This is a genomic window from Alloalcanivorax sp. C16-1 (assembly GCF_046507805.1).
In the GTDB taxonomy this organism is placed as follows: domain Bacteria; phylum Pseudomonadota; class Gammaproteobacteria; order Pseudomonadales; family Alcanivoracaceae; genus Alloalcanivorax.
The window spans coordinates 57,672-113,770 of record NZ_JBKFTK010000002.1; the positions used below are offsets into that span (position 1 = coordinate 57,672).

54 protein-coding genes and 1 tRNA gene (2 of these 55 cut by a window edge) are annotated in these 56,099 nt (G+C 67.3%); 33 read left to right on the forward strand and 22 right to left on the reverse strand.

All coding sequences use genetic code 11. The features are described from left to right. The 6 genes in view from ACLD0W_RS07425 to ACLD0W_RS07450 are tightly spaced (at most 32 nt apart) and all read left to right on the forward strand, a layout consistent with a single transcriptional unit that may run on beyond the window. Positions 1-1,411, forward strand: the 3' portion of a protein-coding gene (locus ACLD0W_RS07425) for a hydantoinase B/oxoprolinase family protein (protein ID WP_410306860.1). Its footprint begins 452 nt before the window's first position; 1,411 of the gene's 1,863 nt are visible here — the last part of the coding sequence; its start codon lies off the left edge, out of view; its stop codon occupies positions 1,409-1,411. A gap of 9 nt (positions 1,412-1,420) precedes the next feature. Then, positions 1,421-2,011 carry an isochorismatase family protein gene (locus tag ACLD0W_RS07430; protein ID WP_410306861.1) on the forward strand — a complete coding sequence of 197 codons (591 nt, stop codon included), beginning with the start codon at positions 1,421-1,423 and terminating at the stop codon, positions 2,009-2,011. Beyond that, positions 1,965-2,420: a hypothetical protein gene (locus ACLD0W_RS07435; protein ID WP_410306862.1), complete on the forward strand. Its 456-nt coding sequence runs from the start codon at positions 1,965-1,967 to the stop codon at positions 2,418-2,420. Before ACLD0W_RS07430 ends, ACLD0W_RS07435 begins: the two co-directional genes overlap by 47 nt. Further along, positions 2,417-3,826, forward strand: a complete 1,410-nt coding sequence (gene leuC, locus ACLD0W_RS07440; protein ID WP_410306863.1) for a 3-isopropylmalate dehydratase large subunit — start codon at positions 2,417-2,419, stop codon at positions 3,824-3,826. The genes ACLD0W_RS07435 and leuC overlap by 4 nt, the downstream gene beginning before the upstream one ends. Before the next feature lies 1 nt (position 3,827). Further along, positions 3,828-4,460 carry a 3-isopropylmalate dehydratase small subunit gene (gene leuD, locus ACLD0W_RS07445; RefSeq protein WP_410306864.1) on the forward strand — a complete coding sequence of 211 codons (633 nt, stop codon included), beginning with the start codon at positions 3,828-3,830 and terminating at the stop codon, positions 4,458-4,460. 32 nt (positions 4,461-4,492) lie between these two features. Next, entirely contained in the window at positions 4,493-6,367 is a 1,875-nt protein-coding gene (locus tag ACLD0W_RS07450) for a sigma 54-interacting transcriptional regulator (RefSeq protein WP_410306865.1), read from the forward strand. Positions 6,368-6,450: 83 nt separating this feature from the next. On the opposite strand, the gene ACLD0W_RS07455 is transcribed toward ACLD0W_RS07450, so the two are convergent. After that, on the reverse strand, positions 6,451-6,840 hold the full coding sequence (locus tag ACLD0W_RS07455; protein ID WP_410306866.1) for a nuclear transport factor 2 family protein: 390 nt from the start codon (positions 6,838-6,840) through the stop codon (positions 6,451-6,453). 36 nt (positions 6,841-6,876) lie between these two features. Next, on the reverse strand, positions 6,877-7,626 hold the full coding sequence (locus tag ACLD0W_RS07460) for an aspartate/glutamate racemase family protein (RefSeq protein ID WP_410306867.1): 750 nt from the start codon (positions 7,624-7,626) through the stop codon (positions 6,877-6,879). Between the two features lie 166 nt (positions 7,627-7,792). On the opposite strand from ACLD0W_RS07460, the gene ACLD0W_RS07465 reads away from it, so the two are divergent. Then, positions 7,793-8,503: an extensin family protein gene (locus tag ACLD0W_RS07465; RefSeq protein WP_410306868.1), complete on the forward strand. Its 711-nt coding sequence runs from the start codon at positions 7,793-7,795 to the stop codon at positions 8,501-8,503. On the opposite strand, the gene ACLD0W_RS07470 is transcribed toward ACLD0W_RS07465, so the two are convergent. From ACLD0W_RS07470 to ychF, 3 genes are all read right to left on the reverse strand, one after another. Beyond that, a complete protein-coding gene (locus ACLD0W_RS07470) occupies positions 8,500-9,348 on the reverse strand; it encodes a DMT family transporter (protein WP_410306869.1) in 849 nt (282 codons plus the stop codon). The genes ACLD0W_RS07465 and ACLD0W_RS07470 overlap by 4 nt on opposite strands. Next, complete coding sequence (locus ACLD0W_RS07475) at positions 9,348-10,613, reverse strand: ATP-binding protein (protein WP_410306870.1); 1,266 nt, start codon at positions 10,611-10,613, stop codon at positions 9,348-9,350. Before ACLD0W_RS07475 ends, ACLD0W_RS07470 begins: the two co-directional genes overlap by 1 nt. A 209-nt stretch (positions 10,614-10,822) precedes the next feature. Beyond that, positions 10,823-11,914, reverse strand: a complete 1,092-nt coding sequence (ychF, locus tag ACLD0W_RS07480; protein ID WP_410306871.1) for a redox-regulated ATPase YchF — start codon at positions 11,912-11,914, stop codon at positions 10,823-10,825. A gap of 155 nt (positions 11,915-12,069) precedes the next feature. Here ychF and ACLD0W_RS07485 point away from each other — a divergent pair, with 155 nt between their 5' ends. Beyond that, complete coding sequence (locus ACLD0W_RS07485; protein ID WP_410306872.1) at positions 12,070-12,810, forward strand: glutathione S-transferase family protein; 741 nt, start codon at positions 12,070-12,072, stop codon at positions 12,808-12,810. 15 nt (positions 12,811-12,825) lie between these two features. Here the strand turns inward: ACLD0W_RS07485 and pth are convergent, their stop codons facing one another. The 7 genes from pth to ACLD0W_RS07520 form a co-directional block, all read right to left on the reverse strand. Then, on the reverse strand, positions 12,826-13,413 hold the full coding sequence (gene pth, locus ACLD0W_RS07490; protein ID WP_410306873.1) for an aminoacyl-tRNA hydrolase: 588 nt from the start codon (positions 13,411-13,413) through the stop codon (positions 12,826-12,828). 8 nt (positions 13,414-13,421) lie between these two features. After that, positions 13,422-14,078, reverse strand: a complete 657-nt coding sequence (locus ACLD0W_RS07495; RefSeq protein ID WP_410306874.1) for a 50S ribosomal protein L25/general stress protein Ctc — start codon at positions 14,076-14,078, stop codon at positions 13,422-13,424. Between the two features lie 175 nt (positions 14,079-14,253). Beyond that, a complete protein-coding gene (locus ACLD0W_RS07500) occupies positions 14,254-15,213 on the reverse strand; it encodes a ribose-phosphate pyrophosphokinase (protein ID WP_410306875.1) in 960 nt (319 codons plus the stop codon). A 75-nt stretch (positions 15,214-15,288) separates the two neighbouring features. Further along, positions 15,289-15,364: transfer RNA gene (locus ACLD0W_RS07505), tRNA-Gln, on the reverse strand. A gap of 11 nt (positions 15,365-15,375) precedes the next feature. Beyond that, complete coding sequence (gene ispE, locus ACLD0W_RS07510; RefSeq protein WP_410306876.1) at positions 15,376-16,317, reverse strand: 4-(cytidine 5'-diphospho)-2-C-methyl-D-erythritol kinase; 942 nt, start codon at positions 16,315-16,317, stop codon at positions 15,376-15,378. Further along, positions 16,314-16,880, reverse strand: coding sequence for a lipoprotein insertase outer membrane protein LolB (gene lolB / locus ACLD0W_RS07515; RefSeq protein WP_410306877.1), 567 nt, complete (start codon positions 16,878-16,880; stop codon positions 16,314-16,316). Before lolB ends, ispE begins: the two co-directional genes overlap by 4 nt. Continuing rightward, a complete protein-coding gene (locus tag ACLD0W_RS07520) occupies positions 16,877-18,577 on the reverse strand; it encodes a tetratricopeptide repeat protein (protein WP_410306878.1) in 1,701 nt (566 codons plus the stop codon). Before ACLD0W_RS07520 ends, lolB begins: the two co-directional genes overlap by 4 nt. A 183-nt stretch (positions 18,578-18,760) precedes the next feature. Here ACLD0W_RS07520 and hemA point away from each other — a divergent pair, with 183 nt between their 5' ends. The 4 genes from hemA to ACLD0W_RS07540 are packed head-to-tail and all read left to right on the forward strand — an operon-like array spanning position 18,761 to position 22,704. Continuing rightward, positions 18,761-20,038 carry a glutamyl-tRNA reductase gene (gene hemA / locus ACLD0W_RS07525; protein ID WP_410306879.1) on the forward strand — a complete coding sequence of 426 codons (1,278 nt, stop codon included), beginning with the start codon at positions 18,761-18,763 and terminating at the stop codon, positions 20,036-20,038. After that, entirely contained in the window at positions 20,035-21,126 is a 1,092-nt protein-coding gene (gene prfA / locus ACLD0W_RS07530) for a peptide chain release factor 1 (protein ID WP_410306880.1), read from the forward strand. Before hemA ends, prfA begins: the two co-directional genes overlap by 4 nt. A 5-nt stretch (positions 21,127-21,131) precedes the next feature. Beyond that, entirely contained in the window at positions 21,132-21,953 is an 822-nt protein-coding gene (gene prmC / locus ACLD0W_RS07535; protein ID WP_410306881.1) for a peptide chain release factor N(5)-glutamine methyltransferase, read from the forward strand. A gap of 7 nt (positions 21,954-21,960) precedes the next feature. Beyond that, positions 21,961-22,704 carry a HesA/MoeB/ThiF family protein gene (locus tag ACLD0W_RS07540; RefSeq protein ID WP_410307476.1) on the forward strand — a complete coding sequence of 248 codons (744 nt, stop codon included), beginning with the start codon at positions 21,961-21,963 and terminating at the stop codon, positions 22,702-22,704. A gap of 10 nt (positions 22,705-22,714) precedes the next feature. On the opposite strand, the gene ACLD0W_RS07545 is transcribed toward ACLD0W_RS07540, so the two are convergent. From ACLD0W_RS07545 to ACLD0W_RS07555, 3 genes are read right to left on the reverse strand one after another with little or no spacing between them, the layout of a single operon-like run. After that, positions 22,715-23,356 carry an NrsF family protein gene (locus ACLD0W_RS07545; protein ID WP_410306882.1) on the reverse strand — a complete coding sequence of 214 codons (642 nt, stop codon included), beginning with the start codon at positions 23,354-23,356 and terminating at the stop codon, positions 22,715-22,717. Then, entirely contained in the window at positions 23,353-23,925 is a 573-nt protein-coding gene (locus ACLD0W_RS07550; protein WP_410306883.1) for a sigma-70 family RNA polymerase sigma factor, read from the reverse strand. The genes ACLD0W_RS07545 and ACLD0W_RS07550 overlap by 4 nt, the downstream gene beginning before the upstream one ends. Positions 23,926-23,957: 32 nt before the next feature. Beyond that, a complete protein-coding gene (locus ACLD0W_RS07555) occupies positions 23,958-24,545 on the reverse strand; it encodes a TetR/AcrR family transcriptional regulator (RefSeq protein ID WP_410306884.1) in 588 nt (195 codons plus the stop codon). Positions 24,546-24,662: 117 nt separating this feature from the next. Here ACLD0W_RS07555 and ACLD0W_RS07560 point away from each other — a divergent pair, with 117 nt between their 5' ends. From ACLD0W_RS07560 to ACLD0W_RS07595, 8 genes are all read left to right on the forward strand, one after another. Then, entirely contained in the window at positions 24,663-25,385 is a 723-nt protein-coding gene (locus tag ACLD0W_RS07560; RefSeq protein ID WP_410306885.1) for a glutathione S-transferase family protein, read from the forward strand. A 96-nt stretch (positions 25,386-25,481) separates the two neighbouring features. Beyond that, positions 25,482-25,763 (forward strand): DUF2282 domain-containing protein, encoded by a 282-nt coding sequence (locus ACLD0W_RS07565; RefSeq protein WP_410306886.1) that lies wholly within the window; start codon positions 25,482-25,484, stop codon positions 25,761-25,763. Positions 25,764-25,768: 5 nt separating this feature from the next. Further along, positions 25,769-26,641, forward strand: a complete 873-nt coding sequence (locus ACLD0W_RS07570) for a DUF692 domain-containing protein (protein WP_410306887.1) — start codon at positions 25,769-25,771, stop codon at positions 26,639-26,641. Next, entirely contained in the window at positions 26,619-27,392 is a 774-nt protein-coding gene (locus ACLD0W_RS07575) for a putative DNA-binding domain-containing protein (RefSeq protein WP_410306888.1), read from the forward strand. Before ACLD0W_RS07570 ends, ACLD0W_RS07575 begins: the two co-directional genes overlap by 23 nt. A 14-nt stretch (positions 27,393-27,406) precedes the next feature. Beyond that, the gene (locus tag ACLD0W_RS07580; RefSeq protein ID WP_410306889.1) at positions 27,407-27,877 is read left to right on the forward strand and encodes a DoxX family protein; all 471 of its coding nucleotides are present in this window, start codon (positions 27,407-27,409) and stop codon (positions 27,875-27,877) included. Between the two features lie 135 nt (positions 27,878-28,012). Then, the gene (locus ACLD0W_RS07585; protein WP_410306890.1) at positions 28,013-28,507 is read left to right on the forward strand and encodes a sigma-70 family RNA polymerase sigma factor; all 495 of its coding nucleotides are present in this window, start codon (positions 28,013-28,015) and stop codon (positions 28,505-28,507) included. A gap of 51 nt (positions 28,508-28,558) precedes the next feature. Continuing rightward, positions 28,559-29,503 carry a FecR family protein gene (locus ACLD0W_RS07590; protein ID WP_410306891.1) on the forward strand — a complete coding sequence of 315 codons (945 nt, stop codon included), beginning with the start codon at positions 28,559-28,561 and terminating at the stop codon, positions 29,501-29,503. A 103-nt stretch (positions 29,504-29,606) separates the two neighbouring features. Further along, positions 29,607-32,360 carry a TonB-dependent receptor domain-containing protein gene (locus ACLD0W_RS07595; protein WP_410306892.1) on the forward strand — a complete coding sequence of 918 codons (2,754 nt, stop codon included), beginning with the start codon at positions 29,607-29,609 and terminating at the stop codon, positions 32,358-32,360. Here ACLD0W_RS07595 and ACLD0W_RS07600 read toward each other — a convergent pair. From ACLD0W_RS07600 to exbB, 3 genes are read right to left on the reverse strand one after another with little or no spacing between them, the layout of a single operon-like run. Continuing rightward, a complete protein-coding gene (locus ACLD0W_RS07600; protein ID WP_410306893.1) occupies positions 32,344-33,339 on the reverse strand; it encodes a TonB family protein in 996 nt (331 codons plus the stop codon). The genes ACLD0W_RS07595 and ACLD0W_RS07600 overlap by 17 nt on opposite strands. Continuing rightward, the gene (gene exbD / locus ACLD0W_RS07605) at positions 33,332-33,760 is read right to left on the reverse strand and encodes a TonB system transport protein ExbD (RefSeq protein ID WP_410306894.1); all 429 of its coding nucleotides are present in this window, start codon (positions 33,758-33,760) and stop codon (positions 33,332-33,334) included. The genes ACLD0W_RS07600 and exbD overlap by 8 nt, the downstream gene beginning before the upstream one ends. Before the next feature lie 3 nt (positions 33,761-33,763). Continuing rightward, a complete protein-coding gene (gene exbB, locus ACLD0W_RS07610; protein ID WP_410306895.1) occupies positions 33,764-34,525 on the reverse strand; it encodes a tonB-system energizer ExbB in 762 nt (253 codons plus the stop codon). Positions 34,526-34,689: 164 nt separating this feature from the next. On the opposite strand from exbB, the gene ACLD0W_RS07615 reads away from it, so the two are divergent. The 3 genes from ACLD0W_RS07615 (at position 34,690) to ACLD0W_RS07625 (ending at position 39,791) form a co-directional block, all read left to right on the forward strand. Next, positions 34,690-37,269, forward strand: a complete 2,580-nt coding sequence (locus tag ACLD0W_RS07615; protein ID WP_410306896.1) for a PKD domain-containing protein — start codon at positions 34,690-34,692, stop codon at positions 37,267-37,269. A 181-nt stretch (positions 37,270-37,450) separates the two neighbouring features. Then, on the forward strand, positions 37,451-38,203 hold the full coding sequence (locus tag ACLD0W_RS07620; RefSeq protein ID WP_410306897.1) for a Slam-dependent surface lipoprotein: 753 nt from the start codon (positions 37,451-37,453) through the stop codon (positions 38,201-38,203). 202 nt (positions 38,204-38,405) lie between these two features. Continuing rightward, complete coding sequence (locus ACLD0W_RS07625) at positions 38,406-39,791, forward strand: surface lipoprotein assembly modifier (RefSeq protein WP_410306898.1); 1,386 nt, start codon at positions 38,406-38,408, stop codon at positions 39,789-39,791. A 236-nt stretch (positions 39,792-40,027) separates the two neighbouring features. Here ACLD0W_RS07625 and ACLD0W_RS07630 read toward each other — a convergent pair whose 3' ends face one another. Genes ACLD0W_RS07630 through gatC form a run of 4 tightly spaced genes read right to left on the reverse strand, consistent with a single transcriptional unit; the run spans position 40,028 to position 44,035 of the window. Further along, the gene (locus ACLD0W_RS07630; RefSeq protein WP_410306899.1) at positions 40,028-40,834 is read right to left on the reverse strand and encodes a crotonase/enoyl-CoA hydratase family protein; all 807 of its coding nucleotides are present in this window, start codon (positions 40,832-40,834) and stop codon (positions 40,028-40,030) included. Beyond that, a complete protein-coding gene (gene gatB, locus ACLD0W_RS07635; RefSeq protein ID WP_410306900.1) occupies positions 40,831-42,291 on the reverse strand; it encodes an Asp-tRNA(Asn)/Glu-tRNA(Gln) amidotransferase subunit GatB in 1,461 nt (486 codons plus the stop codon). The genes ACLD0W_RS07630 and gatB overlap by 4 nt, the downstream gene beginning before the upstream one ends. Next, a complete protein-coding gene (gene gatA / locus ACLD0W_RS07640) occupies positions 42,288-43,742 on the reverse strand; it encodes an Asp-tRNA(Asn)/Glu-tRNA(Gln) amidotransferase subunit GatA (protein WP_410306901.1) in 1,455 nt (484 codons plus the stop codon). Before gatA ends, gatB begins: the two co-directional genes overlap by 4 nt. A 5-nt stretch (positions 43,743-43,747) precedes the next feature. After that, positions 43,748-44,035 carry an Asp-tRNA(Asn)/Glu-tRNA(Gln) amidotransferase subunit GatC gene (gatC, locus tag ACLD0W_RS07645; protein WP_410306902.1) on the reverse strand — a complete coding sequence of 96 codons (288 nt, stop codon included), beginning with the start codon at positions 44,033-44,035 and terminating at the stop codon, positions 43,748-43,750. A 220-nt stretch (positions 44,036-44,255) separates the two neighbouring features. Here gatC and ACLD0W_RS07650 point away from each other — a divergent pair, with 220 nt between their 5' ends. The 10 genes from ACLD0W_RS07650 to ACLD0W_RS07695 all read left to right on the forward strand — a co-directional run. Next, a complete protein-coding gene (locus ACLD0W_RS07650) occupies positions 44,256-45,293 on the forward strand; it encodes a rod shape-determining protein (protein ID WP_138774288.1) in 1,038 nt (345 codons plus the stop codon). An 18-nt stretch (positions 45,294-45,311) separates the two neighbouring features. Then, positions 45,312-46,214 (forward strand): rod shape-determining protein MreC, encoded by a 903-nt coding sequence (gene mreC, locus ACLD0W_RS07655; protein WP_410306903.1) that lies wholly within the window; start codon positions 45,312-45,314, stop codon positions 46,212-46,214. Continuing rightward, positions 46,201-46,698: a rod shape-determining protein MreD gene (gene mreD / locus ACLD0W_RS07660; RefSeq protein ID WP_410306904.1), complete on the forward strand. Its 498-nt coding sequence runs from the start codon at positions 46,201-46,203 to the stop codon at positions 46,696-46,698. The genes mreC and mreD overlap by 14 nt, the downstream gene beginning before the upstream one ends. Next, a complete protein-coding gene (locus ACLD0W_RS07665; protein WP_410306905.1) occupies positions 46,698-47,294 on the forward strand; it encodes a Maf family protein in 597 nt (198 codons plus the stop codon). The genes mreD and ACLD0W_RS07665 overlap by 1 nt, the downstream gene beginning before the upstream one ends. Then, positions 47,291-51,142: a YhdP family protein gene (locus ACLD0W_RS07670; RefSeq protein ID WP_410307477.1), complete on the forward strand. Its 3,852-nt coding sequence runs from the start codon at positions 47,291-47,293 to the stop codon at positions 51,140-51,142. The genes ACLD0W_RS07665 and ACLD0W_RS07670 overlap by 4 nt, the downstream gene beginning before the upstream one ends. Beyond that, on the forward strand, positions 51,135-51,995 hold the full coding sequence (locus ACLD0W_RS07675; RefSeq protein ID WP_410306906.1) for a carbon-nitrogen hydrolase family protein: 861 nt from the start codon (positions 51,135-51,137) through the stop codon (positions 51,993-51,995). Before ACLD0W_RS07670 ends, ACLD0W_RS07675 begins: the two co-directional genes overlap by 8 nt. Further along, entirely contained in the window at positions 51,985-53,451 is a 1,467-nt protein-coding gene (gene tldD / locus ACLD0W_RS07680; protein ID WP_410306907.1) for a metalloprotease TldD, read from the forward strand. The genes ACLD0W_RS07675 and tldD overlap by 11 nt, the downstream gene beginning before the upstream one ends. Continuing rightward, a complete protein-coding gene (locus tag ACLD0W_RS07685) occupies positions 53,451-53,930 on the forward strand; it encodes a cyclic nucleotide-binding domain-containing protein (protein ID WP_410306908.1) in 480 nt (159 codons plus the stop codon). Before tldD ends, ACLD0W_RS07685 begins: the two co-directional genes overlap by 1 nt. Before the next feature lie 32 nt (positions 53,931-53,962). After that, positions 53,963-55,456 carry a C13 family peptidase gene (locus ACLD0W_RS07690; protein WP_410306909.1) on the forward strand — a complete coding sequence of 498 codons (1,494 nt, stop codon included), beginning with the start codon at positions 53,963-53,965 and terminating at the stop codon, positions 55,454-55,456. 145 nt (positions 55,457-55,601) lie between these two features. Next, a protein-coding gene (locus tag ACLD0W_RS07695) for an MFS transporter (protein WP_410306910.1) crosses the window boundary here: on the forward strand, positions 55,602-56,099 show its 5' end (the start). It continues 729 nt past the right edge of the window; only the first 498 of its 1,227 coding nucleotides appear in the window; its start codon is at positions 55,602-55,604; its stop codon lies beyond the right edge, outside the window.

Below are 56,099 nucleotides of genomic sequence, written 5' to 3' on the forward strand. Positions count from 1 at the left end.
CTACGAGGAAGGCATCCGCATTCCGCCGCTGAAGATTTACCGCAACGGCGAGCTGAACAGCGACGTGCTGGATCTGATCCTGCATAACGTGCGCATGCCGAGCTGGAACCGCTCCGACTTCAACGCCATCGTCGCCGCCTGCCGCACCGCCGGCCGCCGCTGCCTGGATCTGGCCGAGCGCTTCGGCGACGACTGTTACGTCAGTGCTCTGCAGATGATGCTGGACCGCAACTACACGGCGATGCGCGAAATCATCCGCAAGGTGGTGCCGGAAACCCGCCAGTCCTTCGAGGACTACATCTGCGACGACGGCGCCGGCATCGGCCCCTACACCATCCGCTGCACGCTGTGGCGGGAAGGGGACAAGGCGATCTTCGACTTCGAGGGCACCGATCCCCAGGCACCGTCCTCGGTGAACTTCTACCTCAACGAGGAGATGTTCAAGATGTTCTTCGGCGCCTACACCATCAACCTGTTCGACCCGTCCATCCTGTTCAACGACGGCTTCTACGATCTGGTGGAAGTGCGCATTCCACAGGGCTCCATCCTCAAACCGGACTTCCCGGCGGCGCTGTCCTGCCGCACCCACTTGCTGGGTCGCATCTTCGACGTGATGGGCGGCCTGCTTGGCCAGGGCACGCCGGAGGCGATGAGCGGCGCCGGCTTCTCCGACTCGCCGCACTTCATGTACTCCGGCTATGACGAAAAGGGCGAATGGTTCCAGCTGTTCCAGATCGGTTTCGGCGGCATCCCCGGCCGGCCCCTGGGCGACGGTCCGGACGGCCACAGCCTGTGGCCGGGCTTCACCAACGTGCCCAACGAGTTCGTGGAAGCCTACTTCCCGCTGCGCATCGAGACCTATGAATCCATCGCCGACTCCGGCGGCGCCGGCCAGCATCGCGGCGGCAACGGCATTCGCGTGGGCTACCGGCTGCTGGCGGACGGCGAGGTGTCGATCCACGACGACCGCTGGCTCACCTACCCCTGGGGGGTCAACGGCGGCTTGCCCGGCCAGCGCAGCCGCAAGGAGCTGATCCGCGCCAACGGCGAGCGCCAGGTGCTGCCCTCCAAGTGCGACAACATCAAGGTGGCCAAGGGCGACCTGGTGATCTTCGACACCTGGGGCGGTGGCGGCTGGGGCGACCCCCTGGAACGGGACCCGGCGGCGGTGGGCACCGATGTGCTCAAGGGGCTGGTGACCCAGGGCGGGGCGCGCCGCTACGGCGTGGTCTGCGATGCCAGGGGCCGGGTCGACCAGGCCGCCACCAAGGCCCTGCGCCAGGAGATGGCGGAGCAGCGCGGCCCCATCGACGAGGTGTTCAACCGGGGCGGCACCCTGGAGGAGATCAAGGCGCGCTGCCTGGAGGAAACCGGCCTGCCGGCGCCGCGCACACCGGTCTGGGAAAACTGAGGGGGCGCCATGAGTCTGCAATCACGGCGTCTGGCCGCCGCCCGTCGTTACGCGCTGGTGCTGGTGGATCTGAGTCTGGGGTTCACCGACCCCGGGCTCAGCCCCCTGGCCAGCGAGGCCGGCCCGGTGCTGGACGCCAACGCCCGGCTGCTGGCGGCGTTCCGGGAACGGTCGCTGCCGGTGTTCTTCACCACGGTGGCTTATGAGCGGGACGATCAGGCGCGGGTATTCCGCGAGAAACTGCCGGCCCTGGAGGTGCTCCAGGCCGGCTCGGGGCTGGAGCGCATCGACCCGCGGGTGGCGCCCCGGGACGACGAGCCGGTGCTGGTGAAGCACTGGGCCAGCGGCTTCTTCGCCACTGACCTGGCGGCGCGGTTGCGCGCCGCCGGCGCCGACGGCGTGGTGGTCACCGGGCTCACCACCAGCGGCTGCGTGCGCGCCACCGCGCTGGACGCGCTGCAACACGATCTGCGCACCGTGGTGCCCCGGGAAGCGGTGGGCGACCGGGACCCGGACGCCCACCAGGCCAACCTGAAGGACTTGGGGATCAAGTATGCGGACGTGCTTTCCGTGGACGAGACCCTGGCGCTGCTGGGCTAGCCTGACGGGTCTGCTGCTGCTGGGCGGCTGCCAGCTGGCGCCGGCCAACGGCGGCGACGGCCTGCCGGCGGAACTGGCCGCGCGTCTGGCCGCCGAGCCCGCCGCCTGCGGGGCCTACCGGGACGACTACGTACGCGCCTTTCACCGCCACGTGGCGGCCCTGAGCCGCCACGACGACGCCGCCCGCGAGCGGGCCGGCGAGGCCCTGCGACGGCTGCGCCGTGATCTGGCCGAACAGGGCCTGGACGCGGACACCTGCAGCCGACCGCGCTGCATTATCGAGCCGCTTCAGGGCGGCAAGCTGGATAGCTGGTGCGGGTTCCGCCTGGCGGACCGGGACGGCCCCAATCTCTATCGCTGGGTCACCTGGCCGCCGTCCGGCGGCGCCCCCACCGAGGAATCGCCATGACGCAACACACCCTGTACGACAAGCTCTGGGACCGCCACGTGGTGGACGTGCTGCCCGGTGGCGAGTCGTTGCTGTACATCGACCGGCACCTGATCCACGAGGTGTCCTCGCCCCAGGCGTTCGCCGCCCTGCGCGAAAAACAACGCCCGGTGTGGCGCGCGGACGCCAATCTGGCGGTGCCGGACCACGCCGTGCCCACCCGCAACCGGGACCTGGGCGTGGCCGGCATTCGCGACGGGCTGGCGCGCCAGCAGGTGCGCCGGCTGCAGGACAACTGTCGGCAAACGCGCATTCCGCTCATCGACCTTACCGATCAGCGCCAGGGCATCGTCCATGTGATCGGCCCGGAGCAGGGGCTCACCCTGCCGGGCATGACCCTGGTGTGCGGCGACTCGCACACCTCCACCCACGGCGCCCTGGCGACCCTGGCCATGGGCATCGGCACCAGCGAGGTGGAGCACGTGCTGGCCACCCAGACGCTGCGGGCGCGCAAGCTGAAAACCCTGCGCGTGCGTTTCCACGGCGAGCTGGACGAGGGCGTCACCGCCAAGGACATGGTGCTGGCGATGATCGGCCGGCTCGGCACCGCCGGCGCCACCGGGTTCGCCATCGAGTACGCCGGCCCCACCGTGGCCGGCCTGTCCGTGGAAGCGCGCATGACCCTGTGCAATATGAGCATCGAGGCCGGCGCCCGGGCCGGCCTGATCGGCTACGACGCCACCACCGAGGACTATGTGCGCGGCCGTCCCGGCGCCCCCGACGGCGCCGACTGGGAGGCGGCGGTGGCGCACTGGCGCGGCCTGGTCAGCGACCCGGACGCCCGTTTCGACCGGGACGAGGTGTTCGACGCCGGTGCGCTGGCGCCCCAGGTGACCTGGGGCACCTCGCCGGAAATGGTGGCGCCGGTTACCGGCCAGGTGCCGGTGCCGGACGACCTGCCGCCCGGCCGGCGGGACGATCTGCAGCGGGCCCTGGCCTATATGGGATTGACGGCGGGGCAGCCCTTGGAAGGGCTGCCCATCGACCGGGTCTTTATCGGCTCGTGCACCAATGCGCGCATCGAGGATCTGCGCCAGGTGGCCAGTCTGGTGCGCGGCCACCGGCTGTCGCCGCGCATCAAGCAGGCGATCATCGTGCCCGGTTCCGGGCTGGTGCGCCTGCAGGCGGAGCGCGAAGGGCTGGCGGATATCTTCGAGTGCGCCGGCTTCGAATGGCGCGCCGCCGGCTGCTCCATGTGCCTGGGCATGAACGACGACCGGCTGGCCCCCGGCGAGCGCTGCGCCTCCACCTCCAACCGCAATTTCGAAGGGCGCCAGGGCAAGGGCGGGCGCACCCATCTGATGAGTCCGGTGATGGCGGCGGCGGCCGCCCTGGCCGGCGTGATCACCGACGTGCGGGGGCTTTGAGATGCAGGCTTTCACGCAGCACAGCGGCATCGTGATTCCACTGGATCGACGCAACGTGGACACCGACGCGATTCTGCCCAAGCAGTATCTGAAGAAGATCGACAAGGAAGGGTTCGGCGTTCATTTGTTCGACGACGAACGCTATCTGGACGCCGGCGACGTGGACACGCCGCCGTCCTCGCGCCGGCCGAACCCGGCGTTCGTGTTGAATCAGTCGCCCTACGACCGGGGCAGCGTGTTGCTGGCGCAGGCCAACTTCGGCTGCGGCTCCAGCCGTGAACATGCGGTCTGGGCACTGCGGGACTTCGGCATCCGGGCGGTGATCGCCCCGTCCCTGGGTGAGATATTTCATGGGAATTGCTTTAATAACGGTGTGCTGCCGGTCATTCTCAGTCAGCGGGACGTGGACGAATTGTTCCGCCTATGCCGGCAGGCCCCGGAACAGCCGCTCACCGTCGACCTGACCGGGGAGCGGCTGCGGTGGGGCGAGCGGGAATGGCCGCTGAGGGTAGATCCCGCGCGGCGGGACGCCTTGCTGGCGGGGCTGGACGATATCGGCATCACCCTCGAAAGAGCGGAAAAAATACAACAATATGAAAGCCGACGCCGTCGCGAAGAACCCTGGTTGTTCTAAATGGCGGGACGTTTGGTGGGCTGGAGGAGACTATGGAGTTCGAGAACGCCGAACTGTCGCGGGCCCGGATCTGCCTGATTGGCAATTCCAAACTCAGCAAAATGGTGCATTCGCTGATCCCGGAGTTCCAGGCGGCGGCGGACATTTCCATTATCGACAATATTTTCAGCGATGCCCTGCTGTCCGCCCGCCATCTGGTGGAGCAGGGCAACGTGGACATCTTCGTCAGCGCCGGCGCCAACGCCTATTACCTGAAGAACACCCTGCCGGTGCCGGTGGTGGCCCTGAAAATCCGGCAGAGCGACCTGATCAGCGCGGTGCTCAAGGCCCGCGCCATTTCCCACAAGATTCTGATTCTGCTGCACGAGGACCAGGCGGTGGAGTGGGAGTTGCTCTCCCATCTGCCCGGCGTGGAGATCGTGCAGAAGAGCTACGTCACCGCCGACGACGCCAACAACATCTTCCACAGCCTGCGCCAGCAGGGCTTCGGCGCGGTGGTGGGCTCCAGCTACATTTGCGACCTGGCGGAACAGGCCGGCATCCCCTATGTGATGATCTATTCGCGGGCCTCCTGCCGCCTGTTGTTGCGGCGGGCGATCAATCTGGCCGGCGAGTACAAGCGCGAACGCCAGCAGCAGGCGTTCGCCGATTTTCTGCTCGCCAACACCGGCACCGCCACCCTGGTGACCAACCGGGAGGAGCGGGTGATCGCCTTCAACGATCAGGCCCGGGAACTGCTCGCCAATCTGTATCGCGGCCGCCGTATCGACAAGCTGTTGGACAAGCGCTTTCTGGATACCGACGACACCGTGGCCGAGGGCATTCTGCTCAACGATCGTCTGTGCCGGGTCGGCAAGCGCGCCTTCGACGTGGGCGAGGAGCGGGTGGGGCACGTCTATTCCATCAAGGCGGCACCGGTGTCGCGGGTGGAGGAGGGCCGTGACCCGGTGGAGCTGGTATTCCGCTCGCGGCGCATGCACGAGGCCACCCGGCTGCTGAGTGTGTACGGCGCCACGCCCGGTTCCGTATTGCTGCGTGGCGAAACCGGCAGCGGCAAGGAACTGGCCGCCCGCGAGGTGCACCGCGCCAGCGTCAACCGGGACGGGCCCTTCGTGGCGATCAACTGCGCCGCCATTCCCAGCGAGCTGTTCGAGGCGGAGCTGTTCGGCTACGCCGACGGCGCCTTTACCCACGCTCGCAGCGGTGGCAAATCCGGGCTGCTGGAAGCGGCCAACAACGGCACCTTTTTCATGGACGAGATCAACTCCCTGCCCATGCCCCAGCAGGCCAAACTGCTGCGGGTGCTGCAGGACCGGGAAGTGCGCCCGGTGGGGTCGCGTAAATCGGTGGCGCTCAACGTCAAGTTCGTGGCCGCCTGCAACCATGATCTGATGGAGGAGGTACGCGGCGGCCGCTTCCGGGAAGACCTTTACTACCGGCTCAACGTGTTCACCGTGCAGTTGCCGTCGCTGCGGGAACGGCCGGAAGACATCGAGCCGTTGACCCGCTACTTCATTCGCCGCCTGTCCGCGCGCTATCAGATGGATATCGAGGAAGACGCCCTGTGCGAGGCGCTGCTGCCGGTGTTCCTGCACTACGGCTGGCCAGGCAATGTGCGCCAGCTGGAGAACCTGCTGGAACGTCTGATGGTGTCATCGTCCATGTACGACAACCTGAACGAGTTCGCCGCCGCCATCCCTCATCTGGCTCCGGAGTTGTTCGACGGCGGCCCCGGGGGCGGCACCGACCAGGGGCACCTGCGGCAGAAGGAGCAGGAAGAGATTCTGCGCGTGCTCGAACAGTTCAACGGCAACCGCAGTCAGGCGGCGGAGTACCTGGGCATCAGCCAGACCACCCTGTGGCGGCGGCTCAAGGAACTGGAGAAGCGAAAGCAGCAAGGCGGATAACCGCCGTCGTTAAAAAAAGCGGCGCCGGGGAGGCGCCGTGATGGAAAGACATCTAAGTGGAGTTGCCTGCCTGAGCGGACCGCCTAGCGGAGCACGTTGTCGCCGCTCATGAACACGAACACGCGGGAGAACTTGCCGTCTTCCAGGTACCAGAAGTTGCAATTGGACAGGCGCACCTCGGTACCGTCGGCGGTTTTCAGATAAACGTTGAAGCGTGCGGACACACTCTGGCTTTCCTCGTCCGCGGTGCATTCGAAATCGCCGTGCCACACTTCCTCGAAGCCGCTGAAGAGATTCTCAAACATGGCGCGAATGCCGGCCTTGCCCTCATGCACGATGGGATCGGTGGGGATGGTGAACACCGCATCGTCGTGGAAGTTGGCGAGTACGGCGTCCATGTCCTTCTTGTCCACGTTGGCGAAGTAGCTCTGCGTGGCCATATCAATCAGTTGTTGTCGGTTGAGTTTTTTCATTATCGACTCCTTCGGTCGGTGGCATGATGGGTGGGCTCAGCGGCCCACCAGGGCATGAAACAGCTCGTAGCGCGGGACTTCCGGCGCCGGGTAGGCTTTCTTGCTGTGCGAGAGGCCCAGCTCCAGCAGCATCTGGCAGGTCTTGAAGCTCACCTGGCCGGGGTTCAGCACCGGCACCGACAGCCGCTCCGCCAGAAAGCCGTGGGACTGATGCATGGTGGTGGAGCCGAGAATGATGACGTCGGCGCCGTCCTCCCGGATCAGCGCCTCGGCGGCTTCCAGCAGCTTGCCGAACACCACTTCCTCCTTGCCGGCGAGCAGCTCTTCCAGGTCCGGGCGCGTTTTGATGGAACGCATGCCCGCCAGTCTGTCCCAAAGGTGGTAGTCGGTCAGGGTCTTCTCATAAAGGGGGAACCATTCGTCCCACATGGTGACGATGCCGAACCGCTTGCCCAGGTTGCAGGCCAGGTAGAAGCTGGATGCCCCCGGCGCGATCACCGGAATGGTCAGGCAGGAGCGCAGTGCATTGAGCGCCGAATCGCTGACCGTATCGATACAGATGGCGTGGTAGCCCTCCTCCTCGGCACGCAGGCCGGCCTCGGTGACGCTGACGTCCATCAGCAGGGTGTCGTGGTAGCTGTCGCCCAGGGCCGCGCCGGCTTTCACCGATTCGAACACCACCTGGTAATCCGCCGGCAGAAAGCCGGGGGTCAGCTGGGCGGCGCGGGCGTCGATGCCGGCCTGGTCCATGGGAATCGGGATGATGACTTTGATTCTTTTATTCATAGGTCCTCCGTCGTCATTGGCACCAATAAAGGCAAGATACGGGCCAACAGGAGGAATGGATTTTCTCTTTCAAAATCAATGTTTTGGGGGATTCCGTGCCGGCGCGCCCGGGGTGCAGATTGAAACCGGGCATTCATTCTGAAAAGCCACCGGGTACACTGCGACCATGGGACGTTTTTTCGCGGTCATTCTGATTCTGGCGCTGGCCGCCGGCCTGTTCGTGGCCGGCCTCAAACAGCAGTGGTGGTCGGTGCCGCGCCATTGGAACCCGTTTCTGCCGTTGCATCTGGAGGACCCGGTGACGCCGGTGACGCGCTGGAAACTGCGGCGCCTGGGCGATGACCCGGAAGCCTGCCTGGCGGCGCTGCGCACCGCGCCGGAAGGGGCCCTGGATTATCTGCCCCTGGAGGATTACACCCCGGTGGAAAGCTGCCCGTTGACCAACGTGGTGCGGGTGCGCTCCAGCGAGGTGAACTTCAACAACAGCTTCGTGGCCCGTTGCCCGCTGGTGGCGGCCTGGTCCCTGTATGAGCGCAACCGGCTGCAGCCGCTGGCGCGGGCCCGGTTCGGCCAGCCGGTGTCGGAGGTCTGGCATTACGGCACCTTCGCCTGCCGCAACATCTACCACCGCCAGGACGACCGTCGCAGCGATCACGCCACCGCCTCGGCCCTGGACGTGGCGGCGCTGTCGCTGCGCGACGGCACGCGCATTTCGGTGCAGCGTCACTGGGACGACGAAGGGGACAAGGGCGCTTTCTTGCACGAAGCCTTCGACGGCGCCTGCGAGTTCTTCGGCACCGCCCTGGGGCCGGACTACAACGCCGCCCACGCGGACCATTTCCACTTCGGCCTGCGCGGCTTCGGCATCTGCCGCTAGCGCGTTGCGGCGCCCCGGGGCAGGGTCAGGTACACCCCCAGCAGCACCAGAGGCGCGCCGAACAGGTGCTGCACACCCAGGGCGCTGCCCAGCACCAGCAGCGCGAACAGGGCGGTGAAGAACGGCGTGCTCAGGCGCACCACCGTGGCGGAGGTGGCGCTGATGTGCTGGCAGGCCAGCGGGTAGAGGTAGCCCGGCGCCAGGGTGGAAAAGGCCGCCAGCCCCAGGAACAGCAGCCATTGGCGCCCGTCCGGCACCGCCGCCACCGGGTCCGCGAACGGTACGCTGACCAGCAATCCCAGGGCACAGGCGATCCACACCACGTTCCAGCCCTGGCCGCGCAGCCGGTCGCCGGCGCGGGAGTAGAGCGCCATCACCAGGGCCGCGCCCAGGCCGCACAGATCGCCGACCAGATGGCTCTCACCGGAGGCCGGGCCACCCAGCAGCACCACCACGGCCACCCCGGCGAAGGCCAGCAGCCCACCCAGCACCTCGCGGCCCCGCAGGCCTTCCCGGCGCAGCACCCGCAGCAGCATCACGAAGAACGGCGAGGTGGCCACCAGCAGCGACACCGTGACCACGTCGCTCAGATAGAAGCCCACCGTGGCCAGCACGTAATAGGCGGCCAGCAGCACGCCGCCCTCCAGGGCCGCCCGGTTGGGGCGCCGGAAGGCCCGGGTCAGGGCCAGCAGGGCGGTGAGCAGCAGGGTGGCGGTGAGAAACCGGAACACCAGGGTGGTGCCGGTGGGCAGATCCCGCAGCAGCGCCACCCAGACCCCGGTGGCGCCCCACTGGGCGCTGGCGAGCAGGGCCAGGGCGGTGCCTTTGCGGGTGTCGCGTTTCATCACGAAGAAGCCTGGCTGGTCAGTGAGGGCAGGGACGGTGTCAACATACTGAGTGGCGCTGCGAAAAGTCGCTCCCCGAAAGGCAAAAGGGTATCGCCATCGTAGAACACCACGCCAGCGACGAAGCGCTCGCCAGTGACATCTTTAAGGCGTTTCAGGCCTTTGAAATCGCCTTGGGTGACGGTGGCGGCGGCCTTGATTTCAATGCCGGCCAGCTGACGGCCCTGCTCGATAAGGATGTCCACTTCCAGTTTGTCCTTGTCGCGATAATGACAGAATTGCAGCTCCTGCTCATGCCAGTCCGCTTGCTTGCGTAACTCTTGATAGACGAAGGTCTCCAGCATTTGACCCAGAAGCGGTTTGTCCCGCCAGAGATCGTGGCTGCCGATACCCAGCAGAGCGCACGCCAGCCCGGTGTCGGCCAGGTGTAGCTTGGGGGTCTTGATCAGGCGACTCAGGCGGTTGTTGTGCCAGGGTTCCAGTTGCTCAATGAGAAAGATCTGTTCCAGCAAGGCGAGATAGTCGCGGATGGTCGGCCGGCTCAGAGAGAAGGGGGACGCCAGCTCGCTGGTGTTGAAGAGGCGCGCGGTTTGCCCCGCCGACAGCGTGAGAAGCTTGGGCAGGATGCCCAGGTTGCGGATCCTTGCGAGTTCGCGGATGTCTCGTTGTATCAACGCCTGGCTGTAGTCCCTATACCAGTGCGTCCGACGCTTTTCGGCGCGCCGGGCGATGGCGCTGGGATAGCTCCCCTGGCAGATCAATGCCGGCAGAGTCTGCCCCAAGCGTCGCCAGCCGCTTTGGACACCTTCAAAATCGGCCTGAAACAGTCGTCGCAGGAAATCGGGTTTCTGGCCCGCGATTTCGCATTGGGCCAGCGGGCGAAGGCGTATCACTTCCATGCGTCCGGCCAGTGAGTCCGCCAGAGAGGGCAGCAGCAGAACGTTGGCGGAACCCGTCAGCACGAAGCGCCCGGGCCGGCGGTGCCGGTCGACCTCCGCTTTGAGGCTGGTAAACAGAGCTGGCACCCGCTGTATTTCATCCAGAATCACCTTCTCTGAGAGCGATTGAACGAAACCTACGGGGTCTGCCTGGGCGGCTTGGCGCTGGTTGTCGTCATCAAAGCTGATGTAGTGGTAATCGAGTTTTTCGCCCATGGACCGGGCCAGGGTGGTCTTGCCGCATTGGCGCGGGCCATGAATCAGGACAACGGGTGAGTCTTCCAGGGCATCGTGCAGCAAGCTGTCGGCGAAACGGGGGTAGTACATGCCGGTTTGTCCCAGTGGTGGTATCGGCTGATCGTAAATATCCTTCCGTCCAATTGAAAGGTTCTGGTCGGCCATTTGAAAGCGGAATGGCGTCTGTTTGAAAAATTCGCAAGGAGGGGAGCGGGTCGCGGGGAGACCGACGGGCTTACAAAGAAAAAGGCCGCTTCCCAAAAGGAAGCGGCCCCGTTTTGCGGCGGCTTTGGCCGCGCTCAGACGTTGAACAGGAAGTTCAGCACGTCGCCGTCGTGGACCACGTAGTCCTTGCCCTCGGCGCGCATCTTGCCCGCTTCCTTGGCGCCCTGTTCGCCGTTGCCGGCGACGAAGTCGTCGAAGGCGATGGTCTGGGCGCGGATAAAGCCCTTCTCGAAGTCGGTGTGAATCACCCCGGCGGCCTGGGGGGCGGTGGCGCCGACCTTGATGGTCCAGGCGCGCACTTCCTTCTTGCCGGCGGTGAAGTAGGTCTGCAGGCCGAGCAGTTCGTAGCCGGCGCGGATCACCCGGTTGAGGCCCGGTTCCTCCATGCCCAGGTCGGCCAGGAAGTCCGCTTTCTCTTCGTCGTCCAGTTCGGCGATCTCGGATTCGATCTTGGCGCAGATCGGCACCACCACGGCGTTTTCCTTCTCGGCCTGCTGGCGGACGGTGTCCAGCAGCGGGTTGTTCTCGAAGCCGTCTTCTTCCACGTTGGCGATGTACATGGTGGGCTTGAGGGTGAGCAGATTGAGGCTGCGGATGGTCTTGCGCTCGTCGGCGCTCAGGTCCGCCGCCCGGGCCGGCTCGCCTTCGCTGAGCAGCGGCAGCAGTTTTTCCAGTACCGGGATCATCGCCTGGGCGTCCTTGTTCTGGCCCTTGGCGGCCTTCTGGGCGCGCTGCAGAGCGCGTTCCACGGAGTCCAGGTCGGCCAGCGCCAGCTCGGTGTTGATCACCGCGATGTCGTCCAGGGGCGACACCTTGCCGGCCACGTGAATCACGTTTTCATCGTCGAAGCAGCGCACCACGTGGGCGATGGCGTCGGTGTCGCGGATGTTGGCCAGGAACTGGTTGCCCAGCCCTTCGCCCTTGGAGGCGCCCGCCACCAGCCCGGCGATGTCGACGAATTCCATGGTCGCCGGAATCACCTTTTCCGGTTTGGCGATGGCGGCCAGCTGGTCGAGCCGCGGGTCCGGCACCGGCACCACGCCGGTGTTGGGCTCGATGGTGCAGAACGGGAAGTTCTCGGCGTCGATGCCGGCCTTGGTCAAGGCGTTGAAAAGAGTGGATTTGCCCACGTTGGGCAGGCCCACGATACCGCACTGAATACCCATAACTGCACCTCCGTTTTCGAGGGCGCAATGCTACTCAAGCTACGCCGAAAATGCGACCGGGGGTTGCTCAAGCGCCGCTCCGGTGGGGCGCTCGTGCCCTGAACCGGGTTGTCGGGAACCTCTAGACTGGCTGGTCACAAGGAGGTGCCTTTGCGATGACCGTCCGAATCCTTTACCAGTTTCCGATCTCCCATTACTGCGAGAAGAGCCGTTGGCAGCTCGATCATAAGGGCCTCGACTACCGGGTCCGCAACCTGCTGCCCGGGCCGCACCGGCTGCGCAGCCACTGGCTGGCGCGTATCAACACCCTGCCGATTCTGCGCGACGACAAGCGTACCGTGGGTGATTCCACCAAGATCGCCTATTACCTGGAAAAGTATTATCCGCAGCTGCCGCTGGTGCCGGAGGATGCCGACCAGCGGGCCCGCGTGATCGAGCTGGAACAGCAGTTCGACCGCATCGGCGTGCACGTGCGCCGCTGGCTCTACGGCCAGGTGCTGAACCGCCCGGAAATCATGGATGCCATGCTCGATCCCTACCACCTGCCCGGCCCGGTCAAGCGCGCCCTGGTGCCGCTCACCCGCGAGGGCGTGCGACGGCTGTACGCCATCAAGCCCAAGGCGGTGGTGTATTCGGAGCAGCGCGTGGAGGAGGGGCTGGCGCGGGTGGAAGAGGCCCTGGCCCAGGGCGGCGGCGACTATCTGGTGGCGGACCGGCTGACCCTGGCGGACATCGCCGCCGCCAGCCTGCTGGCGCCGCTGGTCAGCCCGCCGGGCACGCCCTGGGATATTTTCGACGAAAGTACCCTGTCGCCGGCGTTGCAGAAGAAGCTCAAGGACATGCGGGAACGGCCGGCGGGGCAATGGGTTCTGGAGCGTTACCGCACCGATCGTTGAAGACGGGGAGCGTGGCTAGGCGCGGAAACCGTTCAGCCCGTTCATGGCGATATTCAAATCGCCGCGCAGCAGATCCGGGGTGAAGCGCACCGCCTCGTCGATGGCCCGCTCGATCAGATCGCGGTCCTGGGCGGAGGGCTTGCTCAGCACGTGGGGGGTGACGCGGTCGGCGCTGCCGGGGTGGCCGATGCCGATGCGCAGGCGGTGAAAATCCTTGCTGTTACCGTGCCGGGCAATGATGTCGCGCAGGCCGTTGTGGCCGCCGTGGCCGCCGCCCTGCTTGAAGCGGGCCACGCCCGGGGGCAGGTCCAGCTCATCGTGGGCCACCAGCATTTGCGTGACGGGGATCTTGAAGAAGTTCGCCAGCGCCGAGGTGGCCTGGCCGCTGCGGTTCATATAGGTGGAGGGCACCAGCAGACGGATGGTCTCGCCTTCGAACTGGAAGGTGCCGGTGAGGCCGAAGTATTTCTTTTCCTCGGAAAGGAAAATGCCCTGGGCACGGGCCAGGGCATCGATGTACCAGACACCGGCGTTGTGACGGGTGGCGTCGTATTCGGGGCCCGGGTTGCCCAGGCCCACGATCAGTCGTACCGGATCCGCCACGGCGAGGATTATTCCCCGTCGGCCTTGTCGTCACCGGCGGCTTCTTCACCGCCTTCCTCGCCTTCGTCTTCCTCGGCGCGGACCTTCGGTTTGTGTACGGCCACCACCGGCTGGTCATGGTCTTCGCCATGGGTCAGCTCGGTCAGTTCCACGCCGCCCGGCAGCTTGATCTCGGAGAGGTGGATCACCTGATCCAGCTCCACGGCGATCATGTCCACTTCCAGGTATTCCGGCAGGTCCTTGGGCAGACAGCTCACTTCCACCTCGGAGATGTTGCGGTGGATCTCGCCGCCCTGCTTCTTGACGCCGATGCAGGCTTCTTCATTGGTGAAGTGCAGCGGCACGATCATGGTGATCTTGTGGCTGGCGTCCACGCGCATGAAGTCGGCATGGATCGGGAAACCGCGGGCCGGATCGCGCTGCAGATCGCGCAGTACCGCCTGCTGTTTCTTGCCTTCCAGCTTGAGGGTCAGGATGTGGCTGTAGAAGGCCTCGGTTTCCAGGGCTTTCTTCAGCTCGCGGGCTTCCAGGGAAATCATCTGCGGTTCGGCGGTGCCGCCGTAGATGATGCCCGGAACCCGACCTTGCAGACGACGCAGGCGGCGGCTCGCACCTTTCCCCGCGTCGCTGCGGCTTTCCGCGGTCAGTTCGAATTCGTTGGACATGGTGATGTCTCCGTAAAGCTCCCCGCCGCCCCGCGACCAGGTGCGATGGGAAGGGTTGATAAAGGGGGCCGGATTATGCCCGAAAAGAAGGCCTGATGCCAGACGCCTGACGCGAGACGCCTAAAAGCAAAAAAGCCCGCCAAGGCGGGCTTTGAAAAGCGTCGAGCGTCCGGCGTTACACCAGCTCCAGCCGGTCGAACATGGCGGACAGGGATTCCTCGTTGTTCACCCGGCGCACGGTTTCGGCCAGCATCGGGGCCAGACGCAGCACGCGGATCTTGTCGCACTGGCGGCCCTGCTCGGACAGCGGGATGGTGTCGGTGACCACCAGCTGGTCCATGGCGCTGTTGCTGATGTTGTCGATGGCGGGGCCGGACAGCACCGCGTGGGTGCAGTAGGCGTACACCTTGGCGGCGCCGTGGTCCTTGAGCGCCTGGGCCGCCTTGCACAGGGTGCCGGCGGTGTCGACGATGTCGTCCACCAGCACGCAGGTGCGGCCTTCCACTTCGCCGATGATGTGCATCACCTGGGATTCATTGGCTTTCGGGCGGCGCTTGTCGATGATCGCCAGGTCCGCGTCGTTGAGCTGCTTGGCCAGGGCGCGGGCGCGCACCACGCCGCCCACGTCCGGGCTCACCACCATCAGGTCGTCGTGCTTCTGGCGCTCGATGTCGGCCACGAACAGGGGCGTGCCGTAAACGTTGTCCACCGGAATATCGAAGAAGCCCTGGATCTGATCGGCGTGCAGGTCCACGGTCACCACCCGGTCGATGCCCACGGCGGTGATCATGTCGGCCACCACCTTGGCGGTGATCGGCACCCGCGCGGAGCGCACCCGGCGGTCCTGACGGGCATAGCCGAAGTAGGGCATCACCGCGGTGATACGGCCGGCGGAGGAACGGCGCAGGGCGTCCGCCATGACCAGCAGTTCCATCAGGTGATCATTGGTGGGGTTGCAGGTGGACTGGACGATGAACACGTCCTTGCCGCGCACGTTTTCCTGGATGTCCACGGACACTTCGCCGTCGCTGAAAATGCCCACATCGGCATCGCCCAGGGGAATATTGAGCTGCTTGACCATGGCCTCGGCCAGCTCGGGATTGGCGCTACCGGAAAAAACCACGAGTTTGGACACTGGCGTCCCCTGACTATCAGGTAGTGGATTTCAGGAACTTACGTTCCTTTTATATAGAAGAACGTATAAAGAAGATGGCTGGGGTACCAGGACTCGAACCTGGGAATGACGGGATCAAAACCCGCTGCCTTACCAACTTGGCTATACCCCAACACTAACCGGTCAGGTGGCGTCGTCGTTGGACGCCGGACCTGGATGTTCTTTGGCTCGAAGCGTCGCCAGTGCCTCGTGGAGAGGTGAGAGTTCAGTGCTTCGGGCCACGAAAGCCGTCCAGTTTTCTGGCAAGCGCCGCTGCAGGTCGCGGGCCGCTTGCGCCCCGGCAAGGCGTGCGAAACAGCAGGCGCCGGTGCCGGTCATGCGGGCATTGCCCGCTTCGCGTTGGAGCCACTCAAGCGCTTGATCCACGGGGGGAAACAGGCGTCGGGCCACGGCTTCACAGTCGTTATGACCCTGGTTGAGAAGGGCCTCGAAAGTGGCCGCCCCAAGCGAGGCCGGTAATGTAATGGCGGGGGTGTGCCTTGTCAATTCCCCGTCGCCGAAAATTCGAGCGGTTGAAACGGCCACCCCGGGATTCACCACCAGAAACCATTGTGGCGGCAGATCAACGGCTTGCAGACGCTCGCCCACGCCTTCCGCCCAGGCATTGCGGCCGTGCACGAACACCGGCACGTCGGCGCCCAGTTGCAGACCCAGTGCCGCCAGTTCGTCCAGCGTCAGGTTCAGCCCCCACAGATGGTTGAGTCCGAGCAGGGCGGTGGCCGCGTCGGAAGAGCCGCCGCCCACGCCGCCGCCGGCGGGCAGGTGCTTGCACAGATGCAGCGCGGCGCCCTGACGGCAGCCGGTGGCCCGCCGCAGCAAGTGAGCGGCGCGCAACACCAGATTCTGCTCGTCCACCGGCAGGTCCGGCCGGTCGCAGGTCAGGGTCAGGGCATCGTGCGGTTGGAAATGCAGGGTGTCGCCGTGGTCGAGCAGCACGAACAGGGTCTGCAGTTCGTGGTAGCCGTCGGCGCGGCGGCCGGTGATGTGCAACAGCAGGTTGAGCTTGGCCGGTGCCGGCAGGGCGAACCCGGTCGCCGGCACCGTCGCGGTGGAAGCAGGGGTCATGGCAGCGGACGCCACTCCCGGATCAGCAGGGTGAAATGGTTGGCGTCCTGCCGGGCCTTGATGCGGTGGGGCAGGGACACCTGGCCCACCGGCTCATAGCGGTCGAATTCCAGGTTCCAGCCCAGTTGGCGAAGACGCACCAGCTGGCCGGCCTCGTTTTCTTCCGCCTGCGCCGGGGCGCCGGGCCAGACCAGGCCGCGGCTCCAGTATTCCAGGGCCGACACCGGCAGCCAGAAGCCGGTCAGGTGCCAGGCCAGTTCGCCGGGGGAGCGCGCCTGCCATTCGCCCTTGCCGGTCTCCAGGCGGGCGCGGCCGGGCCGCCAGGTCAGTTCGGCGCTGCCGAAGCCCAACGGGCCGGAAAAATGAATGGCGCCATGGCGCGGCGACTGCTCCCAATCGAAGGTGGCGGAACCGCCGTCCTCCGGGGTGCGGTAGCCCAGCTTGCCGTTCATCTCCCAGCGCTGGATCTGATCCGGCCGGGTAAAGTCGGTGGTGGGGAGCGGGCGGGTTTGGCAGGCGCTCAGAAACAGGGCCAGCAGGGGCAGCCACCACAGACGGGTCATGGGGTCACCTCCAGCCGTTGCAGGGTGTCCAGCAGCAGGGGCGATTGCGGCTCCTTGGCCAGGGCGGCACGCCACACCCGCAGGGCCGCTTCGCGCTCGTTCAGGGCCCAGAGCACTTCCCCTAAGTGAGCGCTGACTTCGGAGTCGGGCTGCTGTTGATAGGCGCGGCGCAGGTAGGGCAGCGCCTCCTCCGGACGGCCCAGGCGGTACAGCACCCAGCCCATGGAGTCGAGAATCGCCGGGTCATCCGGCTCCGCCGCCAGGGCCCGGGCGATCATATCGTGGGCCTGCTCCAGGTGCGCGCCCCGGTCCGCCCAGGTGTAGCCCAGGGCATTGAGCGCGGCGGTGTCGTCCGGGTCCAGGGTCAGTACCCGCTGCAGGTCCGCTTCCATCTGTTCGGTGCGGCCCAGCTGGCCGGCGGTCATGGCGCGGGCATAGAGCAGGTCCGGGTTGTCCGGATCCGCCTCCAGGGCATGGTCCAGCAGTGCCAGAGCGCCCGGGGCGTCGCCGGTGGCGGCGCGCATCTCCGCCTCGCTCACCCACAACAGGTCGGCCCGCTCGGGAAACTGGCGGGTCAGGCTGGTGATCAGCGCATGGCCCTGATCGCCCCGGTCGCTGGCGTACAGCAAGCGCGCCGCCTGCACCTGGGCCTGCAGGGCGTCGCCGCCCTTCACCTTCAGGTAGTCATCAATGGCTTCGTCCACCGCGCCGCGGGCTTCCGCCGCCTGGCCCAGATGAAGACGCATCTGATTGGGCCGGTAACCCTGGCTCAGCAGTTGATTGAGGATGTCCTCGGCGGATTCCACGGCGCCGGCGTCCAGGGCCAGCAAGGCCAGGGAATATTGCAGGTCCAGATCCTGGGGATTGCGTTCCGCCAGAATTTGCAGTTGTTCGCGGGCGTCGTCGTACTGGCGGGCGGCCAGCAGCAGGCGCACATAGGCGACCCGGGCGCGGCGGCTGTCCGGGTGGGCCTCGACCCGTTCCGCCACCCGCTTCAGGGCTTTTTGTGGCTGGCCGGCCTCGAACAGCAATTGCGCTTGCAGCAGGGCGGCTTCCAGATGCTCCGGGTCTTCCTTCAAGGCCCGCCGGGTGGCGTCCAGGGCGCCGGGCAGGTCGTTCCGCTGGCGCCGGTCCAGGGCCCGGGCGTACCACAGCGGCGCCTGGTGGGGGTAGCGGTCGGCCAGCTGCGAGAGGGCTTCCAGCAGTTCCTGGTTGTCGGCGTCGTCCATATTGCTGGCTTCGGCCACCAGCGGCAGCAGGGCGTCGCTGCCGTGGGCGGCCAGCAGCCGGTCGATCAGGGCGGCGGCGCCGTCGCTGTCGCCTTCGCGGATATGGGCCAGGGCGGCCAGCCGCAGGGCGTCGGCGTTGTCCGGCTGGCGGTCCAGCCACAGGTCGGACAGCTCCCGGGCCTGATCGGTGCGCTCCAGAAAGGTGGCCAGCTTGGTGGCCTGGGCGATCACTTCCGGGTCGCCGGTGGTGCGCGCGGCGCGGGCGTAGTACTCCAGCGTCACCGCCAGGCTTTGCCGCTGGGCGGCGGTTTCCGCCACCAGCAGATCGCCGAGGGTTTCGCCATCGTATTCAATCGGGGGCAGATCGCGGGGCGGCGGTGCCGGCGCGGCGGGCGGTGCCGGCGGGGTCTGGGCGCAGCCCGCCAGGGCCAGGAGGGCGGCAACAACAAGCGATGGGCGTGCATTCATCGGCGATACGGTCCTCGTTTCGAGCCGCTATCATTGCACACCCGCCGGCCGCACCCAAGGATCGGCGAGGCTTTCACGGCCGGGTACAAAAGGGGCACTACATTGTTTTAAAGGGCCGTTTCGCGCAAAATGCCACACCCTTGCGCGTGTCTGGGCATCCCATCGGGTCGTCGTCGTTTTCCTATGAATCTCATCGCAGTCGGCGTTAATCACACCACCGCGGACGTGGAGTTGCGCGAGCAACTGGCGTTTTCCGCCGATCAGGCGGATCGGGCGCTGGCGCGGCTGCGCGACGATCTGCCCGGGGTCCGCGAAGCGGCCTTGCTGTCGACCTGCAACCGCACGGAATTGTATTGCCTGGTGGAGGGCGAGACCCCGGACTTCGGCGACTGGCTGGCGGCGGAGCGGCGCATGCCGGTGGATACGCTGCGCCCGGCGCTGTACCGGCACCAGGGCGACCTGGCCCTGGAACATATGATGCGGGTGGCCGGCGGCCTGGATTCCCTGGTGCTGGGCGAGCCGCAGATTCTCGGCCAGATGCGTGAAGCCTATGCCCGCGCCCATGAGGCGGGTCTGGTCAACGGCGAACTGGGCCGGGTGTTCCAGGACGTGTTCTCGGTGGCCAAGCGCATCCGCACCGAGACCGGCATCGGCGCCAATCCGGTCTCGGTGGCCTACGCGGCGGTGTCGTTCGCGCGGCACATTTTCGCCGACCTGAAGAAAAGCCGGGCGCTGCTGATCGGCGCCGGCGAAATGATTGAACTGGTGGCCCGGCATCTGGAAGAACAGCAGGTGCGGGAAATCGTCATCGCCAACCGCACCGCCGCCCGGGCCCAGGCCCTGGCCGAGCAGGTGGGTGGCCGGGGCATCGCTCTGGAAGAGTTGCCGGTGGCCCTGGAACACGCCGACATCCTGATCGCCTGTACCGCCGCGCCGATCCCGATTCTCGGCAAGGGCACCGTGGAGCGGGCGCTCAAGCGGCGCCGCCACAAGCCCATGTTCATGGTGGACATCGCCGTGCCCCGGGACATCGAGCCGGAGGTCGGCGAGATGGACGACGTCTACCTTTATACCGTCGACCATCTGCAGGAGGCGATCCAGGAGAACGTTCGCGCCCGCGAACAGGCCGCCCGGGAAGCGGCCGGATTGATCGCCGAGGCGGTCACCCAGCATCACCGCTCACGTCGGGAAAAGCGGGCGGTGGGGGTGCTGCGCGATTACCGCCGCCAGCGCACCGAACTGGCCGACCAGGAACTGGAGCGGGCGCTGGCGCAGCTGCAGCAGGGCGGTGACCCGGAAGAGGTGCTGCGCCGCTTCAAGCACAACCTGGTGAACAAATGGCTGCACCGGCCCAGCGTCACCCTGCGGCGGCTGGCCGCCGAGGATCGCGCCGAGGCGCTGTTGATGGCTCGGGAAATTCTGCTTGATCAGGACGGCGAGTCGTCCAGCGAGGAATCATGAAGGCGTCGTTAGAGGGCAAGCTCAACCGGTTGATGGAGCGCTTCGAGGAGATCAGCGGGCTGCTGGCGGACCCGGATGTGATCGGGGACCAGAAGCGGTTCCGGGGGCTCTCCAAGGAGTACGCGGAGCTGGAAGACGTGGTCAAGGGGTACCGCGACTACCGGACCACCCTGGACAACCTGGACAGCGCCCGGGCCCTGCTCGATGACAGCGACCCGGATATGCGCGAGATGGGCGCCGAGGAAGTCCGCGAGGGCGAGCAGCGCGCCGCCGACCTGGAAGAAGAACTGCAACGCCTGATGCTGCCCCGGGACCCCCGTGACGGCGCCAGCGTGTACCTGGAAATCCGCGCCGGCACCGGCGGCGACGAAGCCGCCCTGTTCGCCGGCGACCTGTTCCGCATGTATTCCCGCTACGCCGACCAGCGCGGCTGGAAGGTGGAAGTGGTGAGCGCCAGCGAGGGCGAGCACGGCGGCTACAAGGAAGTGATCGCGCGTATCGCCGGCGACGGCGTCTATTCGCGCTTGAAATTCGAGTCCGGTGCCCACCGGGTGCAGCGGGTGCCGGCCACCGAGTCCCAGGGCCGTATCCACACCTCCGCCTGCACCGTGGCGATCCTGGCCGAGGCCGAGGACGCCGGCGACATCGAGATTCGCAACGAAGACCTGCGCATCGACACCTACCGGTCCTCCGGCGCCGGCGGCCAGCACGTCAACACCACCGACTCGGCGGTGCGCATCACCCACCTGCCCAGCGGCGTGGTGGTGGAATGCCAGGACGAGCGCAGCCAGCACAAGAACAAGGCCAAGGCCATGTCGCTGCTGAAGGCGCGGCTGCTGGACGCCCGCGAAAGCGCCGCCCACGCCGAGCAGGCGGCGGAACGCAAATCCCTGGTCGGCTCCGGCGACCGCTCCGAGCGCATCCGCACCTACAATTTTCCCCAGGGCCGGCTCACCGATCACCGCATCAACCTGACCCTGTACCGGCTCAACGAAATCGTCGCCGGCGACCTGGACGAGGTGGTGGGCGCGCTGCTCGCCGAGCATCAGGCGGAACAGCTGGCGGCCCTGGCCGAGGGCCAGGGCTGAGCGCCGTGCGCATCGACGAGGCCCTGCGCGGTGCCCGCGACGCCCTGGCGGCGTCGCCCAGCGCGCGGCTGGACGCGGAGCTGCTGCTCTGCCGGGTGATGGGCCAGGACCGCCGCTATTTCTATACCTGGCCGGAACGGACCCTGAACGCGGACCAGCAGCGCCTGTTCGACCTGTTGGTGAAGCGCCGGGCCGCCGGTGAGCCGGTGGCCCACCTGACCGGTGAGCGGGAATTCTACGGGCGCCGTTTCGTGGTTACCGCCGCCACCCTGATCCCCCGCCCGGACACGGAAACCCTGGTGGAGGCGGTACTGGAAACCGTGCCGGACACCCCGCTGCGGGTGGTGGACCTGGGCACCGGCACCGGCGCGGTGGGCGTCACCCTGGCACTGGAGCGGCCCGCCTGGCGGGTGGTGCTCACCGACGCCAGCGCCGCCGCCCTGGCGGTGGCCCGGGACAACGCCGAGGCCCTGGGCGCCGCCGTCAGTCTGGTGCGCGGCGACTGGCTGGGCGCCCTGGCCGGCCCTTTCGATCTGATTGTCAGCAATCCGCCCTACGTGGACCCGGACGATCACCACCTGGAGCAGGGCGATGTGCGGTTCGAGCCGCGCTCGGCCCTGGCCGCCCACGACCGCGGGCTGGCGGACCTGCGGGTGATCGCCGCCCAGGCCCGCGAACGGCTCGCCGCCGGCGGCTGGCTGATGCTCGAACACGGCCACGACCAGGGCGGCGCCGTGCGCCGGCTGCTGGCCGGCCACGGTTTCCACGACGTCACCACCCGCCAGGACCTGGGCGGCAACGACAGGGTAACCTTGGGCCATGTCTAACCAAGAAGTGTTTAGCGACGACCAACTGCAACGCTACAGCCGGCAACTGCTGGTGGCCGACTTCGACCTGGACGGCCAGGAGGCCATCGCCGGCGCCACCGTGCTGCTGGTGGGCTGCGGCGGACTGGCCAATCCGGCGGCGCTGTACCTGGCCGGCGCCGGCGTCGGGCGGCTGGTGCTGGTGGACGACGACACCGTGGACACCAGCAACCTGCACCGCCAGATCGCCTTCCGCGGCGACCAGGTGGGGCAGGGCAAGGCCGCCGCCCTGGCCGCCCAGCTGCATGCCCTGAACCCGGACGTCAAGGTGGAGCCCCACGCCGCCATGGCCGGCGACGACTGGCTGGACCGGCATCTGCCCGAGGTGGATCTGGTGCTGGACTGCTGCGACAACTTCGCCACCCGCCAGGCCATCAACGCCGCCTGCGTGCGCCACCGCAAACCGCTGGTCAGCGGCGCCGCCATCCGCCTGGACGGCCAGCTCGCCGCCTTCGACCTGCGCGACCCGGACAGTGCCTGCTACGCCTGCGTGTACGGCGACGGCACCGGCGGCGATCTGGCCTGCAGCGAGGCCGGCATCCTGGGGCCGGTGGTGGGCACCATCGGCACGCTGCAGGCGCTGCTGGCCCTGCATCTGCTGACCGGCAAGCCGGTGGCGTCGTGCCTGCGGTTGTTCGACGGGCGCACCCTGTCCTGGCGGGAAGTGGCGTTCCGCAAGGACCCGGCCTGCCCGGTGTGCGGCGCGGGCTGACCGGCGCCGGTTACCAGCGCAGCAGGCGCGGGCCGAGCAGCGCCCCGGCGCACACCGGTATCGCCATGCCCAGCAGATACCAGATGGCCCAGAACGGCGGCGCCATTTCCGGGCAATGCAAACTGTAGGCGAGGGTGGCAATGGCGCCGGCGACCAGTCCGGCGGCGGCGCCCGCCGCCCGCGGCCGGGTCGGCGCCAACTGGCGCAACGCCAGGACGCTGGCGGCGAAGGCCGGCAGGGACAGCATCGCGATGTTGAGCGCGCAGGTGCGCCAGGTTTGCCCCAGGATCAGACCCGGGCGCTCCGCCGCCGGCACGGTGGACAATGGATAGAGCGCCGCCACCCACATCACCACCGCGGGCACCAGCAGGACCACCGCCAGCCGTCCGGGGGTGCCACCCGGGCGCGCCAAACGACCGACGCAGGCCAGCCCGACAATCAGCAACAGGGCCGGCAGCGCCGGCTTCCACCAGAACAGCGGCGTGCCCACCCACCGGGGCAGCGCCGGATTGATCCCGAACAGCCCGGCCACCAGGGCCAGTGCCAGCATCGCGCCGATCAGAACGGCAACGGTCAGGCGCCGCCCCACGGCGTGACGCTCGGTCGCTTCGGTGCCATTGGCCAGCAGAGTGATCAGGTCATCGGTCTTCATCGGTTCTCTCGCAACAGCGCGGTCAGGACTTTCAGGCCCCGGTGTACGCCGATCTTTACCGCCGATTCCGATAATCCGGTCAGGTCGGCGGTTTCCTTTACCGATAATCCGCGCAGTTTAACATGCAGGATGGGCAGCCGCTGCCGGTCAGGCAGTTGCGCCAGCAGCTTGTGCAGGTCGCGATGAGCCTGAGCGGGCTCGCTCTGGTCGAGAGCGAACAGCGAATCCTGGTCATCAAGCGGCTCGTTGTTCGCGTCCCGGCGCGACCGCGCGCGCAGATGGTCGGCCAGTTTATAGCGGGCGATGGCGTACACCCAGGCGGTCAGCGGTTGCTCGCGGCGATAGGTATGACGAGCGTTGTGCACCGCGAGCAACACTTCCTGCAGCACGTCTTCCGCTTCCCGGTCCGGGTCGAACAGACGCCGCCGCAGATAAGTGCGCAGGTGCCCGCTCAAGGCATCGAGAAAGCGCCGGTATTGCCGCGCATCGCCGTCCAGCCCGGCCAGGAACAGCGTCTGGAGCTGTTGCTCCCGGCGCCGCTGCTCCGCGTCACTGTCAATTCGGTCCATAGGCCGGTTCGGTTACGGAAGTCATGGAAAAATCACGCGTCATCGTCGAGCAGGGCAAGCGCCGGTTTGATCAGGCCGCGCAACAGGGCCGGTTCCGGGCGGGTGCGCGCCAGCACGCGAATACCCATCAGCACGCCGAGCAGAAACCGCGCCAGATCCGTCGCCGCGTGGCGGTCGGCGATACTGCCGTCACGCTGGCCGGCTTTGGCGCAGCGCAGGAAAAAAGCTTCCACCCGCCGCAGAACCGCATTGATCGCACGCTGAAAATCCGGGTCGTGGGGGGCGAGTTCCAGGGCTGAATTGACCAGCAGGCAGCCCTTGTGCTCATCGTCGCGGAGGGAGCGCTCGACAACGTCCTCGAAGAAGGCGCGCAGCGCCGCCCTGGGTGGCTGTTGCTCGAAGCGGCGAACCCGCTCCTCGAACCCGGTTTGCACATAACGCGCCAGCGCCTGCTGGTAGAGCGTGCGCTTGTCGCCAAAGGTGTTGTAGAGGCTGGCGCTGGTCAGGTTCATGCTCCGCGCCAGGGTGCGCACGGAGGTACTCTCGTAACCCTGGTGCCAGAAGCAATGCATGGCGGCATCCAGAACCCGGGTCTCGTCGAACTCTCTGGGGCGAGGCATGGCGGGTGTGAGCTCCGGTGGCATTTGAGAAGCGGGAAGGGCGAAACGTTGTCATCCCATACGGTCTGGCTTTATTCTAGATCAACTGTTCTAAAATGAAAAATCCCGGGAGCCATCATGATCGATTTCTATTTTCACCCCACACCCAACCCGGCCAAAGTGGCGCTGATGCTGGAGGAAACCGGCCTGGAATACCGGCTCAAGCCGGTGGATACGCGCAAGGGCGAGCAGCATGATCCGGCATTTCGTGCCATCAACCCCAACGGCAAGGTACCGGCCATCGTCGATCACGATGGGCCCGGCGGGAAGCCGGCTCGGGTGTTCGATTCCAGCGCCATCGTTTTGTACCTGGGTGACAAAACCGGCGCCCTGATGGGGCGCCCGGAAGACCGTCCGGAACTGCTCTCCTGGTTGTTCTTCATCGCCTCCGGTTTGGGGCCTTTTTGCGGTCAGGCGGTGCACTTCCAACACGCCGCGCCGGAGAAAATCGACTACGCCATCAACCGCTATCGCCGTGAAGTGGAGCGCCACTATCGGGTGCTGGAAGAGCATCTTGATGGCCGTGACTATGTACTGGGTCAGTCGTATTCGATTCTCGATGTTTCCCTCTGGGGGTGGCTGGAGCGGGCGCCGCGAGTCCTGCCTGGAGAGGCGGACCCACTGGCCGCTTATCCGCGCCTGCATGCGTTGTACCAACGCATCGATGCCCGTCCGGCGGCGGCCCGCGCCAGGGCGGTGGGGCAGGACCACGACTTCAAGACGGACATGGATGAGCAGGCCCAGCGTGCTTTGTTCCCTTCCAACTATCCCGAAGTCGAAAAAAATTCCAACGCCGTGTAACCGAACGGCCAGCGCTGACGAATTCAGGGAGGAACCGGGCATTCGGCCCGGTTCCGCGCCACGGCGCGTTCCTTGATGCTCGAAAGGTAGACTGGCATGAACAAACGCACTCTTTCCGCCACCACGCTTCTGCTCACCTCCCTGGCCTCCGGTGCGGCCCTGGCCGCCGCCGACCACGATGGCAAGCAGGACATGGAAAAATGTTACGGCGTGGCCATGGCCGGCCAGAACGACTGCGCCGCGGGCCCCGGCACGTCGTGCGCGGGGACCTCGAAGGTGGATTATCAGGGCAATGCCTGGAAACTGGTTCCGGCGGGCACCTGCACCTCCATCGAAACGCCGAAAGGGCATGGCTCTCTGAAACCCATGGAATCCTGATCCCGGTGGCCGCGCCCACACCGGGCGCCGGCGTCAGCCTCAAGCCGGAGTATTTTCCCGAGGCCCTGGATTGCCGGGCCGAGGGAATCTGGTTCGAAGTCCACCCGGAAAACTATATGGTGGAAGGCGGGCCCCGGCTCGCCTGGCTGCAAGCCGTCGCCGAGCAACATCCTCTTTCCCTGCACGGCGTGGCGCTGTCCTTGGCGTCGCCGGCCCCGCCGGACGCGGCCCACCTGGCACGCTGGCGTGCCCTGGTGGAGCGGCTAAACCCATTTCTCGTCTCCGAGCATCTGGCCTGGTCCCGGCATCAAGGGCATTACTACCCGGATCTGCTGCCGGTGCCGCGCACCACGGCGGCGTTGCAGGCGGTGGTCGACAACGTCAACCGGGTTCAGGATGTTCTTGGCCGACGGTTGGCGGTGGAGAATCCGAGCCATTATCTGGCACTCGCCGAACACCGCCACGGTGAACCCGAGTTTCTCGACAGCCTGTGCCGACGTACCGGCTGTGGCCTGCTGCTGGATCTCAATAACCTTTATATCAGCGCCCACAATCTGGGCTTCGACGCCCGCGCCTGTCTGGCCGGTTTTCCTTTTGACGCGGTCATGGAAATTCACTTGGCGGGCCACACCGTCGACCCGGGCGAGGGCGAGGGCGAGGACGAGGGTGCTTTGCTGATTGATTCTCACGATGCGCCCGTGGCCGAGCCGGTATGGTCCCTGTACCGGGCGGTGATCGAGCGGGCCGGCCCGCGACCGACACTGATCGAGCGGGATGGCAACTTGCCCGCCTTCGACGTGCTATTGGCGGAGCGGCAACGCGCGCAGCAGCTTTTGAGTCGCGAGGGGGCGGGCCATGTCCGATCAGACCCTGGCTGAATTTCAGACCCGGGTGGTGGCGCGGCTGTCCGCCCCGTCGGTGGCTTCGGAGGCGCCGGGCTGGCGGGTTTACCGCAATACCGTTCTGAAAGGGTGCGTGGATGCGCTGCAAGCCGGGTATCCGGCGGTAACACGTTTGGTGGGCGAGACCTGGTTACGCGCCGCCGCTACCGTCTACGCCCGCGAGCACCCGCCGGGGGACCCGCGGTTGTTTCTTTATGGCGCGGATTTCCCGGTTTTCCTTACCCACTTCAAGCCCGCCGAGGCGTTGCCCTATTTACCGGCGGTGGCACGGCTCGATCGCCTTTGGCAGGAATCCCACGTGGCCGCCGATGCGCCGGTGACGGCCGCGCAAGCCATCGCGGGGCTGGCGCCGGAGCCCTTGTCGCGGTTGGTGTTGGCGCCGCACCCGGCGGCCCGTTGGGCGTGGTTCGAGGGCGTGCCGGCCTACACGCTTTGGCGTGCCAACCGTGAGCATCGGACACCGCCCGCCGCTCTGAACTGGGACGGCGAGGGCGCCCTGTTGACGCGCCCGGAGGCCAGCGTCCGTTGGCAACCCTTGTCGGCGGCGGGCGTCGCGTTGCTGAACGCCTGTGCCCTGGGGCGGCCGGTGATGGAGGCCGCCGCCGAGGCGCTGGCTCTTCATCCGGGTACGGATTTGTCGTTATTGATCGCCGCGCTGCTTAAGGCCGGAGCCTTCACGGCGGTGGCACGCCAGGCCGACGCCCTAGGCCGGACCAACCCCCAATGAAAGGAGAAAGCGGTATGCCTTTATCCCCGAGCGGGCTCGCCCGTGCCAGCGCCTTATGGCTGCACCGTATGCTGCCTCAAGCCTTGTTGTTGTTGCTGGCGCGTGTCGCCGTGGCGGCGGTGTTCTTTCTTTCCGGGCGGACCAAGGTGGACGGTTGGCTGACGCTTAAGGACAGCACCTACACCCTGTTCCGCTACGAATACGCGTTGCCGGTTCTGCCGCCCGAGTGGGCCGCCCATCTTGCCACCTACGCCGAGCATCTGTTTCCGGTTCTGCTGGTTCTGGGTTTGTGCACGCGGCTGTCCGCTCTGGCGTTGCTGGCGATGACCCTGGTGATCCAGGTCTTCGTTTATCCGGACGCCTGGCCGACCCATCTGAGCTGGGCGGCGCTGCTGCTGCCGTTGGTGGGGCGTGGTGGGGGGCCGCTTTCTCTGGACCGATGGTTGATCAAGGGGCTGCGGGGGCTGGACGGGACCACCACCTGACCGTTCAGCTTGTTGCCGCTTGAGAGTGTCTGTCCGGGAGATCATTGTAATGAGAATCATTTTTGTTTAGATTCGGTGTCCTCGGGCGGCGACCAGGGTTCGGCAAGGAGCCTTTATCAAGCGGGTGGGGAACGGGTGAAATACACCGACAGCAATCTCAAGGCGTATCTGGATCACCGTGCCGCGCTGGTGGACTACGTCACCTCCATCGTCGGCTGTCGGGCTCGTGCCGAGGACCTGGTTCAGGATGCCTTTCTGCGTTTCGTGCCCGACGGTCGGCGGCCGACCGGTTCCGGCGTGGCCTACCTGTACCGCATCGTGCGCAACCTGGCGATTGATTTCACCCGCCGCTCGGCCATGGAGAGCCGCCACCAGAACGAAGAAACGGTGGAGTGGCTCAAGCCGCGCGAAGAAAGCAGCCCCGAGCAGACCGCCATGCAGCACGACCGTCTGGATCGCCTGGCCGGCGTGTTGGACGGCTTGCCCCGGCGCCAGCGTCTGGCCATCGAAATGCACCGGGTCGGTGGCTATACTCTGGCGGAAATCGCCGAGCGGCTGGAGGTGTCCACGGCCACCGCCCACCGCCTGGTTCGCGACGCCATGGCGCATCTTGCCGCCGCCCTGGATTAGGGCAGGCCCTAAGCCCGGTTTCGCGCCACGAAGCCCAGCCCCGGATCGAACATGGAACATTCCGATAAGCCCGCCGACGACGCGCTGTTGCGTGAGGCCAGTGACTGGAAGCTGCGGCTGGACGAAGCGCCGCGGGACCCGGCCCTGCGGCGCGCCTGCGCCGACTGGCGGGCCCGGGATGAGCGCCACGAGAACGCCTGGCGGCGGGTCAGCGAGGCCTGGGCGCTGATCGGCGACCTGCCGGTGCAGCGGCAGCGATGGCCGGGGCACGGCGAGGCGCCGGTCCGCCACCGGCGCTGGCCGCGCGGGGCCGCCCTGGCGCTGGCCGCCTGTTTGCTGTTGGCCCTGATGCCCGCCGCCTGGCGTTACTGGCAGGCGGATTATCGCACCGGGGTGGGGCAGACGCTCGCCGTGACGCTGTCCGATGGCAGCGCCGTGGTGCTGGGTGCCGACAGCGCTCTGGCCGAGGCATTCAGCGACGGTGAGCGCCGTGTGCGGTTGCTGCGCGGTGAAGCCTTCTTCGAGGTGGCCGCCGATCCACGCCCCTTTCTGGTGGTGGCCGATGAGGTGCGGGCCCGGGACATCGGCACCGCCTTCAGCGTCCGCGAGGGCGACGGCAGCTACGGCGTCGGCGTCAGCCACGGCGAAGTGGCGGTCAGTTACCGGGGCGGGCGGGCCCGCCATTTGTTGCCCGGCGACCAGTGGGCCCTGGACCGCGCCAGCGGCGCCGCCCGCGTGCAACGGTCGGCGCCGGACCGGGTGGCGGTCTGGCGCCAGGGTCGGCTGTTCGTACAGGACCGCACCCTGGCGGATCTGGCGGACACCCTGGAACGCCACGCCCGCGGTTACATCCTGATCGCCGACGGCGCCCTGGCCGCGCGCCGGGTCACCGGCAGCTACGACCTCACCGACGTGGACGCCGCCCTGGCGGCCATGGTCCAGCCCCACGGTGGCCGCGTGCTGCGGATCACGCCGCTTCTGCGCATCGTGCTTTGATTTGACCGCTCCCTGAAAAAACGCCCCGCCTCATTCGTTGTTCCCCCGTGATCGCATTGCAATGCGTCGTATTCACATTCGCATCCCGGGGAGACAAGGAAGCATGATACTGAGTGACCGACCGGACCACCGACGGCCGTCGCCGCCGTTCTGGCCGCTGGCGTTTTGCGTGCTGGCCTTGATGGCACTGTTGCCGGCCGGCGGCGCGCTCGCCGACGAGGGCACCGAGTTCGATATTCCCGCCCAGTCCCTGCCCGGCGCCCTGGACCGCTTCGCCCAGCAGTCCGGTTACCAGGTCACCGCCGACGCCGATGAGTTGGGCGAGCGCCGTTCCCGGCCGGTGGCCGGCCGGCTGCCGGTACCGGTCGCTCTGGACCGGCTGCTCGATGGCACCGGTCTGAGCTGGTACTTCGGCGCCGGCAAAACCGTGGTGGTACGTGCCCTGAGCGGGTTGGGCGATGCCCGGATGCTGCCGGCGGTGAAGGTGCAGGGCGATGGCCCCCGCCAGTCCGCCGCCGCGGACCGGCCCTACGCCACCGCCGGCTCCTCCGCCTATATCGGCCAGCAGGACATTGAACGTTTTCGTGGCCTGTCCGTGGGCGATATGTTCAAGGGCACCACCGGGGTGCTGGTGGCGGAGAACCGCAACAGCGGCGGGCTCAATATCAACATCCGCGGCATGCAGGGCCAGGGCCGGGTGCCGGTGCTGGTGGACGGCGCCCGCCAGGAGACCACCGTCTACCGGGGCTACGCCGGGGTCACCAGTCGCAGCTATATCGATCCGGATCTGATCGGCGGCGTGGAAATCGACAAGGGCCCCACCATGGGTGCCAGCGGCACCGGTGCCATCGGTGGCCTGGTGAGCATGCGCACCCTGAACGCCGACGACATCGCCAAACCCGGCAACGACTGGGGGCTGCGTTTACGCGGCAGCCTGGTGGGCAACAACAGCGGCTCGCCGGCGCCGATCGGCACCCAGGCCGGTTACAACGTGGGGGGCCTGGGCACCCCGTCCCATTACCGCACCGACTGCCTGCCGGGCAGCTCGCTGTGCGAAGGCATCTATGATCTGGACAACGCCTATCCGCCGGACGGCTCCATGGACCGGCCGGGACTGCTGGACTTCGACGGCCACGCCGGCAGTCTGGCGGCGACCCGGCGTCTGGCCGGCGCCGATCTGGTCGCCGCGTACGCGCAACGTCGCCAGGGCAACTACTTCGCCGGTGAACACGGCCCCACGCCCGGCCTGGATCTGTCGGAGCGCTATGACCGGGGGTTTTACACCGAAGTCCGCCCGGACGTGGACGGCGCTTCGCGCATCCGCGGTGGCGAGGAAGTGGTCAACACCCACTTCGAAAGCGAGTCCCTGCTGCTCAAAACCCGACTCTATCCCAGCGACGAGCACACCCTGGACCTCAGCTACCTGCGCTACGACAGCGAGTACGGGGAGCTGATGCCCTCGGAGCTGCTGTGGCTGGGCCGCATCAAGCAGACCCGTCCTTCCGAGGTCATCGCCAACACCTACACCGCCCGCTATCAGTGGCAGCCGCTGGGCAATGACTGGCTGGATATCGACAGCCATGTCTGGCACACCGACACGGAAAGCCGCAACAACAGCTACTCCGACGAGATGCTGGCGCTGCTGGAGGCGCGCCCCGGCACCGAGATCTATCAGCGCTGGGGCGGTGATTTGAGCAACACCACCTCCGTGCCGCGCTTTGGTGACCTGCAGTTTCGTTACGGCCTGGCCTGGCAGCGGGAGGAAGTGGAACCGAAACGCTACCAGGACGGTGACGGCTTTGGCTTGCGCGATGGCGAGCGCGAGGAAACCAGTGGCTTCCTGGCGGTGAAATGGACCTTCGTGCCCACCCTGACGCTGGACGCGGGCATCCGCTACACCCGTTACCAGTCCTCCGACCGCCGACCCACCGAGGTCGATGACCCGACCAGCGATTTCTGCGTGGACGGCGATGGCGACGGCGCCTGCGATCCGCTCTACAACGATTTCAGCGATTCCGGCTCGGCGCCGATGGCCAGTCTGCTGTGGGAACCGCTGCGCGGCCTGCAGTTTTTCGCCAAGTACTCCGAGGCCCTGCGCATGCCCAGCCTGTTCGAAACCACCACCGGCTTTTCCGTGGCGGCCGCGCCCGGCCAGCGCATCAAGCCGGAGCGCGCCGAGAACAAGGAGGTGGGCATGAACATTCTCAAGGACGACCTGTTCGCCGGTGGCGACGCGCTGCGGCTCAAGCTGGCCTATTTCCAGAATCGCACAGAGGACTACCTGACCCGCACGCTCCCCAATACCTGGGACGACACCAGCATCGGCCAGAACGCGGCGCTGTTCCGCATTCAGAACCTGGAGAGCGTGGAATTCCACGGTCTGGAACTGTCCCTGGAATACGATCTGGGCTGGGTTTACACGGAACTGGGCGGCACCCGCTACAACAACATCGAGTTGTGCCACGAGGGCAGCTACCGGCGCCAGCGCTGCACCGATTACGGCGTGGCCAGCAGCTACATCAACAATATGATCCCGCCCAACTGGCAGGCCAACGCCACCCTCGGCTTCCGGCTGTTCGACCGGCGCCTGGAAGTGGGCGCGCGCAATACCTGGATGGGGGCCCGCAACCGGGTGCCGGAGTACAACGATCAGACCGCCGGCCGCTTCGCCCGCCCGATCCCCTGGCACAAGTATTCGATTCTGGATGCGTTCGTGACCTGGACGCCCAACGACACCCTGTCGGTGGACTTCAACGTGGACAACGTCACCGACCAGTATTATCTGGACGCCCTGAGCCTGGGCATGGTGCCGGCGCCGGGCCGCACCGCCCGGCTCGGCGTCACCGTGAGTTACTGAGGAAGAACTCCACCGGCACCACGAACTCCAGCCGTTGCCCGGCCAGCGCCTTGGGCGGGCGCGGCAGCGGGGCGGCGCGACGCAGCAGGGCCAGGGTTTCCTGATCCAGCAACGGATAGCCGGAGCTGCGGGCGATGCCACTGGCCAGCACCCGGCCTTCCATGTCCATCTCGAAGCGCAGATAGCTCACGCCTTCCTGGCGCAGCCGCCGGGCCCGGGACGGGTAGCGCTTGGCCTCGTTGAGCCGGCGCAGCAAGGTGTCCCGCCAGCTCGGCACCTGGTTGAGATCGGCCATGGGGCGCTGCACGCCCTGGCGGGGCGCCGCCGCCCGTTCCGATTGCCGGGCGGCGTCCGGCGGCGCGCTGGCGGTGGAGGCCGTCGCGTCGCTGGAGGCCTTTTCCGGGGAGGGGGATTCCGCCGCTTGTTCGGTCGGTGGCGGTTCCGGCGTCGGGTCCGGTTGGGGCGCCCGTTGCTCGGGCTGAGGCTCTTTCTGCTCGGGCTGAGGCTTTTCTTGCTCGGGCTGAGGCTCTTTCTGCTCGGGCTGAGGCTCCGCCTCGGGCAGTACCGCCTCCGGCTCGGCGGGGGTGGGGGGTGCCGGAGCGGGGGGCGTGGCCGGTTCGGGCTTTGGTTCAAGCCGGGGTTCAGGTCGGGGTTCCGGGGGCGCCGCCCGGGAGGCCTGGTTGGCCTGGCTTTCAGGGCCCGGCGGCAGTTCCGTGGGGTTGGCCGGGGAGGTGGCCAGCGGCGCCAGTTCCACCACCATCGCCGCCGCCGGGGCGCTGTCCATCGCCGGTGGTGGTGCTCGCCACAGCCACCAGCCCAGTGGCGCCGCGTACACCAGGGTCACCAATAAAGTGGAACTCAGCCAGCGCCGGGTGTCGGCGCTCAGCCGCGGCCCGGCGGCGGCCCCCGGCAGGTCGGGCGGCGGCGCCACCGGCGCCAGTGGTGCCTGGGACGGCCCCGGCCGGCTCAGGTCATTCATCGCCGGCGCTCGCGCCGTCCCGGGCCACCAGGGCCACCTTCAGGTAGCCGGCCTCGCGCAGGCGGTCCAGGGTGCCCATCAGAGTGCCGTAATCCACCCGGCTGTCCGCGCGCAGAAAGATGCGCGGATCCTCGCGGCCCTCGCTGGCGCTGGCCAGCGCCGCCGCCAGGCCGCCGTCGGCCACCGGGGTCTCGCCCAGGGTCAGGGAATGGTCCTCGGCCAGGGTCAGCCAGAGCGGGTCGTCCGGGCGGTCCTGCCGGGCGGCGCTGGCCGCCGGCAGATCCACCTTGATGTCCACGGTGGCCAGTGGTGCCGCCACCATGAAGATGATCAGCAGCACCAGCATCACATCGATGAACGGGGTGACGTTGATCTCGTGGTGTTCCGCCAGTTCGTCGTCGTGGTCGATGCGCAGGCCCACGGCTCAGCCCCCGGCCGGCGCGGCGGCGCGGCGGCTGAGGTCCCGGGACACCAGCCGCAGCACCGCCGCGCTGGTGTCGCCCACCAGCGCCCGGTAGGTCTGCAGGCGCCGCGCGAAATGGTTGTAGATCATCACCGCCGGAATCGCCGCCACCAGCCCCAGGGCGGTGGCCAGCAGGGCCTCGGCGATGCCCGGCGCCACCACCGCCAGGTTGGTGGTGTTGGCCTGGGAGATGCCGATAAAGCTGTTCATGATCCCCCAGACGGTGCCGAACAGGCCCACGAACGGTGCCGTGGCGCCGATGGTGGCGAGTACCCCGGTGCCGCGACCGGCGCGCCGGCCACTGGCCGCTTCCAGCCGTTGCAGGCTGGCGGCGATCCGCTCCTTGAGCCCCTCCCGGTCGTCCAGCACGGCGCTGGAGAGCCGCCATTCCTGCCGGGCGGTGGCCAGGAAGAGACCGGCATCGTGGTCCTCGTCCTCCGCCTGTTCCAGGCTGGCCGCCTGCGTCAGCGCGGCCAGAGCGCGCCGCTGGCGGCGCATCAGCACCGCCAGTTCCCGGCTCTTGGCCAGCAGCACGATCCAGGTGATCGACGAGGCCGCCAGCAGGCCGAGCATTACCGCCTTCACCACCCAATCCGCCTGCCGGAACATGCCCAGCGGTGTCAGATCATGGGGCAGGGTATCGGCGCCGGCGGGTGCCGCGACCCCTACCAGCGAAAGGACAAGCAGCGCGACAGCGGGCCGCGCCAGACATTGAGGCAACATGCGTTTTTTCCCAAGGTGATGCATCCACCCTAATAACGAAGCCCGGCCAGGGAATTTTCAGCGTTTCTCGTCGGGGTGAAAAATCCCGGCGTCTGACTCGTTATAGGGCTGTAAATGAGAATCACCCTCAAAGGGTGCGACGCTTTCCTTGGGAGATACCCCTTATGGCCGTGCTGATCAGATCAATGTCCCTGTTTTGTTTGTTGCTGGCGCTTGCCGCCTGCGGCGGTGGTGGTGGCGGAGGGGGCGGCGACGCCGTGGACCGCCCCCAGGCCCGCGCCAGCGCCGACATCCTGGAAGTGAACGCCGGTGAAGGCACGGTGCAACTGGACGGCAGCGCCAGCACTTCGCCCAACGGCGACATCACCACCTGGGAATGGCGCTTCCTGAGTCGCCCGGAGGGCAGCGAAGCCACCCTGGACGGCGCCGACACCGACCGGGCCAGTTTCACCCCGGACCTGCCCGGCACCTACGTGATTCGCCTGGTGGTCAACGATGGCACCGCCGGCAGCGGCGACACCAGTGCCAGCCGGGTGACCATCACCGCCCTTAATCCCAACCCGCTGGCGGTGGTGCCCGACCAGATCAATTGGATTCTCGGTACCGTGCAGCTGGACGGCTCACGCAGCTTGCCGCCGGACGGTGGTGATGCCAGCCAACTGGTCTATGACTGGACGCTGACGCAAAAGCCCGGGGGGAGCGCGGCGGAGCTGGACGATGGCAGCCAGGTTTATCCTCGCTTCACCGCCGATGAGGTCGGGCTTTACCAGGCCCGGCTGGTGGTGCGCTATGGCGACAAGGTGAGCCAGCCGGACACCGTGGACATCAATATCGTCGAGGCCAACGCCGTCCCCGTGGCGCGTATTCAGGCACCCACTGACGTAACCCGTGGCGACACCGTGGAACTGGATGGCAGCGGCAGCGAGGACGCGGACGGTGACAGCCTGCAATACCGGTGGCGTTTCATTCAGAGCCTGCCGCGCGGTTCCAACGCTCAACTGAGCAGCACCACCAGCGCCCAGACCCGCTTCGTGGCCGACTCCGCCTATGGCTCGGGCCGCTATAACGTGGAGCTGTGCGTGTTCGACGGCGTCTCCCGGAACTGCACCAGCGCGCGTATCGAGGCTGCCCCCGCGGACGGGCAAGCCAACACCGCGCCGGTGGCGGTGATCAACCCGGGCAACGGCGATACGTTCGAAGCGGAACGCGGCGCGGAGGTCACCGTGAGCAGCGGCGCCTACGATGTGGACGGCGACGCCCTGACGCACACCTGGGAGATGGTCGCCCACCCGAGCGGCTACGATCCGGATGGCGCCAATGGCCTGGAGCCCGGCAGCTACTGTTCCGCCACCTACTGCCCGGCCACCTTCACCCCCACCGTGGACGGCAACTACCGGGTGCGGCTGACGGTGTCCGACGGTGAAGCCGAGGCCTCCACCGAGGAGACCTTCACCGCGCGCCTGGGCGCCAACCGGGCGCCTTCCGCCCGGGCGGCGATCGCCGGCGGCACACCCACCACCCTGGTGGGCAATCCGATTACCCTGGACGGTGAGGGCAGCTCCGATCCGGACGATAACCGTCTGAGCTATCAGTGGACGCTGGTCCAGCAGCCGGATAACAGCCAGGCACAATTACAACGCGCCAATACGGCGTTTCCCGCGCTGACCCCGGATCGGGCCGGTGCCTATGTGGTGGCCCTGATGGTCACCGACGAACATGGCGCGCGGAGCAGCTACACGCCGGGCAACAGCCTCTACGAAGTGGTGGTGCTGGCGAAAACCACGAATACGCCACCGATCACCCGGCTGTACAAGGGAACCTCCGGACAGGCCGGCTACGAGAACCGGTTTGGCGCGGAGCGGCAATATCCGAACTACGACCCGTTGCAGCCTTTCGCGATCACTCATCAGTGGCTGGACAGTGGCACAACCGGGTTCCGGGCCGACCAATTCAAACTGGAAGCGGACAGCACCGATCCGGACGGCGATACCCTCAGTCACCTCTGGACCCTGGTCAGCGCTCCGGCGGGCAATCGCATGCAGGTGAATTCGTCCTCCGGCATGGATACCCGTGGCGAGGGCACCTGCGTGGAACCCTGGACGCCAGCGAGTCAGGAGAGCTGGCCGGCCTTCCGGGAACGTATCGAGGCTTTTACGGAGTGGCCGTGTGCCGGCCCCGCGTTTTCTCCGACGCTGCCAGGCGTTTTCGTGTTCCAGTATCAGGTCTACGACGGCAGCGAATTCGCCGGACCGTTCACGGCCACGGTCCATGCCGTGGAACGGGCCAGTTATCCGACCTTGTTGATGGAAGTCCCTTCAAAAAAACTGGCGGCGCAGCCATCCGCGATCGATGTGCAGGCGTTCTTTCCGCTTACCCTGCGTAATGCCTTCAATATTTCGCACCTATACCCCTGGAAGGGCCCGGACATCGACGTGGAACGTTTCCGGCTCACCGCCTTCGGCGGTGACTATACGCTGGTGAACGTGGACAGCGGCTCGGAGAATATGAATTACAGTGCGTCGTTCCTGGATACGGCCAGCGGTGAAACCGTGACCGATGGCTACGTGATCGCCGAAGGGGAGACCGTGGAACTCCTGTATCGGGTCAACATCGCGGGTGAGACGCCACCGACGAGCGTTATGGAAGCGGCGCAGATGCTGCAGCGATTGAAGGACGGCAACATCCGCGGCGGCTTCAGCGTACGGGAACAACCGGGCTGGACGGTAACCATCGACGAGTATTAAGCCGTTACGTTTTTTTGGTGCATGACCCACCGGGCCTTCGGGCCCGGTTTTTTTGTGATGGGCCACTAAAATTTTCTGTCGGCAATGAAAAAGCGCGTCTCCGCTCTCGTTATCCATATGAGAATGCGAACTCTTCGCATTTCCGTAAGTGTCCATCAATAACGGATCAAGGAGTAGAGCAATGAAAGAGATGACCTTCAAAGCGGCGCTGGCCGTGGCGGCCCTGTCCGCCGCTTCGCTTACCCAGGCGGCGGTGGTCGGCGGCGAGAGCGACAACACCTACGTGGAGGCCGGTACCTCCACGGTGGACGCCGGGCCGCACACGTCGGGCCTGGCCGGCATCGGCGTGGAAACCAACTCCATGAACATCGATGACAAGGTGGATTTCCAGTTTCTGTCCGCTTTCTCACCCTCCGATATCGACGGAGTGCATACCCTGAGCTCGCCGATTGACGTGGACGATCCCGATCACAGCGGCATGGGCGTGTTCAGCTTCGCCCAGGCCGGCAGCGAGGACGTCTGGTTCGGCGAATGGTCCGAAGCCGGTGGCCCGAACTTCGAGCACCGGGCCGTGTACTACGTGGGTGAGAAGGGCAATGTGGACGCCACCATGCCGACTACCGGCCAGGTGGATTACACGGTGACCGGGATCAATCAACATACCGCCGGTGGCGCGCTCAGCGGGACTCTGACCGCGGACTTCAGCGGCAACACGGTGACCGGTGATTTCAGTAATGCCGGGCTCTACGTTGATGTAAACGCCAGCATCAGTGGCTCCTCGTTCGCCGGCACCGCGACCGCCATTGGTGGCGCGGGTACCGAGACCGGCGTCAGCGTGGGTGAATTCTACGGCAGCAACGCCGCCGCCCTGGCCGGCATGGCCACCTTCAGCGGCAACAGCGACTACGACACCGCCTTTGGTGGGGCCCGCTAACACCCGCTTCGTTCGCTGACCAGGCCGGCTTCGGAAAGGACACCGACCGGCCTTCCCGTCGCAAGGATTTCGCTGCCCCATGGCTTTTCTTTTCTGCTCCTCGTTGGGCTACAAAGTGCGTGGCGTTTACGGCCTCGTTTTTTTGCTTTTTATCCTTCCTGTTCCGGCTGTCCATGGCGCGGACCAGGACACCGAGCTTCGCTTGAACCAGGGCCTGGAACGTTCCGCCCGGGAACGTGAACAGGACCTGCTGGAGGAGGAACGCGCCAAGGACCGGCCACTGCCCGATTTGATCATTAACGGTAGGACCTACGCGGTACAAAACAACCGCGACGATCTGGGCCGGGCGTTGTACGTGGCGTTACGCCATCGGAACTGGTTGGCGGCGGCCCGTTTTCTGGATGCCTACCGGGCGCTGGACAATCCGGATCCACTGCTGCTGCATTATGCCCAGGGTAAACTGGCGCGCCTGCGCGGCGAGCTGGACACCGCGGAGGCGGAGTTCCGTACCTTGCTGGCACTAAAACCGGACTTCCTGCCGGGCCGGCTGGAACTGGCCCGGGTGCTGTTCGAGAACCATGAGACCTGGGAGGCGCGCCGCCGATTCCGTGCCATCCGGGAGCAACTGCCCGACGGCGATGCTCGGGTGGAGGGCGTGCGTGCTACGGTCACCGCGTTTCTGCAAGCGATCGCCGAACGGGGCAGCTGGCAGGGCAGGTTGGCGGCCGGCCCGGGCTACAGTGACAACGTGAACCTGAGTTCCGAAAGCGAGACCTGTCTGCTGATGTTCAGCAATGGTGCCTGCTTTATCCGCCGGTCGGCGCCGGAGGCCATCGAAACCGAAAGCCTGGGCTTCGAGGCGGCGGTGGAAAAAACGCTCTTTCTGCCGGGCCACCACGGCCTGTTCCTGCGCGGGTTGGCCTATGGCGACCGCTATCGGGATCACAGCATCTACAATCAGAGCACCTACAGTCTGGCCGCCGGCTACCGGTATCGGAACGCGCGCAACCGTTACGCGCTGTCGCCGCTGTTCGAATACACCGATTACGGCAATGACGCGCTCTACCAGGCCTGGGGCGGGCGCGCCGAATGGATGCATTACCGCTCGCCGCGCACCGCCTTCAAGCTGGAAGCGGAGCACAAGCATCTGCGCTATGACAGGGACGCCTATGCCCGTTTCGATGGGCCTTCGCGGGCGTTGTACGCCACCCTGTGGCATCGGCTGGGAACGGACTGGACCCTGTTCGGCGGGTTCGATGGACTGGATCGTGACACCCGTGAGGCGATCAGTTCCTACCGGCAATACGGCGTGCGCCTGGGCGTGGCGAAGCCATTGCTGCCAGGCATCGATCTGACCGTGTTCGCATCGCTTCGCGAAAAGCGCTACGACGCCTACAGCGCTTTGCTCGACGCGCGCCGCGAGGATCGGGAGCAGCGTCACATCGCGGTACTCAGTGCGCCGCGCTGGTCCCTGGCCGGCCTGGTGCCCAGCCTTAATCTGGAGCACACCCGGGTGCGCAGCAATGTGGACTGGCTTTACAGCTACCAGGAAAACGCCGCCAGTCTGAAGTTCGAGTGGCGCTTTTAGACGTCGGGCCGCGCCCCCTGGCCGGTGCCCACGATTTGCACGTCGTGTTCGGTGTGATCCGGCGGAGGCGGCTCAGGACCCGCCCGGCCAGGCGTTCAAGAATGTCCTGCAGGCTGGCGGGGCCACGGCTCCCGGAGGGCGCTCAGAATGTGTTCCTCGTTATCGCCCCTGGACATGGTGATTGGCCGTATATTGGCCGTATTTGGAAAATACGGCCACGGAAGGGGATCTAAGGCTCAGTAATTCCGTTGCCGGTTGCGGAAGGCCGGGGCCCGTTTCTTGAGGTTGGCGGCCATGGCTTCGCCCTGGTTTTTGCCGCGCAGCAGCTTGAACTGGAGACGGGATTCTTCGTGGAAGGCCTGGTCCTCGGACTGGTTCCAGGTGCGCTGGAACAGGGCCTTGGTGGCGCTCACCGCGTCCGGGGAGCGTTCCAGCAGGGCGCGGGCCAGGGCCAGGCTTTCGGCGCGCGGGTCCTCGGCGACCCGGGTCACCAGGTTGAGTTGTTTGGCTTCCAGCGCGTCGAAGCGGCGGCCGGTCATGGCCAGTTCCTTGGCCACGTCCAGGGGCACCAGCTCGCGCAGGGTGACGGTGCCGGTCATGTCCGGGATCAGCCCCCATTTGATTTCCATCACCGACAGTTCGCAGTCCGGCGCGGCGACGCGGAAGTCCGCGGCCAGGGCCAGCTGCAGGCCGCCGCCGTAGCAGTAGCCGTGCAGCTCGGCGATCACGGGCACCGGCAGCTCCCGCCAGGCCCAGCAGGCTTTCTGGAACAGGTTGGTTTTCCTGACCCCGAATTTGGTGAACGCCAGCAGCATCTTCATCGGCGTTTTGGTGACGGTGCCGAAATCCAGGCCGGCGCAGAACGCCTTGCCCGCGCCGCGCAGAATCACCACCCGCACGTCCCGGTTCTTCTTCAGGGCGCCGGCGGCTTTCACCAGCGCCTGCAGGGTTTCCAGGTCCAGGCCGTTGTATTTGTCCGGCCGGTTCAGAGTGACGGTGGCGATGTGGTTTTCGATGGACAGCGTGACGCGGGATTCGCTCATGGGGTCAGCTTCTCCTGCAGCAGCTGATTCACCTGCTGCGGGTTGGCCTTGCCCTGGGTGGCCTTCATCACCTGGCCGACGAAGAAGCCGATTTTCTTTTTACGCTTGGCCTCGTCGGCGCTCCGGTAATCCTCCACCTGGGCGGGGCTGTCGGCGATGATCTGGTCGATGATTTTTTCCAGTTCACCGCTGTCGCTCATCTGCTTGAGGCCTTGGGATTCGATGATCTGATCCGGGCTGCCGTCGCCGGCCCAGCAGGCTTCGAACACCTGTTTGGCGATCTTGGAGCTGATGGTGCCGTCCTTGATGCGCTGGATCAGCTGCCCCAGGTGCTCGGCGGGCACCGGGCAGTGGGCGATGTCCAGGTCCTCGGCGTTGAGCTTGGCGGCCAGATCGCCCATCACCCAGTTGGCGGCCAGCTTGGCGTCGCCGCCGTGGTCGGCGGCGGTCTCGAAATAGCGCGCCGTGGCGATGGAGGCGGCCAGCAGGGCGGCGTCGTAATCGGACAGCTGGTAGGCGTCCATGAAGCGCGCCTTGCGGGCGTCCGGCAGCTCCGGCATTTCCGCGCGCAGGGCCTCGATGTCCTCCTCGCTGACCAGCACCGGCAGCAGGTCCGGGCAGGGGAAGTAGCGATAGTCGTTGGCGTCTTCCTTGGTGCGCATGGAGCGCGCGGTATTGGTGTCGCCGTTGTAGAGACGGGTCTCCTGAACAATCTCGCCGCCGTCCTCGAGCACATCGATCTGACGCTCCACTTCCAGCTTGATGGCTTTTTCCATGAAGCGGAACGAGTTCAGGTTCTTGGTCTCGGTGCGGGTGCCCAGGGGCTCGCCGGGGCGGCGCACGGAAATGTTCACGTCGAAGCGCATGTTGCCCTGGGACATGTCGCCGTCGCAGATGCCCAGGGAGGTGACGATGGCGTGCAGCTGGCGGGCGAAGGCCACCGCTTCCTCGGCGTTGCCCATGTCCGGTTCGGAGACGATCTCGATCAGCGGCGTGCCGGCCCGGTTCAGGTCGATGCCGGTCTGGCCATGAAAGTCTTCGTGGAGCGACTTGCCGGCGTCTTCTTCCAGGTGCGCATGGTGGATGCGCACGCTTTTCTCGGTGCCGTCCTCAAGACGGATCAGCACTTCGCCGGCGCCGACGATGGGCTCCGCCAGCTGAGTGGTCTGGTAGCCCTTGGGCAGGTCCGGATAAAAATAATTTTTCCGTTCGAACACGGAACGGCGGCCGATGTCCGCGTTGATCGCCAGGCCGAAGCGCACCGCGTTGCGGATCGCTTCCTTGTTGACCACCGGCAGGGTGCCGGGCATGCCCAGGTCGATCAAACTGGCGTGGCGGTTCGGCTCATCGCCGGTGGCGGTGCTGGCGCCGGAAAAAATCTTCGAGCGGGTGGCCAGCTGCACGTGCACTTCCAGCCCGATCACCACTTCCCAGCCGTTAAAGAGAGAGGAACTCATTGAAACGCTCCCGGAATCCGAAGGTGCCAGTCGGTGGCCAGTTGGTAGCGGTGCGCCACATTGAGGACGCGGCCTTCCTGGAAGTAGTTGCCGATCACCTGGGTGCCGGCGGGCAGGCCATCAATAAAGCCGCTGGGCATGGACAGGGCCGGCAGGCCGGCCAGGTTCACGGCGATGGTGAACACGTCCGCCATGTACATGTTGACCGGGTCGTCGGCCTTGGCACCCAGTTGGAAAGCGGTTTCCGGGCTGGTGGGGCCGATCAGCACGTCCACGTCCTTGAAGGCGCGGGCGAAGTCGTCGCGGATCAGCCGGCGGACTTTCTGGGCCCGTTTGTAGTAGGCGTCGTAATAGCCGGCGGACAGCGCGTAGGTGCCCACCAGGATGCGGCGCTTCACTTCCGCGCCGAAACCCTCGGAGCGGGACCGCTTGTACAGGTCTTCCAGGTCCTTGGGATCGTCGCAGCGGTAACCGAAGCGCACGCCGTCGAAACGCGAAAGGTTGGAGCTGGCCTCCGCCGGGGCAATCACATAGTAGGCGGGCACCGACAGCTTGATGCTGGGCAGGGACACCTTGATCAGCTTCGCGCCCTGCTTTTCCAGTTCGCGCAGGGCCTCACGGGCGTTGTCGGCGATGGCGCCGTCCAGATTGTCCGGGAAAAATTCCTCGGGCACGCCGATGCGCAGGTCGTCCAGGCTCTGGTCCAGGCCGCCCAGGTAATCGTCCACCGGCTCGTTGAGGCAGGTGGAGTCCTTGGCATCATGACCGGCCATGGCCTGCAGCATCAGCGCGCAATCGGCGGCGCTCAGGCCCAGGGGGCCGGCCTGATCCAGGCTGGAGGCGAAGGCGATCATGCCCCAGCGGGACACTCGCCCGTAGGTGGGCTTGAGGCCGGTGACGCCGTTCAGGGCCGCCGGCTGGCGGATCGAGCCGCCGGTGTCGGTGCCGGTGGCGGCGGGGGTCAGCCGCGCCGCCAGGCTGGCGGCGGCGCCACCGGAGGAGCCGCCGGGTACCCGCTCGGTGTCCCAGGGGTTGCGCACCGGGCCGTAGAAGCTGGTTTCGTTGGAGGAGCCCATGGCGAACTCGTCCATATTGGTCTTGCCCAGCATGATGGCGCCTTCGCGGGCCATGTTCTCCACCACCGTGGCGGTGTAGGGGGCCACGAAGTTGTCCAGCATCCGCGAGCCGCAGCTGGTGCGCACGCCCTCGGTACAGAAAATGTCCTTGTGGGCGATGGGCAGGCCGGTGAGCAGGCGGTGATCGCCGGCGGCGATGGCCTGGTCGGCGGCATCCGCCTGGGCCAGGGCCTGCTCGCGGGTGACGGTGATAAAGCTGTTCAGCTCGCCGTCGCGGGCCTGGATACGGTCCAGAAAGTGCTCGGTCAGCTCGCGGGCGGAAAAATCCTTCGCCTGCAGGCCGGCTTTCAGTTCGGTCAGGGTCTTGTCATGCATGGCGGTTACTCAATCACCCGGGGTACCAGGAAACAGCCGTCCTCGCTGGCCGGCGCCAGGGGCAGCACCTTGTCGCGCACGTCCGGCTCATCGACCTGGTCGTCGCGCAGGGGCTGGCTCACCTCCAGGGGGTGGGCCAGGGGTTCCACCTCGCCCACGTCCGCCTGCTGCAGCTGATCGACCATGCCGAGGATTTCGTTGAGCCGCTCGGAGAGCGCCTCGCTCTCGCCGTCGTCCACCTGCAAACGGGCCAGATGGGCCACGCGCGCCACCACCCGGGAATCAATGGCCATGGGGTTCTCCGCAAATCTGGGGGAAAGGCGGGAAAATACCACATCCGGGGGTGCCTTGTGGATACGAAGTGGCGACGCGGCCCGCGGAGACGGGCGGCTCTCCTTGCCGATTCCCCCCGCCGTTGCTAGAGTTGCGCCATCTTGTTGCCGGCGCGTGACGATCCCCGCCGGCGGCCCCGCTTCTTCTTTTCGAACTCTCAGGAAACAGGCCAGGATGTCCGTGATCAAGCGCATTCGGGGGATGTTCTCCACCGACCTTTCCATCGACCTTGGCACCGCCAACACCCTTATTTACGTGCGCGGCCGCGGTATCGTCCTCGACGAACCCTCGGTGGTGGCCATTCGCCACCACGGCGCGCAGAAAAGCGTCGCGGCGGTGGGCGCCGACGCCAAGCGGATGCTGGGTCGCACGCCGGGCAACATCACCGCCATCCGGCCCATGAAGGACGGCGTGATCGCCGACTTCGACGTGACCGAGAAGATGCTGCAGTACTTCATCAAAAAAGTGCATGACACCGGCTTCTTCCCGCCCGCGCCCCGGGTGTTGGTGTGCGTGCCCTGTAAATCCACCCAGGTGGAACGCCGCGCCATCCAGGATTCCGCCTTCGGCGCCGGCGCTCGCGACGTGTACCTCATCGAGGAGCCGGTGGCGGCCGCCATCGGCGCCGGCCTGCCGGTGGAAGAGGCGCGCGGCTCCATGGTGGTGGACATCGGCGGCGGCACCACCGAGATCGCCCTGATCTCCCTGAACGGCGTGGTCTACTCCGAATCCGTGCGCACCGGCGGCGACCGCTTCGACGAGGCCATCGTCGCCTTCGTGCGCAAGGAATACGGCTCCCTGATCGGCGAATCCACCGCCGAGCGCATCAAGCACGAGATCGGCACCGCCTACCCGGGCGGCGAGATCCTGGAAATCGACGTGCGCGGTCGTAATCTGGCCGAGGGCGTGCCGCGCCAGTTCACCCTCAATTCCGAGGAAATCCTGGAAGCGCTCAAGGATCCGTTGTCGGTGATCGTCAACGCGGTCAAGAACGCCCTGGAAGCCTCGCCGCCGGAACTGGCCAGCGACATCGCCGAACGCGGCCTGGTGCTCACCGGCGGCGGCGCGCTGCTGCGCGACATCGACCGGCTGCTCTCCGAGGAAACCGGCCTGCCGGTGATCATCGCCGACGACCCGCTCACCTGCGTGGCCCGTGGCGGTGGCAAGGCCCTGGAATTGATGGATACACAGGGTCTGGACATGCTGGCCATGGGGTAACGGTTCTTACCGCGCCCCATGTCTTCCGCCAACCCCACCTACCGCCTGCTGATCGCTCTGGTCCTGGCGGTTGTGCTGATCGCCCTTGATCAGCGCAGCCGCTGGGTGGATCCGTTGCGTTACGCCCTCGGCTACCTGACCGCGCCGGTGCAATATCTGGCGCACCTGCCCGTGGACGCCGCCAATGGCGTCATGCGCCTTACTGAAACCCGCACCCGGCTGATGGAATCCCGGGAGCGTCTGGAGCGGCAGGTGCTGATCCTGGAGCAGAAGGTGCAGCGCCTGGCGGTGCTGCAGGCGGAAAACACCCGCCTGCGCGAGCTGCTCAATTCCTCCGCCAATCTGGACGCCTCGGTGCTGGTGGCCGAGATCATCGGCGTGGACCCGGACCCCAACCGCCAGGAGCTGGTGATCAACAAGGGCGTCCGCGACGAGGTGTCCCAGGGCCAGGCGGTGCTGGACTCCGAAGGGCTGATCGGCCAGGTGGTGGAAACCGGGCCGTTGTCCGCCCGGGTGCTGCTGATCACCGACGCCAGCCATGCCATGAGCGTGCAGGTGAACCGCAACGGGGTGCGCGCGATTCTGGCGGGTACCGGCCAGGGCAGCCGGCTGCGGCTGTTGTACGTGCCGGATACCGCCGACATCCGCGAAGGCGACCTGCTGGTCAGCACCGGCCTGGGCAAGCTCTACCCGCGCGGTTATCCGGTGGCCCGGGTGGCCAGCGTGAACCATCAGTCCGGCGCCTCCTTCTCCGACATCGAGGCGCGGCCCACCGCCCACCTGGACCGGGTCAGCCACGTGCTGCTGGTGCAGTCCATGGAGCCGGTGAGCGCCCCGGACATGGAAACCGACGGCAGCGACGAGGCCGGCGCCGAGGCCGCCGATGAGCCGGATACGGAGGGCGCCGATGCGACTGAATAGCGAGCGGCCCGCCGGCACCGGTGTGATTCTGGTGACCCTGGTGGTGGCGGCGCTGCTGGAAGTGGTGCCGCTCAGTGACACCCTCAACTGGGTACGTCCGGAATGGATGCTGCTGGTGCTGCTGTACTGGGTGCTGACCCTGCCGCACCGTATCGGCGTGCTGTGGGGCTTCATGGTGGGCCTGTACCTGGACGTGCTGGTGGGTACCACCCTGGGCCAATGGGCCCTGGCCTACGCCCTGGGCGCCTATTTCATGCAGGCGGCCTACAAGCGCATGCGGGTGTTCCCGCTGCTGCAGCAGAGCGCCGTGGTGTTCCTGCTGGTGGGCTCGGCCCAACTGCTCGCGTTCCTGATCCAGGAGTCCGTGGGCCGCACTTTCTATCCCCCTTACACCATCCTCTACTCCGCCGCCGCCAGCGCGGTGATCTGGCGTCCCCTGTGCGGTGTGCTGCGCTGGGTGCAGTTGCGCTTCCTGGTGCGCTGATGGCGGACGCCCGCGCCCCTTCCCGGCTGTACCTGGCGTCCGGCTCGCCGCGCCGGGCGGAACTGCTGGCGCAGATCGGCGTGCCGTTCGATGTGCTGCGCGCCCCGGGCATCGACGAAACCCCGGCGCCCGGCGAGGCGCCGCGCGTCTATGTGGAGCGCATGGCCCGGGAGAAAGCCGCCGCCGGTCAGGCCCGGGCGCCGCGGGGCGCGCCGGTGCTGGGCGCCGACACCGCCGTGGTGCTGGGCGAGCGGATTCTCGGCAAACCCGACGACGCGGACGACGCCCTGGCCACCCTGACCCTGCTTAACGGCCGGGAACACCGGGTGATTTCCGCGGTCTGCCTGATGCGCGGCGATGACTGGCGGTTGCAGGTGTCGGAAACCCGGGTGCGGCTGCGCGATCTGGACCCGGCCACCCTGGCCGCCTACGCCGCCACCGGCGAAGGGCTGGACAAGGCCGGCGCCTACGGCATCCAGGGCCGCGGGGCGGCACTGGTGGCCACCATAACGGGCAGTTACAGTGGAGTGGTCGGTCTGCCCCTGGCGGAGACCGTGGCGCTTCTCGAATGGGCCGGAGTTCCCTATTGGCAGTGACGAACCGCAGCGCGCGCTGGCGTAACACCCTGCGCCGCCAGCTCTGGTGGCTGGTGGCGGTGCCGGTATTGCTGCTCGCCGCCTACGTGGTGGTGGCCCGGCAACTGATGCTGCTGGTGCCGGACTATCGCCAGGACCTGGAAGCCCTGCTCGAGCAGCGTCTCGGGTTCCCCATCGAAATCGAGGATCTGCGCGGCGAGATGGACGGGCTGTCGCCCCGGTTCCAGGTACGTGGACTGACCCTGCCGGACGCCGACGGCGAGCCCTCCCTGCGTCTGGACCAGGTGGCGGTGAGCGTCAAGGTGCTGCCCACCCTGTGGCACCGGCAACCCTATTTGCGCGAGCTGAGCGTGCGCGGCGTGGACCTGCATCTGGTCCGCGACCCGGACGGCGGCATCCATTTGCGTGGTCTGGAGGCCCTGCGCCGCGACGACGGCGATCCCCGCGACACCCTGCGGACCCTGTACCGCCAGGACCGCATCCTGATTGACGACGCGCGCTTTTCCCTGGACTGGCCCGGGCTGCCGCCGCTGGCGGCCTCATCGCTGACCCTGGCGATGGTCAACGACGGCGACCAGCATGATCTGTCGGTGCGCGTGGAAGCCCGCGACCGGCCGTTTTCGGTGGACGCCCGGCTGAGCGTGGAGGGCGAACCGCTGGAGTTGGAGCAGCTCGACGCCCGCGGTTACCTGGATGTGCAAGGCGAGCGGCTGCAGGAGTGGCTGCCGGAAGGCCGCGACTGGCCCCTGGACCTGGCGGCCCTGGACGGCCGGGTGCGCGCCTGGGGCCGGGTCCGTGGCGGTGAATTGAGCGACGGCCAGGTCCAGCTGACGGCGCCGGACGCCACCCTCACCGACGGCACCCATCAATGGCCGCTCAGCGACCTGAACCTGGACGCGCTGTGGCGCCACGGCAGCGACGGGGAAAGCCAGTTGTCGGTGACCTCCCTGACCGGCGAGACGCCGGCGGGGGCGGTGGCGCCGGGGCCGGTGGCGCTGCGCTGGCGCAGCGACGGCGAGCGCCGGCGCTGGCGGTTCGAGGGCCGCGACCTGGCCATCCACGCCCTTACCCGGCAGCTGGCGCAATGGCCGTTCGCGCTCCCGGAGGGACTGGATTCAGTGCGCGACCGGCTGCGCGAGCACGAGCCCCGTGGCGTGCTGGAGGCGGTCTATCTGCAGGGCGAGGAACAGCGGGTGGAGACCCTGCAGGCGCGCTTCGCCGGCCTCGCCAGCGATGCCCTGGACCGGGTGCCGGGCATCGCCGGGCTGAGCGGCTGGCTGGCGGGCACCCCCACCGAAGGGGTGGCGCGCATCAACGGCGAGCCGCTGGAAGTCACCGTGCCCCGTCTTTACGACCATCCGCTCAGCGCCGCTTTCAACGGGCCCTTACGCTGGCACACCGACGCGCAAGGCTGGTGGGTGGAAACCGGCGTGCTGCGCGCCGCCAATGCCGACGCCCGGGGCGTGGCCATGCTGCGGGTGGACGGCGGCGAACAGCGGCCGGTGCCGGAGTTGCGCCTGCTCGCCGACGTGGCCGACGGCAACGGCGCCCGGGCGGCGCACTATATTCCGCTGGAAAAGCTCAAGGACTCGCTGGGCGACTGGCTCGGCCAGGCGTTCCAGGGCGGCCACCTGGATCGCGGGCGCTTCCTGTACCAGGGCCCGGTGAAGATCGACCCGGACCGGCAGCAGGACCGCACCTTCCAGATGCTGTTCCAGGCCCGCGACGTGACCCTGTCGTTCCTGCCGGACTGGCCGGCGGCCACCAATGTGGACGCGCAGGTGCTGATCGATGGCCGCCGGATCACCGGCCAGGCCCGTCGCGGCCGGTTGTTCAACACCGAGGTGACCGACATCAGCGTGGACCTGCCGGAGGTATCGGCGGCCAACGAGCGTCACATCGTGATCCAGGGGCGCGCCGACGGCCCGGCCGCCGATCTCGACCGCCTGTTCCACGACACGCCGCTCAGCAAGCAGCTGCCCGAGGGCCTGCTGGACTGGCGGTTCCGCGACGGCCGGGTCAACGGCCATCTGCTGCTGGACCTGCCGCTGGCCCGACCGGGGCCGGCGCCGATGGTGATCGTGGACGGTCGGGGCGAGGGGCTGACCCTGCGCAGCGATCCCCTGGACCTGACCCTTACCGAGGTGACCGCGCCGGTGTATTTCCACCTCAAGCGCGGCATCACCCTGCGCAGTCTGGAAGGCCGGGCTCTGGGCGCCCGCTTCCAGGGTAGCTGGCTGACCCGCGGGCCGGACAGCCAGATGCAATTGACCGGCAAGGTGGACGTGAAGCGCCTGCGCGACTGGCTGGACGCGGCCTGGCTGGCGCCGGCCTCCGGCACGCTGCCGCTGGAGCTGGACCTGGCCATGCCCTGGCAGGGGCGTCCGTTCCGTCTGGAGGGCCGTTCCACCCTGCAGGGCGTCAAGGTGGACGCCCCGGCGCCGCTGGGCAAGCCGGCGGAGGAGGCGCGGAGCAGCCGTCTGGTGTGGCGCCAGCAGGGCCAGCGCAAGGACGTGTCGGTGTTCTATGGTCAGGTGGGCGAAGGGCGCTTCCGGCTCGGCGAGCCGCTGGCCGGCGCGCTGCGCTTCGGCGGCGGCGAGCTGCCGCCGCTGCCCGCCCGCGGGCTGACCATCGAGGGCCGGGTGGCGCGGGCCTCGGCGGCGGACTGGCTGGACTTCATCGGCAACCTGACCCCGGTGGACGATCCCGGCAAACCACAAAGCCAAGCGGGCGCCTCGGATGCCCGCGACCTGATCAACCGGGTGTCCCTGTCCATCGACCGGCTCGACCTGTTCGGCAGCGAGCTGGCCTCCACCCGGTTCAGCGCCGCGCCGCGCGGTCGGGACTGGGAACTGGGCCTGGCCAGTCCGGCGGTGGCCGGCACCGTGCGTCTGCCGGAGGGCTATCGGCCCCGGGGCGACAGGCCGTTGACGCTGACCGTGAACCGGCTGCGTCTGCCGGCCAACCCGCTGGGAGGCGGCGAAGGCGGAGACGACGACGCGAAGAGCAACCGCGCGCCGCCCATCGCCCCCACCCGGATACCGATCATGAACGTGGACCTGCACGACCTGCGTCTCGGCGGCCAGGCCCTGGGCGCCTGGTCCGGCCGCCTGCGGCCGGTGGAGCGGGGCGTGCGCGTGGACGACCTGCGCGGTCAGTGGAATCACCTGAATCTGGCCGGACAGCTGAGCTGGACGGAAACCGCCCGGGGCCAGCGCAGCCGCTACCAGGGCAGCATCGCTTCCGACGATCTCAAGGCCGCCCTGACGGCGCTGGACATGCCCGCGCTGGTGGTCACCGACGACGCCCGCGCCACCGTGGACCTGGCCTGGAACGACTGGCCTCTGCGCCCCGATTATCTGGACCTGAACGGCACCGCCACCCTGGACATCGGCGAATGCCAATTGCCGGACCCGGAGGGGCGCACCTCGGTGCTGAAGGTGCTGGGCATCGTCAACCTGGCCAACCTGCAGCGCCGGCTGCGCCTGGACTTTTCCGACCTGTACCGGGAGGGCCTGTCCTGTGATGGCATCGACGGGGATTTCCAGTTCAAGGGGCCGCTGCTGACCACCCGCAAGCTGGCCATCGCGTCGCCGTCGGCGGCCTTCGAGGTGACCGGGCAGGCGCAGCTCGCCGAGCGCACCCTGGATATGGAAGTGGCCATGACCCTGCCGCTGTCCAGCAACCTTTACGCCGGCTGCCTGGCCGGCCCGGCGGTGTGCGCCGGCATCTTTGTGGTGGAGCGGCTTTGGGGTGATAAGCTGGACAAGACCACCACCATGAAGTACCAGGTCTCCGGCCCGTGGCGCGAGCCCTCGGTGAAGGAGACGGAGGGGTTTCTTGAGTAACGACCTGTTGAACAAAGCGATCCAGGTGGCCGCCGTGCAGATGACCAGCGGCGCCGACACCGACGCCAACCTGGCCGCCGCCGGCGACGCCCTGGAGCGGGCCGCCGAGGGCGGCGCCGAGCTGGCGGTGCTGCCGGAAAACTTCGCCGGTTACGGCGTCGATTACCGGGTCCTGGGCGAGCGCCACGAGGCGCTGTGCCAGTGGTTGGGCGAGCGCGCCCGTGCCCTGGGTCTGTGGGTGCTGGGCGGCAGCCTGCCGGCGCTGACCCGGCCGGACGGCAGTCCGGTGCCGGCGCCCCGGGTGCGCCCCCGGGCGGTGCTGGCGGCCCCGGACGGCACCGTCGCCGCCCGCTACGACAAGCTGCATCTGTTCGATGCCGACGTGGCCGACGCCCAGGGCCGGTACCGGGAATCCGACGTGTTCGAGGCCGGCGACCGGGTGGTGGTGGCGGACGTGGCCGGCCTGCGGGTGGGCCTGGCGATCTGCTACGATCTGCGCTTCCCACTGCTGACCCGGGCCCTGGCCGACGCCGGCGCCGACCTGATCGTCTACCCCAGCGCCTTCACCGCCACCACCGGCGCCGCCCACTGGACGGTGCTGCTGCGCGCCGCCGCCATCCAGAGCGGCTGCTACGTGCTGGGCGCCAACCAGTGCGGGCAACACAGTGACAAACGCGCCAGCTACGGACATTCCCAGTTGATCGACCCCTGGGGCCGGGTGGTGGCCGAGGGCGGCGACGCGCCCGGCGTGGTGCTGGGTCCGGTGGACCCGGCGGTGCTGCAAAACGTACGCGCCGGCCTGCCGGTGCATACCCATCAACGATTTCAAGTGAGCGGTCCTCATGATCTCTGACCAAGAACGGATCTCTGACAAAGAACGCCTTTCCCTGGCCTCCGACATTCTGCTGGCGCCCGCCGACCTGGGCACCGACCAGTTGCAGACGCTGCTGGGCGGCAAGCTGGCGGGCAGTGCCGACTACGCCGACATCTACTTTCAGCACAGCCGCCACGAGGCCTGGGTGCTGGAAGACGGGTTGGTACGCGACGCCAGCTTTAATCTGGAGCGCGGCGCCGGGGTGCGCATCGTCAGCGGTGACAAGACCGGGTTCGCCTACAGCGACGACATTTCCCTGGATACCCTGACCCAGGCCGGTGGTGCCGCCGCCGCCATTGGCCGCGCCGGTGGCGACAAGGCGGTGCGCATCGGCGCCGCCCGACCGGTGCCGGCCCGCTACCAGGCCCTGGACCCGCTGCCCGGCTGGAGCAGCGAGATGAAGGTGGCGCTGCTGCGGGAGATGGACCGTCTGGCGCGCTCCCTGGACCCGGCGGTGAAGGAAGTGACGGTGAGCCTCAGCGGCGAGCAGGACGTGGTGCTGGTGGCCGCCACCGACGGCACCCTGGCCGCCGACGTGCGGCCGCTGATCCGTTTCAACATTTCCGTGATCGCCGAACGGGACGGGCGCCGCGAACGGGGCAGCGCCGGCGGCGGCGGCCGGGTGGCCTACGACTGGCTGCGCCAGGACGGCAAACTGGAAGCCTGGACCCGGGACGCGGTGCGCCAGGCGCTGCTTAATCTGGACGCGGAACCGGCGCCGGCGGGCACCATGCCGGTGGTGCTCGGTCCGGGCTGGCCCGGCGTGCTGCTGCACGAGGCGGTGGGCCACGGCCTGGAAGGGGACTTCAACCGCAAGGGCACCTCCATGTTCAGCAAGAAGATGGGCGAGCCGGTGGCCTCGGACCTGTGCACCGTGGTCGACGACGGCACCCTGCCAGACCGGCGCGGTTCCCTGAACGTGGACGACGAAGGCACCCCCAGTGGTTACAACGTGCTGATCGAAAAGGGCCGTCTGGTTGGCCATATGCAGGACAAAACCAACGCCCGCCTGATGGGCGTGGCGCCCACCGGCAACGGCCGCCGGGAATCCTACGCGCACCTGCCCATGCCGCGCATGACCAACACCTACATGCTGCCCGGCGAGTCCGACCCGGAGGAAATCCTGGCCAGTCTGGATCGCGGCCTCTACGCGGTGAACTTCGGCGGTGGTCAGGTGGACATCACCTCCGGGCGCTTCGTGTTCTCCACCAGCGAGGCCTATCTGGTGGAGAAGGGCAAGATCGTCTGCCCGGTGAAGGGCGCCACCCTGATCGGCAGCGGCGTGGAGGTGATGAACAAGATCTCCATGGTCGGCAACGACCTGGCCCTGGACACCGGCATCGGCGTGTGCGGCAAGGACGGCCAGTCGGTGCCGGTGGGCGTCGGCCAGCCGACCCTGCGCGTGGACGCCCTGACGGTGGGCGGCACCGCCTGATGAGCGTGGCGGTGGTCGAGGTGCTGGCGCGCATGCGCCTGTTCCAGGGGCTCGACGCCGAGCAACTGGCCGCCGCCGAGAAGCTGGTGTTCGTCAATCGGGTGGCCGCCGGCGACACCGTGTGCCGGGAAGGGGACCGCAGCGATTTCGTATGTTTCGTGGTGCGCGGCCGTTTGGATATCCTGAAATCCCAGGGCACCGGGCGCGCCGATCCGGACGCCACGGCGGTGATCGCCCAACTGGCCCCCGGTGACTCCCTGGGCGAAATGGCGCTGGTGGATCACCAGCCACGCTCGGCCACCGTGCGTGCCGCCGAGGATGCCACCCTGGTGGTGCTCACCCGCAAGGGCTTTGAACAACTGCGCCGGCGGCAGCCCCATGCCGCCGCGCAGATGATGGAAAACATCGCGCGTCTGCTGTGCGAAAACCTGCGTCAAACCTCCGCGCGGCTGGCCGGTGTTCTGTTGCCGCTGGGCTGACCGACCCGAACGAAAATAAACAGGGGGCTGCCATGAACCGCCGTTTTATTGTCGCCATGTTGGGTATCGGCGTGGCGCTGCTGGCCGCCTGCGGCCCCGAGCAGTTGCCCGGTGACTACCGCCTGCCCGACGGCGCCGTTTACGACGGCGAACTCCGCAACGACCGCTTCCACGGCCAGGGCACGCTGACCTGGCCCGACGGTCGCCGCTATCAGGGCGACTTCGTGGACGGGGTGATGCAGGGCCAGGGGCGCCGCCAGGACGCGGACGGCTGTGTGTACGAGGGCGCCTTCGTCAACGGGCAGCCCGAGGGCGAAGGGCGCTACCAATGCCAGGGCACCACCTATGAAGGCACTTTCGCCGCCGGCCAGCCGGTGCGCGCCCGGGTGACCTATCCGGAAAGTGGCGTCTATGAGGGCGAGCTGCGCGACGGGCAGCCGCACGGCGAGGGCACCTGGACGGTGCCGGACGGCGGCGTCTACAGCGGTACCTTCGCCGACGGGGAAATGGTGCGGGGCGAATACCGGCAGGACGGGCAACGGGTGTACCAGGGCGAATTCCAGAACGGCCTGTTCCACGGTGACGGCGAACTGTTCCTGGCCGAGGGGGAACGGCGGCGGGGCCGCTTTCGCCACGGTTCCCTCGACGGGCCGGGGCGGCTGATCACGGTGGACGCCGACGGCAAGGAAAACAGCCGCCAGGGCTTTTTCGTCAACGGGGACTTCTTTACCGCCCCGGACGGTGACCAGCAACGCCGCCGGCAGCGCGCCGAGCGGGTGGAGCAGCGCCTCTACTCCGAGGAACGGCGCCTGCAGCGAGCGCTCACCGCGCTGGTTCCGCAAAAGCCCGGGCAGCGGGACATCTATGTGCTGCTGGTGGGCGGCGACGGCCGCCAGAGCGTGTTCCAGAAAGAAGTGGAATGGGTGGCCGAACGCCTGGGCGCCCACTGGGAACCCCGCGGCCATGTGCTGACCCTGGCCAACGGCGATCAGGTCGGCGCCCCGCTGGCCACCCGCACCAGCCTGCACGAAGCGCTGATCGCCCTGGACGCCATCGCCGACCCGGACGAGGACCTGGTGTTCGTGCATCTGGTCAGCCACGGCGGCCGGGACGGCGCCCTGGTGCTGAACCAGCCCGGCCTGCGTCTCAATGACGTGGCTCCGGCGGATCTGGCGCAGTGGCTGGACGGTCTGCGACCGCGCTGGCTGTGGCTGGTGGTGTCGGCCTGCTATTCCGGGCAGTGGATCGAACCGCTGGCGGACCGGCGCCGGCTGATCTTCACCGCGGCGGCGGCGGACCGCACCTCGTTCGGTTGCGGCGACCACTCCGACCGCACCTGGTTCAGCGAAGCGCTCTACGGCGAGGCCCTGGACCGGCCCGGGCCGGGCGACCCGGAGGCCCTGTTCCAGGCGGCCAGCGACCAGGTGGCCGCCCTGGAGGCGGAGCAGGGCATCGAGGCGGATCAACGGTCCGAGCCCGACGTGTACCTGGGCAAGGCGTTCCTGGACTGGTGGCGGCGGCCCTGAGAAGACCGCGCGCTGGATTCCGGCCGGTCGCTGAGTGGGACGAATCGCCAGAAAAACGGCAATCGGGAGGCAAGCGTCAACGGTTTTGCGGTATCCTTGCGCCTCGCATTTTTAAGTATTTACTACATCCCGTTCGAGGCCTTGCATGTCGCCTTCCTCCCGGGCCCCCGGCGCCCTGCGCCGCAGCGGGCCCTTGCTGGGTTTTCTCGCCGCCCTGATGCTGCTGGCGGCCAATATGCGCACCGGCATCGTGGTGCTGGGGCCGCTGGCCGACGGCATCGGCGAGGACCTGAACCTGGACGCCGCCGCCCTCGGGCTGCTGACCACCTTGCCGCTGCTGTGCTTCGCGGTGCTGTCGCTGTTCGCGCCGCGCCTGGGCGATCGCCTGGGTCTGGAGCGGGCGCTGCTGATGGTGCTGTGGCTGCTGCTGGCGGGTCTGATCGCCCGGGCGTTCGGTGTCTACTGGCTGATGGTGGCGGGCACCCTGGTGATGGGCGCCGCCATCGCGGTGATGAACGTGCTCACCCCGGGGCTGGTGCGGCAGCGTTTCCCGCACCGGGTGGCGGCGGTGACCGCCCTGTACTCGGTGACCATGTCCTGCGGCGCCTCGGCGGCGGCGGCCCTGGCGGTGCCGGTGCGCGAC

Bases quoted from the DNA above. Each gene is read 5' to 3' on its own strand.
- ACLD0W_RS07495 (WP_410306874.1), bottom strand. From the start codon at position 14,078: ATGTCCAACGAATTCGAACTGACCGCGGAAAGCCGCAGCGACGCGGGG.
- ACLD0W_RS07615 (WP_410306896.1), top strand. From the start codon at position 34,690: ATGGCCGTGCTGATCAGATCAATGTCCCTGTTTTGTTTGTTGCTGGCG.
- leuC (WP_410306863.1), top strand. From the start codon at position 2,417: ATGACGCAACACACCCTGTACGACAAGCTCTGGGACCGCCACGTGGTG.
- ACLD0W_RS07450 (WP_410306865.1), top strand. From the start codon at position 4,493: ATGGAGTTCGAGAACGCCGAACTGTCGCGGGCCCGGATCTGCCTGATT.
- ACLD0W_RS07580 (WP_410306889.1), top strand. From the start codon at position 27,407: ATGCCTTTATCCCCGAGCGGGCTCGCCCGTGCCAGCGCCTTATGGCTG.
- mreC (WP_410306903.1), top strand. From the start codon at position 45,312: ATGTCTTCCGCCAACCCCACCTACCGCCTGCTGATCGCTCTGGTCCTG.
- hemA (WP_410306879.1), top strand. From the start codon at position 18,761: ATGAATCTCATCGCAGTCGGCGTTAATCACACCACCGCGGACGTGGAG.
- ACLD0W_RS07545 (WP_410306882.1), bottom strand. From the start codon at position 23,356: ATGAAGACCGATGACCTGATCACTCTGCTGGCCAATGGCACCGAAGCG.
- ACLD0W_RS07520 (WP_410306878.1), bottom strand. From the start codon at position 18,577: ATGAATGCACGCCCATCGCTTGTTGTTGCCGCCCTCCTGGCCCTGGCG.
- ispE (WP_410306876.1), bottom strand. From the start codon at position 16,317: ATGACCCCTGCTTCCACCGCGACGGTGCCGGCGACCGGGTTCGCCCTG.
- ACLD0W_RS07465 (WP_410306868.1), top strand. From the start codon at position 7,793: ATGGGACGTTTTTTCGCGGTCATTCTGATTCTGGCGCTGGCCGCCGGC.
- lolB (WP_410306877.1), bottom strand. From the start codon at position 16,880: ATGACCCGTCTGTGGTGGCTGCCCCTGCTGGCCCTGTTTCTGAGCGCC.
- ACLD0W_RS07630 (WP_410306899.1), bottom strand. From the start codon at position 40,834: ATGAGCGAATCCCGCGTCACGCTGTCCATCGAAAACCACATCGCCACC.
- ACLD0W_RS07550 (WP_410306883.1), bottom strand. From the start codon at position 23,925: ATGGACCGAATTGACAGTGACGCGGAGCAGCGGCGCCGGGAGCAACAG.
- ACLD0W_RS07485 (WP_410306872.1), top strand. From the start codon at position 12,070: ATGACCGTCCGAATCCTTTACCAGTTTCCGATCTCCCATTACTGCGAG.
- ACLD0W_RS07620 (WP_410306897.1), top strand. From the start codon at position 37,451: ATGAAAGAGATGACCTTCAAAGCGGCGCTGGCCGTGGCGGCCCTGTCC.
- ACLD0W_RS07430 (WP_410306861.1), top strand. From the start codon at position 1,421: ATGAGTCTGCAATCACGGCGTCTGGCCGCCGCCCGTCGTTACGCGCTG.
- prfA (WP_410306880.1), top strand. From the start codon at position 20,035: ATGAAGGCGTCGTTAGAGGGCAAGCTCAACCGGTTGATGGAGCGCTTC.
- ACLD0W_RS07475 (WP_410306870.1), bottom strand. From the start codon at position 10,613: ATGTACTACCCCCGTTTCGCCGACAGCTTGCTGCACGATGCCCTGGAA.
- ACLD0W_RS07685 (WP_410306908.1), top strand. From the start codon at position 53,451: ATGAGCGTGGCGGTGGTCGAGGTGCTGGCGCGCATGCGCCTGTTCCAG.
- ACLD0W_RS07470 (WP_410306869.1), bottom strand. From the start codon at position 9,348: ATGAAACGCGACACCCGCAAAGGCACCGCCCTGGCCCTGCTCGCCAGC.
- ACLD0W_RS07575 (WP_410306888.1), top strand. From the start codon at position 26,619: ATGTCCGATCAGACCCTGGCTGAATTTCAGACCCGGGTGGTGGCGCGG.
- tldD (WP_410306907.1), top strand. From the start codon at position 51,985: ATGATCTCTGACCAAGAACGGATCTCTGACAAAGAACGCCTTTCCCTG.
- ACLD0W_RS07455 (WP_410306866.1), bottom strand. From the start codon at position 6,840: ATGAAAAAACTCAACCGACAACAACTGATTGATATGGCCACGCAGAGC.
- leuD (WP_410306864.1), top strand. From the start codon at position 3,828: ATGCAGGCTTTCACGCAGCACAGCGGCATCGTGATTCCACTGGATCGA.
- ACLD0W_RS07600 (WP_410306893.1), bottom strand. From the start codon at position 33,339: ATGAATGACCTGAGCCGGCCGGGGCCGTCCCAGGCACCACTGGCGCCG.
- gatB (WP_410306900.1), bottom strand. From the start codon at position 42,291: ATGAGTTCCTCTCTCTTTAACGGCTGGGAAGTGGTGATCGGGCTGGAA.
- gatA (WP_410306901.1), bottom strand. From the start codon at position 43,742: ATGCATGACAAGACCCTGACCGAACTGAAAGCCGGCCTGCAGGCGAAG.
- ychF (WP_410306871.1), bottom strand. From the start codon at position 11,914: ATGGGTATTCAGTGCGGTATCGTGGGCCTGCCCAACGTGGGCAAATCC.
- ACLD0W_RS07590 (WP_410306891.1), top strand. From the start codon at position 28,559: ATGGAACATTCCGATAAGCCCGCCGACGACGCGCTGTTGCGTGAGGCC.
- ACLD0W_RS07460 (WP_410306867.1), bottom strand. From the start codon at position 7,626: ATGAATAAAAGAATCAAAGTCATCATCCCGATTCCCATGGACCAGGCC.
- ACLD0W_RS07690 (WP_410306909.1), top strand. From the start codon at position 53,963: ATGAACCGCCGTTTTATTGTCGCCATGTTGGGTATCGGCGTGGCGCTG.
- mreD (WP_410306904.1), top strand. From the start codon at position 46,201: ATGCGACTGAATAGCGAGCGGCCCGCCGGCACCGGTGTGATTCTGGTG.
- ACLD0W_RS07665 (WP_410306905.1), top strand. From the start codon at position 46,698: ATGGCGGACGCCCGCGCCCCTTCCCGGCTGTACCTGGCGTCCGGCTCG.
- ACLD0W_RS07555 (WP_410306884.1), bottom strand. From the start codon at position 24,545: ATGCCTCGCCCCAGAGAGTTCGACGAGACCCGGGTTCTGGATGCCGCC.
- ACLD0W_RS07565 (WP_410306886.1), top strand. From the start codon at position 25,482: ATGAACAAACGCACTCTTTCCGCCACCACGCTTCTGCTCACCTCCCTG.
- ACLD0W_RS07595 (WP_410306892.1), top strand. From the start codon at position 29,607: ATGATACTGAGTGACCGACCGGACCACCGACGGCCGTCGCCGCCGTTC.
- ACLD0W_RS07435 (WP_410306862.1), top strand. From the start codon at position 1,965: ATGCGGACGTGCTTTCCGTGGACGAGACCCTGGCGCTGCTGGGCTAGC.
- exbB (WP_410306895.1), bottom strand. From the start codon at position 34,525: ATGTTGCCTCAATGTCTGGCGCGGCCCGCTGTCGCGCTGCTTGTCCTT.
- ACLD0W_RS07560 (WP_410306885.1), top strand. From the start codon at position 24,663: ATGATCGATTTCTATTTTCACCCCACACCCAACCCGGCCAAAGTGGCG.
- gatC (WP_410306902.1), bottom strand. From the start codon at position 44,035: ATGGCCATTGATTCCCGGGTGGTGGCGCGCGTGGCCCATCTGGCCCGT.